The 55,225-nt window shown below is 68.2% G+C and carries 63 protein-coding genes and 1 pseudogene (1 of these 64 only partly in view); 23 read left to right on the top strand and 41 right to left on the bottom strand.

The features are described from left to right. Positions 1-410: the 3' portion of a hypothetical protein gene (locus ACFSJG_RS02505; RefSeq protein WP_378483631.1), read on the top strand. Its footprint begins 388 nt before the window's first position; the window shows 410 of its 798 coding nt (coding positions 389-798); its start codon lies off the left edge, out of view; its stop codon occupies positions 408-410. Beyond that, positions 407-988, top strand: a complete 582-nt coding sequence (locus ACFSJG_RS02500) for a twin-arginine translocation pathway signal (protein WP_378483630.1) — start codon at positions 407-409, stop codon at positions 986-988. The genes ACFSJG_RS02505 and ACFSJG_RS02500 overlap by 4 nt, the downstream gene beginning before the upstream one ends. Here the strand turns inward: ACFSJG_RS02500 and ACFSJG_RS02495 are convergent. The 10 genes from ACFSJG_RS02495 to ACFSJG_RS02450 form a co-directional block, all read right to left on the bottom strand. After that, on the bottom strand, positions 985-1,614 hold the full coding sequence (locus ACFSJG_RS02495; protein WP_378483629.1) for an IMPACT family protein: 630 nt from the start codon (positions 1,612-1,614) through the stop codon (positions 985-987). The two genes, ACFSJG_RS02500 and ACFSJG_RS02495, sit on opposite strands and share 4 nt — an antisense overlap. Before the next feature lie 45 nt (positions 1,615-1,659). Continuing rightward, positions 1,660-2,535 (bottom strand): hypothetical protein, encoded by an 876-nt coding sequence (locus tag ACFSJG_RS02490; RefSeq protein ID WP_378483628.1) that lies wholly within the window; start codon positions 2,533-2,535, stop codon positions 1,660-1,662. Positions 2,536-2,641: 106 nt separating this feature from the next. Next, positions 2,642-3,250 carry a dihydrofolate reductase family protein gene (locus ACFSJG_RS02485; protein ID WP_378483627.1) on the bottom strand — a complete coding sequence of 203 codons (609 nt, stop codon included), beginning with the start codon at positions 3,248-3,250 and terminating at the stop codon, positions 2,642-2,644. Positions 3,251-3,724: 474 nt separating this feature from the next. Then, complete coding sequence (locus ACFSJG_RS02480) at positions 3,725-3,889, bottom strand: hypothetical protein (RefSeq protein WP_378483626.1); 165 nt, start codon at positions 3,887-3,889, stop codon at positions 3,725-3,727. A gap of 123 nt (positions 3,890-4,012) precedes the next feature. Continuing rightward, the gene (locus ACFSJG_RS02475; RefSeq protein WP_378483625.1) at positions 4,013-4,528 is read right to left on the bottom strand and encodes a putative immunity protein; all 516 of its coding nucleotides are present in this window, start codon (positions 4,526-4,528) and stop codon (positions 4,013-4,015) included. 79 nt (positions 4,529-4,607) lie between these two features. Then, entirely contained in the window at positions 4,608-5,498 is an 891-nt protein-coding gene (locus tag ACFSJG_RS02470; protein WP_378483624.1) for an RNA polymerase sigma-70 factor, read from the bottom strand. Positions 5,499-5,503: 5 nt separating this feature from the next. Further along, positions 5,504-6,082 (bottom strand): carboxymuconolactone decarboxylase family protein, encoded by a 579-nt coding sequence (locus tag ACFSJG_RS02465; RefSeq protein ID WP_378483623.1) that lies wholly within the window; start codon positions 6,080-6,082, stop codon positions 5,504-5,506. Positions 6,083-6,163: 81 nt separating this feature from the next. Beyond that, the gene (locus ACFSJG_RS02460) at positions 6,164-7,222 is read right to left on the bottom strand and encodes an LCP family protein (RefSeq protein WP_378483622.1); all 1,059 of its coding nucleotides are present in this window, start codon (positions 7,220-7,222) and stop codon (positions 6,164-6,166) included. Between the two features lie 234 nt (positions 7,223-7,456). Beyond that, on the bottom strand, positions 7,457-7,948 hold the full coding sequence (locus ACFSJG_RS02455) for an SRPBCC family protein (RefSeq protein ID WP_378483621.1): 492 nt from the start codon (positions 7,946-7,948) through the stop codon (positions 7,457-7,459). 3 nt (positions 7,949-7,951) lie between these two features. Further along, complete coding sequence (locus ACFSJG_RS02450) at positions 7,952-8,329, bottom strand: ArsR/SmtB family transcription factor (protein ID WP_378483620.1); 378 nt, start codon at positions 8,327-8,329, stop codon at positions 7,952-7,954. A gap of 107 nt (positions 8,330-8,436) precedes the next feature. Here ACFSJG_RS02450 and ACFSJG_RS02445 point away from each other — a divergent pair, with 107 nt between their 5' ends. Together ACFSJG_RS02445 and ACFSJG_RS02440 are read left to right on the top strand one after the other, a co-directional pair. Then, positions 8,437-8,631 carry a hypothetical protein gene (locus ACFSJG_RS02445; protein ID WP_378483619.1) on the top strand — a complete coding sequence of 65 codons (195 nt, stop codon included), beginning with the start codon at positions 8,437-8,439 and terminating at the stop codon, positions 8,629-8,631. A gap of 17 nt (positions 8,632-8,648) precedes the next feature. Next, the gene (locus ACFSJG_RS02440; RefSeq protein ID WP_378483618.1) at positions 8,649-9,395 is read left to right on the top strand and encodes an MBL fold metallo-hydrolase; all 747 of its coding nucleotides are present in this window, start codon (positions 8,649-8,651) and stop codon (positions 9,393-9,395) included. A gap of 21 nt (positions 9,396-9,416) precedes the next feature. Here the strand turns inward: ACFSJG_RS02440 and ACFSJG_RS02435 are convergent, their stop codons facing one another. Continuing rightward, positions 9,417-9,920 (bottom strand): hypothetical protein, encoded by a 504-nt coding sequence (locus ACFSJG_RS02435; RefSeq protein WP_378483617.1) that lies wholly within the window; start codon positions 9,918-9,920, stop codon positions 9,417-9,419. Between the two features lie 229 nt (positions 9,921-10,149). Between ACFSJG_RS02435 and ACFSJG_RS02430 the strand changes: the two genes are divergently transcribed. Further along, positions 10,150-10,680 (top strand): hypothetical protein, encoded by a 531-nt coding sequence (locus ACFSJG_RS02430; RefSeq protein WP_378483616.1) that lies wholly within the window; start codon positions 10,150-10,152, stop codon positions 10,678-10,680. Positions 10,681-10,692: 12 nt separating this feature from the next. Here ACFSJG_RS02430 and ACFSJG_RS02425 read toward each other — a convergent pair whose 3' ends face one another. Then, positions 10,693-11,949 (bottom strand): serine hydrolase domain-containing protein, encoded by a 1,257-nt coding sequence (locus ACFSJG_RS02425; protein WP_378483615.1) that lies wholly within the window; start codon positions 11,947-11,949, stop codon positions 10,693-10,695. A gap of 100 nt (positions 11,950-12,049) precedes the next feature. Further along, entirely contained in the window at positions 12,050-13,294 is a 1,245-nt protein-coding gene (locus ACFSJG_RS02420) for an acyl-CoA dehydrogenase family protein (RefSeq protein WP_378483614.1), read from the bottom strand. Positions 13,295-13,499: 205 nt separating this feature from the next. On the opposite strand from ACFSJG_RS02420, the gene ACFSJG_RS02415 reads away from it, so the two are divergent. Together ACFSJG_RS02415 and ACFSJG_RS02410 are read left to right on the top strand one after the other, a co-directional pair. Further along, entirely contained in the window at positions 13,500-14,108 is a 609-nt protein-coding gene (locus tag ACFSJG_RS02415; protein WP_378483613.1) for a TetR/AcrR family transcriptional regulator, read from the top strand. Beyond that, complete coding sequence (locus ACFSJG_RS02410) at positions 14,105-15,463, top strand: phosphotransferase family protein (protein ID WP_378483612.1); 1,359 nt, start codon at positions 14,105-14,107, stop codon at positions 15,461-15,463. The genes ACFSJG_RS02415 and ACFSJG_RS02410 overlap by 4 nt, the downstream gene beginning before the upstream one ends. Here the strand turns inward: ACFSJG_RS02410 and ACFSJG_RS02405 are convergent. Beyond that, entirely contained in the window at positions 15,457-16,068 is a 612-nt protein-coding gene (locus tag ACFSJG_RS02405; protein WP_378483611.1) for a TetR/AcrR family transcriptional regulator, read from the bottom strand. The genes ACFSJG_RS02410 and ACFSJG_RS02405 overlap by 7 nt on opposite strands. Before the next feature lie 118 nt (positions 16,069-16,186). On the opposite strand from ACFSJG_RS02405, the gene ACFSJG_RS02400 reads away from it, so the two are divergent. Together ACFSJG_RS02400 and ACFSJG_RS02395 are read left to right on the top strand one after the other, a co-directional pair. Beyond that, a complete protein-coding gene (locus ACFSJG_RS02400) occupies positions 16,187-17,098 on the top strand; it encodes an oxygenase MpaB family protein (protein ID WP_378483610.1) in 912 nt (303 codons plus the stop codon). 114 nt (positions 17,099-17,212) lie between these two features. Then, complete coding sequence (locus ACFSJG_RS02395) at positions 17,213-18,730, top strand: long-chain-fatty-acid--CoA ligase (protein WP_378483646.1); 1,518 nt, start codon at positions 17,213-17,215, stop codon at positions 18,728-18,730. Positions 18,731-18,745: 15 nt separating this feature from the next. Here the strand turns inward: ACFSJG_RS02395 and ACFSJG_RS02390 are convergent, their stop codons facing one another. Together ACFSJG_RS02390 and fgd are read right to left on the bottom strand one after the other, a co-directional pair. Further along, the gene (locus ACFSJG_RS02390) at positions 18,746-19,051 is read right to left on the bottom strand and encodes a WhiB family transcriptional regulator (protein WP_378483609.1); all 306 of its coding nucleotides are present in this window, start codon (positions 19,049-19,051) and stop codon (positions 18,746-18,748) included. An 82-nt stretch (positions 19,052-19,133) separates the two neighbouring features. Further along, positions 19,134-20,147, bottom strand: a complete 1,014-nt coding sequence (gene fgd / locus ACFSJG_RS02385; protein WP_378483645.1) for a glucose-6-phosphate dehydrogenase (coenzyme-F420) — start codon at positions 20,145-20,147, stop codon at positions 19,134-19,136. Between the two features lie 172 nt (positions 20,148-20,319). Here fgd and ACFSJG_RS02380 point away from each other — a divergent pair, with 172 nt between their 5' ends. After that, entirely contained in the window at positions 20,320-21,087 is a 768-nt protein-coding gene (locus ACFSJG_RS02380) for a DeoR/GlpR family DNA-binding transcription regulator (protein WP_378483608.1), read from the top strand. A 59-nt stretch (positions 21,088-21,146) separates the two neighbouring features. Here the strand turns inward: ACFSJG_RS02380 and ACFSJG_RS02375 are convergent, their stop codons facing one another. Beyond that, positions 21,147-21,818: a TetR/AcrR family transcriptional regulator gene (locus ACFSJG_RS02375; RefSeq protein ID WP_378483607.1), complete on the bottom strand. Its 672-nt coding sequence runs from the start codon at positions 21,816-21,818 to the stop codon at positions 21,147-21,149. A gap of 173 nt (positions 21,819-21,991) precedes the next feature. On the opposite strand from ACFSJG_RS02375, the gene ACFSJG_RS02370 reads away from it, so the two are divergent. Both ACFSJG_RS02370 and ACFSJG_RS02365 read left to right on the top strand, forming a co-directional pair. After that, a complete protein-coding gene (locus tag ACFSJG_RS02370; protein WP_378483606.1) occupies positions 21,992-23,224 on the top strand; it encodes an oxygenase MpaB family protein in 1,233 nt (410 codons plus the stop codon). A gap of 130 nt (positions 23,225-23,354) precedes the next feature. After that, positions 23,355-23,525 (top strand): hypothetical protein, encoded by a 171-nt coding sequence (locus tag ACFSJG_RS02365; RefSeq protein WP_378483605.1) that lies wholly within the window; start codon positions 23,355-23,357, stop codon positions 23,523-23,525. Between the two features lie 63 nt (positions 23,526-23,588). On the opposite strand, the gene ACFSJG_RS02360 is transcribed toward ACFSJG_RS02365, so the two are convergent. The 3 genes from ACFSJG_RS02360 to ACFSJG_RS02350 all read right to left on the bottom strand — a co-directional run bounded on the left by ACFSJG_RS02360 (position 23,589) and on the right by ACFSJG_RS02350 (position 25,251). Beyond that, entirely contained in the window at positions 23,589-24,020 is a 432-nt protein-coding gene (locus ACFSJG_RS02360; protein ID WP_378483604.1) for a MaoC/PaaZ C-terminal domain-containing protein, read from the bottom strand. Continuing rightward, positions 24,017-24,466, bottom strand: a complete 450-nt coding sequence (locus tag ACFSJG_RS02355; protein ID WP_378483603.1) for an FAS1-like dehydratase domain-containing protein — start codon at positions 24,464-24,466, stop codon at positions 24,017-24,019. The genes ACFSJG_RS02360 and ACFSJG_RS02355 overlap by 4 nt, the downstream gene beginning before the upstream one ends. Positions 24,467-24,528: 62 nt before the next feature. Beyond that, a complete protein-coding gene (locus ACFSJG_RS02350) occupies positions 24,529-25,251 on the bottom strand; it encodes an SMI1/KNR4 family protein (protein ID WP_378483602.1) in 723 nt (240 codons plus the stop codon). 23 nt (positions 25,252-25,274) lie between these two features. On the opposite strand from ACFSJG_RS02350, the gene ACFSJG_RS02345 reads away from it, so the two are divergent. Continuing rightward, positions 25,275-26,513, top strand: a complete 1,239-nt coding sequence (locus ACFSJG_RS02345) for a DUF4303 domain-containing protein (protein ID WP_378483601.1) — start codon at positions 25,275-25,277, stop codon at positions 26,511-26,513. 26 nt (positions 26,514-26,539) lie between these two features. On the opposite strand, the gene ACFSJG_RS02340 is transcribed toward ACFSJG_RS02345, so the two are convergent. From ACFSJG_RS02340 to ACFSJG_RS02325, 4 genes are read right to left on the bottom strand one after another with little or no spacing between them, the layout of a single operon-like run. Next, complete coding sequence (locus ACFSJG_RS02340) at positions 26,540-26,836, bottom strand: cytochrome C oxidase subunit IV family protein (RefSeq protein ID WP_378483600.1); 297 nt, start codon at positions 26,834-26,836, stop codon at positions 26,540-26,542. A 2-nt stretch (positions 26,837-26,838) separates the two neighbouring features. After that, positions 26,839-27,429 carry a cytochrome c oxidase subunit 3 family protein gene (locus tag ACFSJG_RS02335; protein WP_378483599.1) on the bottom strand — a complete coding sequence of 197 codons (591 nt, stop codon included), beginning with the start codon at positions 27,427-27,429 and terminating at the stop codon, positions 26,839-26,841. Continuing rightward, the gene (locus ACFSJG_RS02330) at positions 27,426-28,196 is read right to left on the bottom strand and encodes a hypothetical protein (RefSeq protein ID WP_378483598.1); all 771 of its coding nucleotides are present in this window, start codon (positions 28,194-28,196) and stop codon (positions 27,426-27,428) included. The genes ACFSJG_RS02335 and ACFSJG_RS02330 overlap by 4 nt, the downstream gene beginning before the upstream one ends. Next, positions 28,193-28,969 carry a hypothetical protein gene (locus ACFSJG_RS02325; protein WP_378483597.1) on the bottom strand — a complete coding sequence of 259 codons (777 nt, stop codon included), beginning with the start codon at positions 28,967-28,969 and terminating at the stop codon, positions 28,193-28,195. Before ACFSJG_RS02325 ends, ACFSJG_RS02330 begins: the two co-directional genes overlap by 4 nt. 225 nt (positions 28,970-29,194) lie before the next feature. On the opposite strand from ACFSJG_RS02325, the gene ACFSJG_RS02320 reads away from it, so the two are divergent. Next, the gene (locus ACFSJG_RS02320; RefSeq protein WP_378483596.1) at positions 29,195-29,809 is read left to right on the top strand and encodes a TetR/AcrR family transcriptional regulator; all 615 of its coding nucleotides are present in this window, start codon (positions 29,195-29,197) and stop codon (positions 29,807-29,809) included. Here ACFSJG_RS02320 and ACFSJG_RS02315 read toward each other — a convergent pair. Then, complete coding sequence (locus tag ACFSJG_RS02315; protein WP_378483595.1) at positions 29,763-31,583, bottom strand: N-acyl-D-amino-acid deacylase family protein; 1,821 nt, start codon at positions 31,581-31,583, stop codon at positions 29,763-29,765. The two genes, ACFSJG_RS02320 and ACFSJG_RS02315, sit on opposite strands and share 47 nt — an antisense overlap. A gap of 142 nt (positions 31,584-31,725) precedes the next feature. Then, positions 31,726-32,481 carry an SDR family NAD(P)-dependent oxidoreductase gene (locus ACFSJG_RS02310; RefSeq protein ID WP_378483594.1) on the bottom strand — a complete coding sequence of 252 codons (756 nt, stop codon included), beginning with the start codon at positions 32,479-32,481 and terminating at the stop codon, positions 31,726-31,728. A gap of 231 nt (positions 32,482-32,712) precedes the next feature. Here ACFSJG_RS02310 and ACFSJG_RS02305 point away from each other — a divergent pair, with 231 nt between their 5' ends. After that, a complete protein-coding gene (locus ACFSJG_RS02305; protein WP_378483593.1) occupies positions 32,713-33,549 on the top strand; it encodes an alpha/beta fold hydrolase in 837 nt (278 codons plus the stop codon). A 12-nt stretch (positions 33,550-33,561) separates the two neighbouring features. Here the strand turns inward: ACFSJG_RS02305 and ACFSJG_RS02300 are convergent, their stop codons facing one another. Both ACFSJG_RS02300 and ACFSJG_RS02295 read right to left on the bottom strand, forming a co-directional pair. Continuing rightward, positions 33,562-34,803: an MFS transporter gene (locus ACFSJG_RS02300; protein WP_378483592.1), complete on the bottom strand. Its 1,242-nt coding sequence runs from the start codon at positions 34,801-34,803 to the stop codon at positions 33,562-33,564. A gap of 48 nt (positions 34,804-34,851) precedes the next feature. Beyond that, positions 34,852-36,045: an RNA-guided endonuclease InsQ/TnpB family protein gene (locus ACFSJG_RS02295; protein ID WP_378483591.1), complete on the bottom strand. Its 1,194-nt coding sequence runs from the start codon at positions 36,043-36,045 to the stop codon at positions 34,852-34,854. An 87-nt stretch (positions 36,046-36,132) separates the two neighbouring features. On the opposite strand from ACFSJG_RS02295, the gene ACFSJG_RS02290 reads away from it, so the two are divergent. From ACFSJG_RS02290 to ACFSJG_RS02280, 3 genes are all read left to right on the top strand, one after another. Further along, entirely contained in the window at positions 36,133-36,456 is a 324-nt protein-coding gene (locus tag ACFSJG_RS02290; protein ID WP_378483590.1) for an ArsR/SmtB family transcription factor, read from the top strand. 36 nt (positions 36,457-36,492) lie between these two features. After that, on the top strand, positions 36,493-37,644 hold the full coding sequence (locus ACFSJG_RS02285; protein WP_378483589.1) for an NADH:flavin oxidoreductase: 1,152 nt from the start codon (positions 36,493-36,495) through the stop codon (positions 37,642-37,644). Between the two features lie 91 nt (positions 37,645-37,735). After that, the gene (locus ACFSJG_RS02280) at positions 37,736-38,230 is read left to right on the top strand and encodes a DUF1990 family protein (RefSeq protein WP_378483588.1); all 495 of its coding nucleotides are present in this window, start codon (positions 37,736-37,738) and stop codon (positions 38,228-38,230) included. A 94-nt stretch (positions 38,231-38,324) separates the two neighbouring features. Here ACFSJG_RS02280 and ACFSJG_RS02275 read toward each other — a convergent pair whose 3' ends face one another. Next, a complete protein-coding gene (locus ACFSJG_RS02275) occupies positions 38,325-38,858 on the bottom strand; it encodes a hypothetical protein (RefSeq protein ID WP_378483587.1) in 534 nt (177 codons plus the stop codon). A 96-nt stretch (positions 38,859-38,954) separates the two neighbouring features. Between ACFSJG_RS02275 and ACFSJG_RS02270 the strand changes: the two genes are divergently transcribed. From ACFSJG_RS02270 to dmpG, 4 genes are all read left to right on the top strand, one after another. Beyond that, positions 38,955-39,710, top strand: coding sequence for an IclR family transcriptional regulator (locus ACFSJG_RS02270; RefSeq protein ID WP_378483586.1), 756 nt, complete (start codon positions 38,955-38,957; stop codon positions 39,708-39,710). Between the two features lie 135 nt (positions 39,711-39,845). Next, positions 39,846-40,646, top strand: coding sequence for a 2-keto-4-pentenoate hydratase (locus ACFSJG_RS02265; protein WP_378483585.1), 801 nt, complete (start codon positions 39,846-39,848; stop codon positions 40,644-40,646). A gap of 6 nt (positions 40,647-40,652) precedes the next feature. Beyond that, complete coding sequence (locus ACFSJG_RS02260) at positions 40,653-41,603, top strand: acetaldehyde dehydrogenase (acetylating) (protein WP_378483584.1); 951 nt, start codon at positions 40,653-40,655, stop codon at positions 41,601-41,603. Beyond that, positions 41,600-42,625, top strand: a complete 1,026-nt coding sequence (gene dmpG, locus ACFSJG_RS02255) for a 4-hydroxy-2-oxovalerate aldolase (RefSeq protein WP_378483583.1) — start codon at positions 41,600-41,602, stop codon at positions 42,623-42,625. The genes ACFSJG_RS02260 and dmpG overlap by 4 nt, the downstream gene beginning before the upstream one ends. Before the next feature lie 88 nt (positions 42,626-42,713). Here the strand turns inward: dmpG and ACFSJG_RS02250 are convergent, their stop codons facing one another. Continuing rightward, positions 42,714-42,908 (bottom strand): three-helix bundle dimerization domain-containing protein, encoded by a 195-nt coding sequence (locus ACFSJG_RS02250; protein WP_378483582.1) that lies wholly within the window; start codon positions 42,906-42,908, stop codon positions 42,714-42,716. 283 nt (positions 42,909-43,191) lie between these two features. Between ACFSJG_RS02250 and ACFSJG_RS02245 the strand changes: the two genes are divergently transcribed. Beyond that, positions 43,192-43,944 (top strand): GTP pyrophosphokinase, encoded by a 753-nt coding sequence (locus tag ACFSJG_RS02245; RefSeq protein ID WP_378483581.1) that lies wholly within the window; start codon positions 43,192-43,194, stop codon positions 43,942-43,944. Between the two features lie 146 nt (positions 43,945-44,090). Here the strand turns inward: ACFSJG_RS02245 and ribA are convergent, their stop codons facing one another. The 11 genes and pseudogenes from ribA to ACFSJG_RS02190 form a co-directional block, all read right to left on the bottom strand. Next, a complete protein-coding gene (gene ribA, locus ACFSJG_RS02240) occupies positions 44,091-45,323 on the bottom strand; it encodes a GTP cyclohydrolase II (RefSeq protein WP_378483580.1) in 1,233 nt (410 codons plus the stop codon). Then, on the bottom strand, positions 45,320-45,811 hold the full coding sequence (locus ACFSJG_RS02235) for a flavin reductase family protein (RefSeq protein ID WP_378483579.1): 492 nt from the start codon (positions 45,809-45,811) through the stop codon (positions 45,320-45,322). Before ACFSJG_RS02235 ends, ribA begins: the two co-directional genes overlap by 4 nt. Next, positions 45,808-46,320, bottom strand: a complete 513-nt coding sequence (locus ACFSJG_RS02230; RefSeq protein ID WP_378483578.1) for an NADPH-dependent FMN reductase — start codon at positions 46,318-46,320, stop codon at positions 45,808-45,810. Before ACFSJG_RS02230 ends, ACFSJG_RS02235 begins: the two co-directional genes overlap by 4 nt. Positions 46,321-46,349: 29 nt before the next feature. After that, positions 46,350-47,381, bottom strand: coding sequence for an ABC transporter permease (locus ACFSJG_RS02225; protein WP_378483577.1), 1,032 nt, complete (start codon positions 47,379-47,381; stop codon positions 46,350-46,352). Continuing rightward, the gene (locus ACFSJG_RS02220; protein WP_378483576.1) at positions 47,381-48,919 is read right to left on the bottom strand and encodes a sugar ABC transporter ATP-binding protein; all 1,539 of its coding nucleotides are present in this window, start codon (positions 48,917-48,919) and stop codon (positions 47,381-47,383) included. The genes ACFSJG_RS02225 and ACFSJG_RS02220 overlap by 1 nt, the downstream gene beginning before the upstream one ends. Next, complete coding sequence (locus ACFSJG_RS02215; protein WP_378483575.1) at positions 48,906-50,087, bottom strand: sugar ABC transporter substrate-binding protein; 1,182 nt, start codon at positions 50,085-50,087, stop codon at positions 48,906-48,908. The genes ACFSJG_RS02220 and ACFSJG_RS02215 overlap by 14 nt, the downstream gene beginning before the upstream one ends. Before the next feature lie 168 nt (positions 50,088-50,255). Beyond that, entirely contained in the window at positions 50,256-50,888 is a 633-nt protein-coding gene (locus ACFSJG_RS02210) for an isochorismatase family protein (RefSeq protein WP_378483574.1), read from the bottom strand. After that, entirely contained in the window at positions 50,885-52,381 is a 1,497-nt protein-coding gene (locus tag ACFSJG_RS02205) for an MFS transporter (RefSeq protein WP_378483573.1), read from the bottom strand. Before ACFSJG_RS02205 ends, ACFSJG_RS02210 begins: the two co-directional genes overlap by 4 nt. After that, a complete protein-coding gene (locus ACFSJG_RS02200) occupies positions 52,374-54,032 on the bottom strand; it encodes an amidase (RefSeq protein WP_378483572.1) in 1,659 nt (552 codons plus the stop codon). The genes ACFSJG_RS02205 and ACFSJG_RS02200 overlap by 8 nt, the downstream gene beginning before the upstream one ends. Next, positions 54,029-54,997, bottom strand: a complete 969-nt coding sequence (locus ACFSJG_RS02195; protein WP_378483571.1) for a carbon-nitrogen hydrolase family protein — start codon at positions 54,995-54,997, stop codon at positions 54,029-54,031. Before ACFSJG_RS02195 ends, ACFSJG_RS02200 begins: the two co-directional genes overlap by 4 nt. Positions 54,998-55,070: 73 nt before the next feature. Further along, positions 55,071-55,225 (bottom strand): annotated as a pseudogene (locus tag ACFSJG_RS02190) (pyrimidine utilization protein A); the annotation flags it as partial.

The raw sequence follows: 55,225 nt of genomic DNA, 5'->3' as shown, positions 1-55,225 counted from the left end.
TCCTGTGGCACCACCAGGATGTCGCCGGCGAGCAGCAGCGAGCGGCGGAGTTCGTGGCCGCCGCACGCCAGGGCGTCGTCACGCTCACGACCCTCGACTCCAGCCAGGCCGAGGCGGACGTCCAGCGCGTCCTCGACAGTTCCACGGGAGCGTTCCGTGACGACTTCGAGAACAGAGCAAGCGATTTCACCGACGTCATCCAGAAGTCGAGCGTCGCAACAGAGGGGCAGGTGAACGCCGCAGCCGTCGAGTCCATGTCCGACGACTCCGCCGTCGTGCTCGTCGCGGCGACGTCCACGGTCACGAACTCCGCGGGCGCGGAGCAGGAGCCGCGCGCCTGGCGACTCAGTGTCACCGTGACCAGAGACCGAGGGCAACTCAAGATGTCGAAAGTCGAGTTCGTACCGTGACCAGTGACCTCATGCTGACCGACACGCCCGCAACCGCCGGCGATCACGCCGTCGATACCTCGCCGATACCCGCAGCCCGCGGGATCGGCGGTGTACGAGTTCGGCTCGGGGCGGTGCTGATGGGGCTCGCCGTCCTCGCCTCGACCTCGCTGGCAGTGGGCCTGTACGTCCTCCAGTACCGTCCCGACGCGCAGTCCGGGGCCGCGGCCGCCGACGCCGCCCGCGAGGCGGCCGTGGCCGGGTCGACAGCGCTGCTGTCGTACGCCCCCGACACCCTCGACGCGGATCTCACCACGGCCAAGTCGCATCTGACGGGCGACTTCCTCACCTATTACACCCAGTTCGCCGACGAGGTCGTCGCTCCCGCGGCGCGCGAGAAGTCGGTGAAGACGACCGCCGAGGTCGTGCGGTCCGCGGTCTCCGACCTCGCGCCGGATTCCGCGAAGGTCCTGATCTTCACCAATCAGACCACGACCAGCTCGGAGAAGCCGGATCCCACGACCACGGCGAGCAGCGTGCTGGTGTCCCTCACGAAGGAGCACGGCACCTGGCTGATCTCCTCGTTCGACCCCGTCTAGGAAGACGTGTCCACCCACCGCGAACCAGCGGGAACCAGTTCTCCCCCACCGGAAGTGGTCTCCGCGACAACCGCTGCCAGCGTGCCCGGATCACGGGTGGCGAGGGTGAAGGTGACGGCCGCGCCGTAGGCGGTGCCCACGACGGCCACACCGCGACCGCGGAGTTCCGCCTCCACCCTGCCCGCGGTGTCGTGACCGACCTCGACGGCGAACAGTTCGAGCCGTTCACGCCCGAGCAACGGCGCCGCATCCACGGCCGCCGCGACCGCTCCCGAGTAGGCCCGGACGAGTCCGCCTGCGCCGAGCTTGATCCCACCGAAGTATCGCGTCACCACGACGGCAACGTCCACCAGGTCCCGGGTGCGCAGCACCTGCAGCATCGGCACACCCGCCGTGCCGCCGGGTTCGCCGTCGTCGCCGGCGCGCTCGGCCCGCTCCGACGGCTCGTCACCCGTGATGTACGCCCAGCAGTGGTGGCGAGCGTCGGGATATCGGCGTCGCTGCTCGTCGAGGAACTCCTGGGCCTCGGCGGGCCCCGCCACCCGCCGCAGCACCGCGATGAACCGGGAGTGCTTGATCTCGGTCTCGACCTCGATGTCGGAGCCCGCGGGCAGTGTGAACGGCATGCCTCATCCTCCCCCGCGGCGTGCATGCCTCGGCAGCGGACCGACTCACTCGAACCAGGCTCGATGGTCGCTGTAGGGAACCTGGCCCGTGGGGCTCGACCGGACCGCGTCGGCCACGGCCTCGGGAATGGGCGTCCAGTACGCGGGCATCGCTGCCGCGAGGGAAGGGTTCAGCACGTAGAGAAGGGCGAAGTTGACGATCCACAGCGGCGGCGCCATCGACATGCCGACCGTGGAGATTACGCCCTCGCGGGTGTTGGTGACGAGCTGCGCGGTACCCGAAATCTGCTGCGCGGCAAACCCGTACACCGCCTGCACCGTGTACGCCGACCGGTACAGCGCGATCAGCGACCTCGTCGCCCCGTTGTCCCGCAACCAGTTGCCCACGTAGCCGCCGGGCGCGATCAGGGTGTTCACCTGCCGGGTTGGTGCGTCCGCGTTGGCCGGGCTCTGCAACAGTCCCTCGGCATTCACGTACAACCCGTAGCTCCCCAGCACGGTCGGCGTGACCTCGCCGTCCACATCGGACAGCAGCGGACGCCCGGCGGTGTTGGTCAGGATCCATGCGCACTCGTCGATGATCCGGGCGGCGTCGCGGTCACCTCCGACTCCCCGACCGGTGACGAGGTCGCGGTACTGCTGTTCGGACAGGGCGTCGTCCGCGGTCAGCCCGATCCGCACGGCGATGTCGTCCGCCGCCTGCCGGCCGAGCGGCTGGTTCACCTGGTCCGGTGCCGTCGCCTGCGTCGGCGCGAGGTACTCGTAGCCGGGCGCCCCCGAGTACGGCACCGCGAATCCGGTGTCGGGTGCGGCCTGGCCTGCGGCGGGTTCGGCGACCACCAGGGCGAGCAGGCACGCGGCCACCACGGAGAGGACGGGAAGCCTCGCGCGCCGGTACCTCGTGGTTCGGGTGCCGCGCATGCGCCCACCTCCCGGATCGTCTCCGGTGATCTCGTACTGGCCGTGCCTTGTAGTGAAACGCCGCGCTGGGCGCCCTGTCAACGAATCGGGCTCCGCGGGACGGCGGTCAGTTCGGATACCGCGGATGTCCGGACGGCCGATACGTGTGGATGCCGACGCCTTTCGAGTCGGTGTGCGAGTCGACCGGTTCGAGCGCGATGTCGGGGCCCTCGTCCGGGAACAGCCGTGTGCCCTGGCCGAGGATCACCGGGACCACGATCAGTGTCATCTCGTCGACGAGGTCGTGTGCGAGAAGCCAGCGGACCAGGGTGCCGCTGCCGTGGACCTGCACGTCGCCACCGGGCTCGGCCTTGAGTTCCGCTACGGCCGCCGCCAAGTCACCGTCGAGGTGGGTCGTGTGCTCCCAGTGCGGTGCGGTGAGGGTGGTGGAGGCGAGGTACTTCGGTGTCTCGTTCAGCGCGACACCGATGGGGTGGGCGCGCATCTCGTCGATGGTTCCCCAGTAGCCGGCGAAGAGTTCGTAGGTCCGTCTGCCGAACAGGAACGCGTCGGCCCGCTGGTAGGTCGCGGTGATCAGCGCCATCGTGTCGGCATCGCCCGCTCCGAGGGCCCACCCGCCGCGAACGAATCCGTTCCTGCGGTCCTCGTCGGAGGCGCCGCCGTTCCCCTGGACCACGCCGTCGACGGTCACCTGCGTCATCGTCGTCAGTTTCATCCCGCGACTCCCGTTCCCCAGGGGTTCGTTCTCGGCCGGGCGCCTCGGATCCACACACGCGCGCCCCGATGCAGTATCCGCCGCCGGCCGACGCAGCGCAGCCGCCCCGCAGGCCACGCTGCTGACAGGTCCAACCCGCCGAATCGACGCACGGGCCGCACTCAGGTTCGGCAGTGCTCGGGCGCACATGCGTCACGAGCGCCACCGCACATCAGGTACTACGAGAGCGAGACGAGGTTGACACCCGCCCAGACCGCGATGAGGGCGACCGCGCCCATTCCCGCGATGTTGCCGATCTGGCCGAGCTGTTCCTCCGAAGAACCCATCGATGTACTCCTCACTGGTTGGGATGGTGACGCCGCGGAAGCGTGCTACGAAAGGTGCTACACGCCAGCGCGACGCAACATTCATACCCGCACGGTCACGCGGCCCGCAGTCGTTCGGCCGGAACCGGTGAGGACACGACGGTCACGGTCAGGGCGCGGCGTCGGGCTTTCCGCCCGCCATCACGGTGACCCACCAGTCGTGGAGCGGGCTGGGATCGGGCCAGCGGATCGGCTCGTCGGTCTGCGGGGTGGGCTCTCTGTCCACCGTGGTGATCCGCTTGCCCGGTTCGTGATCGACGTTCATTCCGTACACAGCTCGAGACTCCTCTCGTGCGGGTGGCCCACCACTGTGCACGCTAGGAGCGTGGCCACGTACCCCGGCGATGCGGCCCTGGCGCGGCGGATTTCGATTCGGGAACGGTTACCCCGAGCCTGCTCAGCAGTCGAACACCGACCAGCAGATGTCGTTGCGCAACCTCTGGTCGTCCAGCACGAGGTCACGGATCGCGTCGGGGAGCCGGTCTCGTTGCCATCGGCATTCGAGACGTCCGGCGGCCTCGTCCTCGCCCTTCGGCGCGGCCGCCCGCACCGCCTTGATCGCGTAGGCCGCAGCCCCGAGTTCGTGCGCGGCGACGTGCGCGACGGCGCCCGCCTGTCCGGCGGCACAGGCGGCATGTCGCGCCGCACCCTTCAGGTCCCGCGCCGCGCCCATCGCGTGCCCGCCCGCGGCTCGCGCCTGCATCATCGGCACCTCGCCGCGTACCCACGCCCGAGCGTGCTCGATTGCCTCCCGCGGGCGCGGGTCGTCGGGCCGTTCCGCCTCGAACAGACCGAGGACGTGCTCGGCGCAGGTGGCCGCCCAGAGAGCGAGCAGGTGGTGATCCGGATCGGTGAGCGTTCCGCCCCGCCGGATGGTGATGAGCCGGGGGTCTCGCACCTTCGGAAGGATCACAGGCGGCACGTCCTCGGTTCGGGGCTGGTGACGGAACCGACTATGCCACTTACCGATCGAGGTCCGGGTCCGCACGCAGTCAGCGGCTCAGGTCCGCCGCCCGCTCCAGCCAGCCCAGCTTGTGCGGATTGCGCACCGCGTAGATCCGCGTGATGCGGCCGTCCTCGACGACCACGCTCACCGCGGCGGGCATCCCACCGACGTCGATCCGGGCGCCGGGCATCCCGTTGAGCCAGATCGTCGACGCGGCGTAGTCGGGGAGGGTCGCCGCCCGCGACAGCAGTCCCGCCACGAGTTGCCCACCGGTGATCGGCCTGCGCGACGCCGTCACGACGCCGCCGCCGTCCGCGATCACCACGACGTCCGGGGCGAGGACCTCGACCAGTGCCTGCACGTCGCCGGTAGCGACGGCAGCCAGGAAGGTCTCGACCACCGACCGCTGCTCGTCGCGGTCGACCCGCATTCGCGGCCGGCGCGCGTCGACGTGTTCACGTGCGCGGTGCGCGATCTGTCGTACTGCGGCAGGCGACTTCCCGATCGCCTCCGCGATCTCCGGGTACGGCGTCTCGAACACCTCGCGAAGCACGAACACCGCCCGTTCGACGGGTCCCAGGGTTTCGAGGACAGTCAGCATCGCCATCGAGACGCTCTCGGCCAGTTCCACGTCCTCGGCGACGTCGGGACTGGTGAGCACGGGCTCGGGCAGCCACTCACCGATGTACTCCTCCCGACGGCGGGCCACGGACCGGAGCCGGTTCAGCGCCTGCCGGGTGACGATCCGAACCAGGTACGCACGGGGACTGTGCACGGTGGACCGGTCCACATCGGCCCACCGCAGCCAGGTCTCCTGCACGACGTCCTCGGCGTCCGCGGCCGAACCGAGCATCTCGTAGGCGACCGTGAACAGCAGGCCACGGTGTGCGAGGAACGGATCGTCGGTCGTGCCGGCCATGTCGTTCGTGTCGTTCATGTCGTTCATGTCGCGGAGCGCGCTGCGAGTGGCGGCAGTGCGCACGAGGACGCGAAGCCCTGGGACTCGATCCCGAGTGCGGTGTTGGTGCGGGTCGCGAAGTTGGCGAGTGCGACGATCGCCGTCAGTTCCACCATGGCCTCCGGGCCGAGCCGGTCGAGCAGGCTCGCGGCCAGTTCGTCCGTCACGGTCGGCGGCGTCACCGTCATTGCCTCCGCGTACTCCATCACCTCGCGTTCCAGGGGCGTGAACGCGTCCGACTCGCGCCAGCGCGGCACATCACGGGCCTTCGTCAGGTCCAGGCCGTTGTTGCGGGCCTCGAAGTAGCCGTAGTCGAGGCAGAAGCCGCACCCGACCATGCTCGCGACCGCCATCTGGGCGAACGACTTCAGGTTCGCGTCGCACCGGTCCCACTTCTGCGCGCGGCGGCCGACGGCGAAGCTGAAATCCAGCACCTTGCGGTTGTGCCACGTGACCTCGACGGGCTCGGGAACCTCACCGACCATCCTGCGCGACATCCACCTGACGATCGCGCCGCGGACGCCGGTCAGTTCGGCTTTCGGGATTCTGGTGTTGCTGGTCATGACTCCTCCTCCGGCTGTGTGCCCTCGGCATGGAGACACCGGCCGCGCCCGGGCTGTGACACGCGCACCGGTGAAACCCGCTCACCCCCCTCCGACCCTGTTCAGGGTGGCGACGTCGTCGCGGGCGAGGGCATCGCGCAGTTGCCCGAGCGCGATGTCGTCGGGGCGGACGAGCGACTGCCCGCCGAACGTCGTGTCGACACCGGACGTCGGAATCGTGAAGTAGTGATGATTCGGTCCGCGAGTCCCGTACAGGCTGTATCCGAGGGACATCGCCTTCCGCCAGTCGAGGCCGCTGTCCACCGTCACGTAGGGGGCGATCTCGTCGACGACAGATTCGAGGCGCGCGGGATCGGTCAGGGTGTCGACGGAGAACACGCTGTCGGTCAGCCCCCGGGCCACCGCATGCTGGTTCTTCACGCGGGCGAAGTCGGAATCCGGGAACGCGGCCTGCTCCCGCACGAAACGCATCGCCTCCGCGCCGTCGAGTTCGTTGGGACCCCGCACGAACTCGAATCCGTCACTCGTGAACGACCGGTCGCTGCGGACGCCGATCCCGCCCAGCGCCTCGACCACCGGCGCGATGCCCGCGAGGTCGACCACCACCAGGTGATCGATCCTGGCGTGCAGCAGGTCCTCGACGGTCTGCACGGCCAGGGGCGGTCCGCCCAGCACGATCGCCGTGTCGATGTTGCCGAACCCGTGATCGGGGATGGGCACCCACAGGTCCCGCATGATCGACAGGATGTGCACGGCCGACCGATCGGCAGGCATGTGCACCAGCATCGTCGTGTCCGTGTTGCCGCCCCGCGTCGTGGGACGCGGCCCGGTGCCGTTCGGCGCACCCGCACCGTCGACGCCGACCAGCAGGATGTTCGTCGCCTCGGTCTGTTCCGGACGGCCCTCCTCTTCGGGGAAGGCGTTCTGCAGAGACGCGACGTCACTGTTGTAAGTGTGCGCGACGCGGATCGCCACGTACCCGACGTAGCCGAGCAACACGACGGCAACCAGCGCGACACCGAGGAGAAGCCCTCCGAACAGGCGCGTTCCGCGACTGCGCCTGCGCACCTTCCGACCGGTGCCCACCTGCCGGGGCGGGTCGTGACCCGTGTCGTCGTGACGCGTGCCCTCGTGATCCATGTCGTCCTGCCATCGGAGCGCGAACCGGTGTGTGATCGTCCGAGCCTGTACCGCGCAGGAGCAAACCTGCTACGCGGTTCTAACGAACCGTAGTCGAACACTCGACCAACAGCGACGTGACACGACCGTGACCATCATCGCAAAGCTCAGGCGACTCTCCCCGCACCCCGCAACGCACTGCGGCTCGCGGTCGGGGATCACCCCGTCCACGAGCCGCAGGTGGTGAGGGTTCGTTCAGCGCGCCCCGGCCAGGAACTCGTCGATCTGGTTGATTGCCAGCGTCGACCCCTCGACGACGCCCATGTCCAGCACGGTCTGCAGCCCCTCGGCGGAGGCGAAGGTGCTCGTGTACGTGGCCCGCGTACCGGACTCGATCGTGGTGAAGGAGTACACGTTCCGCGACACCGGCAGGTCAGGGTTCGGGTTGAAGTCCTCGTCGGCGAATCCGTCGTCGAACTCGAAGCTCCGCGGTTCGTCGACCGCCGTGACCTGCCAGTACCCGGCGAACTTCTCGCCTTCCGGCCCGGTCATGAAGTAGGTGACGCGACCACCCGGCGTGAGGTCGTGGTCCACGAAGGTCGCCGGGTAGGTCGGCGGACCCCAGACCTTCTCCAGCTGTCGCGGGTCGGCGTACACCTGCCAGACCCGTTCCACCGGTGCCGCGAACTCCGCGGTGATGGTCAGCGTCAGGTTGTCGAGATCAGGCTTGACGTCGGTAACAGGCATCGTTCAGTCCTCCTGGTTTGGATCGATCGGAACGCTCGGATCGGATGACACTGCCGGAACGGCCCCGATGAGCTCGTCGATGCGGGCGATGCGACCCCGCCACACCTGCTCGAACTCGGCGAGCATGGACCCCACCGACCGCACGGCTGCGACATCACCGCTGGCCAGCTGCTCACGACCGCTGCGCCGTTTGGTGAGCAGCCCGGCCTTCTCCAGCACCGCGACGTGTTTCTGCACCGCCGCGAAACTCATGTCGTACCGCTGTGCGAGCGAGGACACCGAATGCTCCCCGGCCAGAACGCGACGCAGAATGTCGCGTCGGGTCCGATCGGCGAGCGCGTGGAACAGGGCGTCCGCCCGGTCCTCGTCGTCTCCACTCACATCACCCAACATACAACCGATTGGTTGTATGTCAAGGCCTGTCGGCGATTGGGGAAGGCAGCGGCGGGGTATCCGGGCTGCAACGAGCACACACGAAGGGAGTCACCATGGACCGCGACAACCCGAACACCGGGCGACCGGACTTCGATCCAACCAAGGCCGAGCGCGGGGAGTTGGAGGACCTGATCGACGACATGGAGAAGAGGGTCGAGGCCGAGCGCCGGGAGCGGCGAGTCCCCGGCAATGTCGCGGAGAGGGAAGAGTCCGAGCCGACCGTGCCCGACGATCAGGCGCCGGACTGACCGGTCAGAATGTGGCTGTGACGAACCTCGACGAAGTGGCCCCGAACATCTTCCGCGTTCAGGGAACCCACGTGAACATGGTGATCCTCCGGGACGGCGACGCACTGACGCTGATCGACGGCGGCTACCCCGGCGACGTCGGCGCCGCCGAGTCCGCGATCCGCGCACTGGGCCGGCGCCCGGAGGATGTGCAGGGCCTGCTGCTCACCCACGCGCACATCGACCACATGGGCGCCGTCGCGGACTTCCACGAGCGCTACGGCATTCCCGTGTACACCGATCCGATCGAGGTCGCCCACCTACGCCGCGACTACCTGGAGCAGGCGACCGGCAAGGACTTCGTGCCGATGCTGCACAGGCACGGGGTGCTGCCGTGGCTGCTGCGGATCGCCCGGGCCGGGGCGACGAAGAAGATCTCCGTCAGGGACGGACTCGCCTTCCCCGCAACCGGACTCGACCTCCCCGGCGCGCCGGTCCCGGTGGCCACCCACGGGCACACGTCCGGCCACACCGCGTTCCACCTGCCGCAGCACGGCGTCGTCGTCACCGGCGATGCACTGGTGACCGCGCACCCGCTGTCGAAAATCAGCGGCCCACAACTGCTTCCACCCGTGTTCGACCACGGTCACGGGGACACGGCCGCGGCGCTCGACCACCTCGCCGTGCTCGACGCGGACATCATCCTGCCCGGTCACGGACCTGCACTGACAATGCCCGTCGCCGATGCCGTCGCCCGCGCCCAGGAGCGCAGCTCCGCGCACTGACCGGAGCCGGGCCGCCGGCTCTCACATCCCGAGGTCGTCCCCGTACCCACCCGCGTCGATCTCGGTGTGGGTATAGCCGCCGTCCACGTGAAGCTCGCTCTCGCCGAGGAATTCGACGTCGGCGCCTGCGTCGATCACGGGCAGCCCGCCGTCGGGGCTCGCGTAGAGGTCGATGTCGAACCCACCGGCGACCGCGGCACCCCCCTCGGCTGCCACCGCCGCATCAACGGACTCGACCGTTGCCTCGACGGTCCCGTCGCCCGCGGTGACGTCGACCGCGTCGTAGCTCGCGCCTGCATCTGCCTCACCCACGATCGCCGCGTGCCCGCTGCCCTCGACACTCACCTGCGGTACGCCGCCCGGCGCGCTCAGTTCCACCTCGACCACCGCACCGAAGGAGGTACCGGTCGAGGCGTCGAGCCCGACCGTCACCGACTCCGACGACACGTTCACGGCGGCGTCGGGGTCGCCGAGGACCGCGGCGAGGTCGATTCCGAGGTCCGCGAGTGCATTGTTCTCCGTCATGCCCGTTCCTTTCCGAGGGGACCGACGTCCCTGTTCGTCGTCTCGGTAGGTAGATGCAGCCGGATACGGGAAAGGTTCCCGGGGCAGGGCCGGCAGATTCCATGTCATCCGATTTGTAACGAATTACGATTCTGAGCCGAACTACGGATTGGTGGGGAGATTCACATGTCTCGCTGTGTCAACCAGCTCGTCAACCGTGACCACGTGGTTCAACCAAGGGGAGGACATCATGGGTAACAGAACGATTCGCCGGATCGGCGCTGCGATGCTCGCGACGATCGGACTGAGTGCGGCGGCCGCCACCGGAGGTGGTGCAGTCGCCAACGCCGAACCGACGTCGACCACCATGACCTGCTCGAGCCTCAACCCGCTGTTCTGGGCACCGGCGTTCACCTGGTCGGTGAACGCGTCGACGGGCGCGTCGCTCCCGCCCGGCGGCGACAGGCTCGAACCGTCACTCCTGCTCAGCGGCAACAACGAACTGCCTGCCCCGCCCGGCGGCCTGTTCCCGGCCCTCGGCGTCAACTGGTACGGCAACCGCGTCCTCGTCGACTGGACCAACCGGGACACCGGGCAGTCGGGACGCAGCGTCAGCGACGAGTCCGCACTGCTCCAGAAGCCGAGCATCCCGGTCAACCGGACCTGGACCGGCGTCGGCGTCGTCGACTTCACCGTCACCATCCAGACCGGCGGCGGCTGGTGGTTCGTCAACGCGCAGAACGCGGTCTGCCGGGGCACCGTCTCGATTCTCCCGGCCTGACCCGTCCTCGGCTCACCGCGTCGGCGTCACCGTCGGCGCCGGTGAGCCGAGGGCCGAGTCCTCGTACACCTGGCCGAGAACGGTGGGCAGCAACGCATTCGCCGTGGTGGCGCCGTCGGGCGACAGGGTGAGGTTCGTCCAGATCACCACCGTCACGTCGTTGTCCGCATCGTGACCGATGAACGAGTTGAACCCGGGCAGTTCGCCGCCGTGGTAGTACATCGCGGCGCCCGGACCGAAACGCTGGTAGCTGATGCCGTACCCGTACTGCTGTCCGTCCGGGGCGGCGGGATCCTCGACCTTCCTGCTGTCGTCCCACTGTCGCTGCATGTCGGCGCCGAACACCCTCCCCTCGACCAGCGCCTCGATCCAGGTCGCCAGGTCGTCTGTCGTGGAGATCGCACCGCCCGCCGCGGTCGCGTAGGACGGGTTCTGGTGTGTGTAGTCGTGAGGAGCGAGCGTCCCCGCCAGCGCAGCCGCCGTCAGGTCGGGCGGGTACGGCTCGTCGACCAGCGCATACTTCGATTCTCCGTACATGTAGCCGTGTGAACGCGGGTGCGGGATCGAGGCGTCGTCGGCTGCGGGCAACGATGTCTCGTCCAGTCCGAGAGGGCCGAACAGGCGTTCGTCGAACTGATCCGCGAGCGGGCGCCCACCGACCTTCTCGGCGACGAGGCCGAGCAGCGCGTAGTTGGTGTTGTCGTACTCGTACTCGGCTCCCGGCGGAAAGTTCGGCGGGTGCGCGAACGCGATCCCCAGCACCTCCTGCGGCGTCCACACCTTCGCCGGGTCGGCGTCCATCGTGGCCGCCAGTTCCGGCGCCTCGGTGTAGTTGTACAGGCCGCTACGCATGTCCAGAAGCTGTGCGATGGTGATGTTCTCACCGTTCGGTACGTCGGGAACGTACTCGGAGACCGCGTCGTCGAACGCGAGCAGACCGTCCTGGACCAACAGCACGATCAGCGCCGACGTGAACGTCTTGGTGTTCGACGCGATCCGGACGTGGGTACCGACGTCTGGTTCGAAGCCGGTCCCGAGTTCGGTGGTGCCCACGGCCGCGTCCACCGTGCCCTCGGGAGTGCGGACCCGCACCACGACCCCGGGGACCCGCATCTGCACGGCGGCCTGGGACACGGCGGCCTGCAGCGCCGCTGGATCGACGGACTTGAGAGCAGCCGACGCGGTGGGCGTCGACGACACCGTCTCGGGCGCCGGTTCGGTGGCCGTCGAACACGCCACGACAAGGGCCGCCGACACAGCCACGCACATCGCAAATCGGATAGCCCTCATCAGAATCACCGCCGGTGTCGCCGGAACCGTTCGAGCACCCCCGATACAGGCACTCGACCGGCCGGGGGACACCGGACCGCTACCGCTTCGTGAATCCGAAGAGGTGACCGGCCACCTTGCGGATCTGAATCTCCTCCGCTCCCTCGGTGATGCGGTAACGCCGGTGGTGCCGGTAGATGTGCTCGAACGGAGTGTGCCTGCTGTAGCCCATGCCGCCGTGCACCTGCATGGCACGATCGGCGGCGTCGCAGACCAGCCGATTGGCGCGGTAGTTGCACATCGACACCCGGTCCGACACCTCCATGTGCGACCGCCGGTCGAGGTCGTGCGCGGTGTGCCGCACCAGCGCCCGCACCATGGCGGCATCGGTGTGCAGTTCGACGAGCGGCCACTGGATCGCCTGACGTGCCGCAAGCGGTTGCCCGAACGTGACCCGCTCCTTGGCGTAGTCCACCGCCCGGTCGATGCAGTACTGGGCGGCACCGAGGCTGCTGGCCGCCTGCCGGATCCGGTTCTCGTGCACGAACGCCTGAGCAATCACCAAGCCCTGCCCCTCCCCACCGAGGATCGCCGAGTCCGGGACACGGACCTCACGGAGGGACACGTCGGCGTGATCGGTCGGCATGTTGAGGGTCCAGCGGAAGAGGTCGACCGAGAACCCGGGGCTGTCGACGGGCACGACGAACGCAGTGATGCCGAGCGCGTCGCCGGGCTTTCCGGACGTCCGGGCGAAGACGAGATCGTGTGTGGCCACGTGCATTCCGGTGTTCCAGCGCTTCGCGCCGGTGAGAATCCAGTCGTCTCCGGACCGGACACCGGTCGTCTCCATCCAGGTGGCGTCCGAGCCGTGGTCCGGTTCGGTCAGCCCGAAGCCCATCACGCAGTCGCCCGTGACGAGGGCTTCCGCGAACTCGTCCTTCTGTTCCTGGGTTCCGTACTTCCAGACGAGGTGCACGCTGGGGAAGTTTCCGACGATCGACGACTCGTCCTGCAGATCGTTGTGGAGCCCGAGTCCGCGGTGGGCGAGATGCTCACGTACCAAAGCCATTTCGAGGTTCGTCGTGCCCGCGCCACCGAGTTCCTCGGGGAGGTCACGGCGCAGGAAACCGGCCTTGTCGGCGCGCCGACGCATCTCGGCGAGCAGTTCGTGCCAGTCCTCCCGCGGCAGCCCGCCTGCCTCGAAATCGGTGCGCGCCCACTCGCGGCGGTGGTCGAAGAACCGTTCGTTGTCGTCCGCGGCCTGCAGTGGGGCGATCTCCGCCTCGATGAACCGGTCGAGGTCTGCGAGCAACCGGGTCACGTCCTGCGGGATGTCGAAATCCATGCCTGATCCTCCACGAGGAAATAGTCGATGAACGATTGTTCATCGGGACAGTATCCTCCGAGAACGGACAGTTCAAGGGTCTCTGAAGCCACTGAACTGCACATTTCTCGAACCTCTCCTTGACACCGAATCGAGGAATGAGCGATTGTTCAGTGAAAGCCAAACCCCTGGGAGGACCGTGGCGGACACAGTGAGCACAGACGCCATGAGTTCCGCCGTGCGCGAGAGCGACGACCCGGCGGCGGCCGAGCTGATCACCGCCGCGGTCGCGACGATGGCGACGAAGGGCTACCACGGCACCTCGGTGCGCGACATCGCGGCGGCAGCGGGACTCGCGGTCGGGTCGCTGTACAACCACTTCGGATCGAAACACGATCTCCTCGCCCTCATCCTCGATCGCGGCATGGACACCCTCGTCACCGGAACCGAAGCGGCGCTGCTGAACGCGGGCAGCGACCCAGCCGACCGCTTGCGGGCGATCGTCGGGGTGCACGTCGGCAGGCACACCCGCTCGCCGCGCGAGAGCCTGCTCGGCAACTCCGAACTGCGCAGCCTCGACCCCGCCGCACGCGCCGTGGTGGTCACGAAACGGGATGTACAGCAGAGGATTTTCGATCGGGTCGTGGTCGACGGGGTCGATCGCGGCGTGTTCACCACCCCGACCCCCGTGGACGCCGCACGGTTCGTGGTGACGGCGTGCACCGCCGTCGCCACCTGGTACCGCCCGGACGGCGTCCTCACTGCGGAGGAGATCGTCTCCCGATACCAGGACGTCGCACTGGACGCGGTCGGCTACCGAGGAGCCCACGGATGAGCACCGACACCCTGCGCGCCGCACTCGAGCGGCGCATCCGCGAGGTGCTCGGCGACGCATGCACCGTGTCGGAGCCGACCCGGCTGACGGGCGGCGCGAGCCGTGAGACGTGGACGTTCACCGTCAGCGACCCGTCCAGCGGCAGCCGCGATCTCATTCTCCGCCGAGATCCACCGGGATTCGAGGACCCGCAGCGCATGACCCTCGAAGCGGAGTCCTTCACAGAAGCACTGCGGGCAGGCGTTCCCGTTCCGGCACTGGTCGACCACAGCTCCGGACACGACCACACGGCCGATGCGTTGGGATCCGCCTACCTGCTGATGGACAAGCTCCCCGGCGAGGCACTCCCGCAACGACTTCTGCGCGACGATCGCTACGCGGCGGTCCGCGCGACCCTGCCGTACGAGCTCGGACGCACCCTCGCCCGCATCCACCACATGGACACCGACGCCGTCCCCGGACTGACCGGCGGCGACCAGGTCGAACACCTCTCCGACATGTACCGCGAGACGGGCACTCGGCTCCCCGTCCTGGAGATCGCGTTCCGGTGGCTGCGCGAGCACCGCCCGCTGAGCGCGCGAGACACCGTGGTGCACGGCGACTTCCGCAACGGCAACCTCCTCCTCGACGAGAGCGGTGTCCGCGCCGTCCTCGACTGGGAGCTGGTGCACCGCGGTGACCCGATGGAGGACCTGGGCTGGCTGTGCGTGAAGACCTGGCGGTTCGGGTCGCCCCTACCGGTCGGCGGGTTCGGTGACCGCACGGACCTGTTCCGTGGGTACGAGGACGAATGCGGCATCGCACCCGATCCGGAGAGCGTGCGATGGTGGGAGCTGTACGGAACGCTCCGCTGGGCGGTGATGTGCCGGCACCAGGCCAACCGGGGTCTCGTCGACGGCGAGGACAACACGCTGGAACTGTTGGCGATCGGCCGCCGCGTCGCGGAGTGCGAGAAGGACCTGCTTGATCTGCTCGGCCTCGGCCATGACGACGCGCCCGTTCCCGTCCCCGACACCGCCGCGACGGACGACCTGTTCGGCAGGCCGTCGGCGACCGAACTGCTCGACGTCGTGCGGGAGTTCGTCCGGCACGGCAGCGCGGGCGCGGACCCGCAGTCGGTGTACCTCGCGCGGGTCGCAGCGAACGTCCTCGGTGTGGCGGGACGCGAGGCCGCGCTCGGCGCCGAGCTGCGCACCCGGCATCGGGAGGCCCTCCGGGGCGCCGGGTTCGAGTCCGAATCCGCCCTCGCCGATGCCCTGCGCGCGGGTACCGCGTCGGCCGACGACCCGGCCGTCGCGCACGCCGTCCGACAGGCCGCCGCGGCCAGGTTGGCTGTCGCGAATCCCCGCTACTGAAAGACCCTGGCGTCGCCGTGGGTCGGCTGGACCAGATCCTCCTCGGCCAGCGCCTGCTGGAAGTAGGTCTCCAGCGCCCATCGCAACGCACTGCGGGAGCGGTGGGTGGCGTTCTCGTAGCCGACGAGCAGGTACATCGCGACCGTTGCATAGCGGTCGGCGCGGTCCCGGTCACCGATGGCGTCGAAGTAGGCGTCCGCGATGAACTGGCGGCGTTCCTCGTCGGCCTCGACCTGGATGTCGCGAACGGCAGAGTCGTGGGACGCCCACACCCGGATCGCGGCCTCCGACTCGTGCGGGAGTTGGAGTGCGACGTCGATGAGGAATCGCAGCCGGTCGACAGGGTCCGCGACCTCGCGGGCACTGCGGATGAACCGGTCGCTCTTCTCCTCACGCCAGTAGCGGATGAGCGTCGACGTGTAGTCGCCCCAATTCGGAAACGCGTGATAGAAGGAGCCGGTCGTGGCGCCGACCTCCTCGCACACCGTTGCCAGTTTGAGTCCGGCGTGCCCGCGGTGTGCCAGCACATGCAGTCCCGCCTCGAGGTAGCGCAGTTGCGCGCCTCGGGTGGGCGTCGACTTCCTGCCCTCGTCCGCCACGATCACGCTCCCCTCTCTGGGACGGTCCTCCGAGCAGTCTGCCGGATACCCGTCGATTGTGACCCCTTGCACAAAACAATAACCCGACTTACGCTCACTGAACGATCGCTAAAGGAGAGTCGACGTGAGCAAGCGCAACCCGAATATCGGCCTCGATCCCGAGACGCGGTATGTGGAGATCTACCGAAACCTCTCGACCTACGAGTTCCCCTGGGACATCAACCAGTCCCTGAGCTTCGCCCTCTTCCGCACCTACGCCGTCCCCAGCATCGGCAGACTGCTCGACGAGACCGGCGCCTTCACGCAGGACACCCAGAAGCGGTACGACGACACCTCGATCCTTCTCGAACTGCCGCTCCTCGACGGCTTCGACAGCAGGAACGGCAAGGACGCGCTGCGGCGCATCAACCAGATGCACCGCATGTACGACATCTCGAACGAGGACTTCCTGTACGTCCTGTCCACCTTCGTCGTCGTCCCGGCGCGGTGGATCGAGAAGTTCGGATGGCGCCAACTGACGGCCGCCGAACTGCGCGCCTCGGTCCGCTACTACCAGACGCTCGGCAAGCACATGGGCATCAAGAACATCCCCGAGACCTTCGAGGGTTTCGAGGCGCTGATGGACGACTACGAGGTGGAGCACTTCGCGTTCGACCCCGGTGCCCGCCGCGTGGCGGACTCCACCCTCGCCCTGCTTGCATCGTTCTACCCGAGCTTCGCCAAACCCGTCATCGAACTCTTCAGTCGTTCGCTGATGGACCAGCCGCTTCTCGACGCGTTCCGCTACCGCGATCCCGGACCGCTGGCGCGACGACTGTCCGAGGGCGCGCTCAAGGTCCGCGCACGCATCGTCGCGGTCCTCCCACCCCGACGCACGCCGCTCCATGTCCATGACATGCCGCGAATCAAGAGTTATCCCAACGGATTCGAGATCGCGAAGATGGGCACCTTCACGCCCGGCTGCCCCGTCCGCCACACCGGCACCGAGCTCGCCGCTGCCGGCGAACCGACTCCGGCGGGCGATCCCGCGAACTGACCTCCCGATCCGGGTGGGCGTCCCCCTCCGCCCACCCGGCCCACCTCCGAAAGGCAACCAGACGTGCCCTCACCCGTCTCCGGCCAACCTCATCTCGCCCGGCGCAACCACTGGATGAACCAGCTGCAGCGCCACGCCGCGACGATCGGCGACCGCCCTGCCATCCGCTTCACCGGCGCGACCACCACCTGGTCCGAATTGCGTGACCGCGTCCACGCATTGGCGTCCGCGTTCGCCGCGCGCGGCGTCGAGTTCGGTGACCGCATCGCGCTGATCACCGGCAACCGACCCGAGTTCGTCGAGACCGTTCTCGCCGCCAACCTGCTCGGAGCCATCGCCGTTCCGATCAATTTCCGGCTGACCGGACCAGAGGCCGGCTACATCCTCGACGACTGCGGCGCCAAGATCGTCGTCGTCGACGACATCGGACTACCGATCGCCGTTTCGGCGCTCCCCCAACTCGCCACACCGCCGCGGGTCGTCGCCGTCGCATCGCAGGCGGCGGGCTTCGAGTCCTACCCCGATCTGATCGAGGGGACACCGTCCGCGGGCGAGCATCCGGACGTTCCGGAGGAATCACCTGCGCTGATCATGTACACCTCCGGGACGACCGGGCGACCCAAGGGCGCGGTCCTCACCCACCTGAACCTGCAGTCGCAGGGAACCACCGTCATGCGGGCCTTCCAGTACGTCGACGAGGACGAGGTCAATCTGATCGCGTCGCCGCTGTTCCACATCGGCGCCGTCGGCTCGGTCATCCCGACGATCTACGTCGGCGGCACGCTGGTCATCCACCCGACCCGTGCCTTCGTCGCGACCGAGATCCTCGACGTCATCGAGACCGAGGGGGTCACCAGCGTCTTTCTGGTGCCCACGCAGTGGCAGGCGGTGTGCGCGGAACCGACTGTGCCGCAGCGTGACCTCACCCGCCTGCGCATCCTGGGCTGGGGTGCGGCACCGGCGTCCGACACACTGTTGAAGGCGATGTCGGACACCTTCCCCGACGCCATGAGCATCGCACTGTTCGGACAGACGGAGATGTCGCCAGTGACGTGTGTGCTGCACGGCAAGGACGCCCTTCGCAAGCTCGGCTCCGTCGGCCGTCCCATCGCGTCGGTCACGGCGCGGGTGGTCACACCGGACATGGAGGACGTGGCGCCCGGCGAGGTCGGCGAGATCGTCTACCGCGGACCGGGAATGATGCTCGGGTACTGGAACAAGCCGGACGCCACCGCCGATGCGTTCCATGGCGGCTGGTTCCACTCCGGCGACCTCGTCCGTGTCGACGAGGACGGCTTCGTGTACGTCGTCGACCGCGCCAAGGACATGATCATCTCGGGTGGCGAGAACATCTACTGCTCCGAGGTGGAGAACGTGCTGGCCGGCCACCCCGACATCGTCGAGGTCAGTATCGTCGGCCGCCCTCACCCGGTGTGGGGAGAGACTCCGGTCGCGTATGTCGCACTGCGTGATTCCGCCGCACTCGACATCGAATCGCTGCGTGCGTGGGCGTCGGCGTCCCTGGCCCGCTACAAGCTGCCGACCGCGCTCGAACTGATCGACGCCCTGCCCCGCAACGCATCCGGCAAGGTGCTCAAGAACGTACTGCGCGAGCAGGTTCAGCCAGCGTGACCGCGGACGAGCCGGTCAGCGCGCCATCCGACCGACCGGCCGGCCGTCCCGGTACCGTTCCGATTCCGACATCCCACCCCAGATGCCGTACTGCTCACCGATGCTCACGGCGTGCTGTCGGCACTGTTCGATGACCGGGCACTGCGCACACAGCGCCTTCGCCGTGCGAATTCGCCAGGCCCTTGTCGGTCCGCGCTCGCCTTCGGGGTGAAAGAACATCGCGCTGTCCATGCCCCGGCAGCGTGCCCGAAGTTGCCATTCCCAGGCGTCCGCCGTCGCGCCGGGCAGCGTCACTGCCGCGCCGATCCGAGCCATTGCCATTTCCGAACCTCCTCTCTGGTGCGACTTCGTCGCCTGTGCGCGTTTGCGGTAGCTCCCACCACCACAAACGCGCACAGGGCCGTCAAGCCAACGCACGCAACCGCGGCGCCAGATCCCGCTCGAACAACTCCAGAAAACGCCGCTGATCATGACCCGGCGCATGAAACACGAGATGATTGAGCCCCGCATCGACATACGCCTTCACCTGCTCCACCGCCTCATCCGGATCCGACGCCACAATCCACCGCTTCGCCACCTGCTCGATCGGCAACGCATCCGCCGCCGCCTCCATCTCGATCGGATCCTCGATCGAATGCTTCTGCTCCGCCGACAACGACAACGGCGCCCAAAACCTGGTGTTCTCCAACGCCAACCCGGGATCGGTGTCATACGAGATCTTGATCTCGATCATCCTGTCGATCCCCGACACCTCACGGCCCGCCTTCTCCGCACCCTCCGCCACCGCCGGCATCAACTTCTCCGTGTACAGATCCATCCCCTTACCCGACGTACAGATGAACCCATCCCCCGCCCGACCCGCATACCTGGCCACCACCGGACCACCCGCCGCGACATACACCGGAATCCCACCCTCCGGCACGTCATAAATCGACGCCCCCACCGTCCGGTAGTACTCCCCCTCGAAATCAACCCGATCCCCCGACCACAACTCCCGCATCAACCGCACCGACTCCCGCAACCGCGCGAACCGCTCCTTGAACTCCGGCCACTCACCCGAATACCCCGTCGCGATCTCGTTGAGCGCCTCACCCGTCCCCACACCGAGCATCACCCGCCCCGGATACAAACACCCCATCGTCGCGAACGCCTGCGCAATCACCGCCGGGTTGTACCGAAACGTCGGCGTCAACACCGACGTCCCCAACTCGATCCGCTCCGTCCGCTCCCCCACCGCCGTCATCCACGCAAGAGAAAACGGCGCATGCCCACCCTTGTGCCGCCACGGCTGAAAATGATCCGACACCGTCGCCGAATCCATCCCCCGCGACTCCGCCAACACCGCCAACTCCACCAACTCACGCGGCCCGAACTGCTCCGCCGACGCCTTGTAACCAAGCTTCAGTGCCACTGTGATCCTCCGGTCGGATGGTGGTGCCTGCATCGAACTCAGGCCTGCACGCTTTCGCGCACCAATTGCCCGTAATCATGCAAACGGGGTGTCTGACTGTCAATATGTGGGCAACGAACGGCTACGATCGGCGGACAGCGCCCACGAAGCAGCCGGTCATCGCCCGAGGAGGAACCGCTTGTCCGCGAGCACCCGACGACACCGAATACTCGAGCTGCTCCTTGCCGACGGCTACGTCGAGGCGAAGGCGCTGTCCAAGGAACTCGAGGTCGACGCGTCGACCATCCGGCGTGATCTCGACGCCCTCGCGCGCCTCGGCAAGGCCGAACGAACCCACGGCGGCGCGCGCCCGGTCGACGGTGCACACTCCGAAATCCCGTATGCAGTAAAAGAACACGAGAATCAGGAGCAGAAGGCGGTGATCGCGCAGGAGGCAGCACGGCTCGTCCGCGACGGCGACAGCGTCATTCTCGACAGCGGCTCGACGACCTATCAGGTCGCAGCGGCACTGCGGCTGCGCGCCGGACTCACTGTCATCACCAACGACCTGCGGATCGGGAAGTTCGCGGCCACCTTCCCCGACGTGCGACTGCTCGTCGCAGGCGGCGAACTCCTCGGCTCCGTCTTCACCCTCGTCGGCGAACGGACCGTCGAGTTCCTCTCCGACTATTCCGTCGACTGGACCTTCCTCGGCGCGGATGCGCTCGACCCGGTCGCGGGCATCACCAACACCAACACCCTCGAGATCCCGGTGAAGCGGGCGATGATCGCGGCGGCGGCACGCACCGTGGTCCTCGCCGACAGCTCCAAGTTCGGGCAGCGGGCCCTCGCCCGGGTCGCGACGGTCCAGGAAGTGGACATCATCGTCACCGACACCGGGCTGGCACAGGATGACGCCGACGGCTACGGCCCGGCGCTGCGCCGCGTGGACGCCACGCCCGCCTGAGTCACCCGAGATCCGGGAAGTCCCTGCGTTCCAGCATCTTTCGGCGCGGACGCGCTCGATCAGTCGAGGTCGACGTTCCTGACCATCGGCACCAGGTACCGGCGTGCGATCAGCGTCAGCTGCTCGTCGTCGTCAAGGTCGACGATCTGGCTCGGCACCATGAGGAACGAGGCGGAGATCCGCACCATCAGTTCGGCGGTGAGGTCGACGTCGAGGTCGGCGGTGATGTTGCCCGCCTCCTGCTCGAGGTGGAGCTGACCGGCAACGAACTCCCGCACCGCGACGAAGGTGCGTCCGTCGTCGCCGACGATGGAACCGAGGAGATTCGGCTCGGATTCCAGGAGCCGGCCGATGAACGGATTGCCCGCGATCGCGCGCAGCGAGCTGACGAATCCGAAGACGATGCGATCGGCGACCGTCTTGGCGCTGGTGATGTCGACGATGTACTGCTCGAAGTAGCGACGGAACTCGCGGTGGATGACCTGCTCGACGAGATCGTCCTTCGTCGTGAACCTGCGGTACAGGGTGACCCTGGACAGGTTCGCGCGCTTGGCGACCTCTTCCATCGAGGTCCGCTGGACGCCGGTGCGGCTGAACTGCTCGTACGCGGCGTCGAGCAGTCGGGTTCGTACCGCGTCGGCGTCGTCGGCCTGTTCCACGGCGTCGACGTACGCACGTTCGAGCAGCGAGCGAGCGGCAGACGGGTCGTCGCCGGTCGGAGCGGGTTCCACATGCACCTCCTGAGCGCTGCCTGATGGTATCCGCCCGATGTCACAGCCAACCAATCCCCACCCCTTGTGGTGCAGATCACATGCTGATACAAAGATACAAAGATACGCACTTTGTATCTTTGCGCCATCAGGTTCGCGAGGACATCGTCATTCGACGTAAGGGGAAAATCGGCATGGATCAACTCAATCGGCGCACCGTCTTGAAGGCAGGCGGCACTCTCGGTGCACTCGGCGCTTTCACCATGGCGGCGCCTGCGGGGGCGAAGCCCCTGTGGACGTGGTCGCCGAAGGGTTCGGTCATCGGTACCGGCAACGGCGCCGACCCGCGGACCGTCTGGGACACCGAGGCCGATCCGCTGGTCGCCTCGATCCTCGACCGCGGCGACGCTCCGAAGGTCAATGCGCTGCTACGCAACTGGAACAAGAACGGCCAGCCGTTGCCCGACGGCCTGCCCGCCGACATTCACGACTTCCTCGAGCGGCACCGCCAGCTGCCTGCCTGGGCCGACACCGACAAGCTCGAGGCGGCAGTCCAGTTCAACGAGAAGCGCGGCCTCTACCTCGGCGTCTTGTACGGATTCGTCAGCGGCATGATGAGCACCGTCATCCCGAAGGAAGCGCTCGCCGTCTACTACTCGAAGGGCGGCGCGAACATGAAGCGCCGCATCGCGAGGACCGCGAAGCTCGGCTACGACATCGGATCCCGCAACGCATACCGCGCGGACGGCGAGATGATCGTGACCTCGCTCAAGACACGCCTCGCGCACGCCGGCGTCCGACACCTGCTGCCGCAGTCGCCGCACTGGACCGGTGCGGCGCCGGAGGACATCCCGATCAGCCAGGCCGACATGATGGTCACCTGGCACAGCCTGCCGACCTCGATCTGGCGGATGCTGAGCAGCTGGGGCGTGAAGATGGACCCGGTCGAGTCCGAGGGCTACCTGCACTCGTGGCAGCTCAGCGCGCACATGCTCGGCATCGAGGACCAGTACATTCCCTCGACCTGGGCCGAGGCGGACTCGCAGGCCAAGCAGGCCCTCGATCCGATCCTCGCGCCGACCGCGGAGGGCATCAAGCTCGCCGACATGCTGCTCGACCTCGGTGCCGGGCTCGACTTCACCCTCCTGACCCGGCCGATCCTCGGCGCGCTGACCCGCTACATGCTCGGCGACAATGTCGCGGAATGGCTGCACATTCCCCGCGAGCCCGTCTGGGGCACCCTCCTGGAGACGGCGTGGCGACCGTTCGTCGCCGTCCGCGAGGGACTGGTGCTCAACGTCCCGCTGGCACCGGAGGCGGCCTGGATGTTCGACGAGTTCCTGCGCCAGTTCGTGCTGCTCTACGTGAGCGAGCTGCGGCCGATCAAGATCGAGATCCCCGAGTTCAACAACCCGAATCTGCGCTGACCGGCGCCCGTCCCGCCACGGTCGTCCCGAGCGACCGTGGCGGGGCCGTGTCCGCGCCCACAACGCCACGCGCCGTCACCGGCGTGTGGCGTTGTGGCTTTCTCACCGGGAGATGTGGAAACTGGACACCGTGCTCGCTGTGATCATCGTGTCGACCTGGCTGGCGCTGTCCGTTGTCGCCGCACTGGTCTTCGGGGCGATGATCCGACTCCGCGACCGCCGTGAGGCCGGCCGCTACGACGGGCCCGACAGCGATCCGGCCGACACCGAATCCCACGATCACCAGGCGTTCAACGACTGACGCGAACGCCCCGGCGTCACAGCGCCCGTCGAAACCCGGTGCGCAACCTGTCCGTTGACGGTCTCAGTCGCGAAAGCGCGCGAGCACCTGCGTCTTGCCCAGAACCGTCTTGCCGGCGTGGGTGACGGTGACGTCGAGGCGGGCGGTGCGTTCCTCCTCGTCGAGCCGCGCGACCTTCGCCGTGACCGACAGGTCGGCGCCGTCGATCGGATCGACGACGACGGGGCGGGTGAACTTGGTCTCGTAGGACACCACCGCGGTCGGATCGACCAGCCAGTCCACGACGACCTGCAACGCGAGACCCGCGGTGAGCATGCCGTGCGCGAGGACACCGGGCAGCCCGACGGCCGCAGCGATCGCGTCGTTGTAGTGGATCGGGTTCGTGTCACCGGAGGCGCCGGCGTACCGGATCAGGTCCTCCCGGGTGATCGTCAGGTCGGACTTGGCGACGATCGCGCCGAGCTCGAGGCCGACGAAGGCGGGGGCGGCGCTCATGCGTCCTCTCCTCGGTGCAGCAGCATGGAGGTGATGGTGGCGACCGGCGAACCCGCCTCGTCCCGGATCTCGAAGACCGCGGTGAGGAACTCGCTGCCCGCGCGCTCGATGACGTCGGTGATCGTCAGTGTGGTGGAGAGGTCGTCACCCGCAACGATGGGGCGGTGGTGCTCGATCTTCTCCGAGCCGTGCACGACGCGGCTCGGGGTGAGTCCGATGCCCGGCGTCTCGAGCATCGTCAGGATCGCCTTGCCCTGCATCACGGAGGTGAAGGTGGTGGGGGCCACGACATCGGCGAAGCCGGCGGCACGCGCGGCGTCGACGTCGACGTGCAGCGGGTTGCTGGACCGGACCGCCTTGGCGAAGTCGCGGATCTTCTCGCGGCCAACGAGGTAGTTCGTCGGGCGGAAGACCCGCCCGGCGAGGGTGGGACTGACAGTTGGCATCGGGAGAGCGTACCGCCACGGGCCCGAATTGTCGGTGTCGTTCGAGGTGTACGTGCAGCAGCTCACACCGCGGCCAACCAGCCGATCAGGTCGTCGGTGAGCAGGTCACCGTCCTCGGCGACGTCCTCGCCGAGCGCACCGAGGTCGAGGACGTACACACTGTGCCGATCCCGTCCGTGGTGCCTCATGAGCAGTCCACGGCCGCCGCTGTCGTCACCGACGAGCGTCCATCCGGGCGCGTACTGCGCCACCTCGAACGTCTCGTTCCGCTCCGCGATCTCGTGCGGGCCGTACAGCAGCAGTCCGTCCGGGCGCAGCAACCCCGGTGTCGTGCGCCACAGCCGCGCGATCGTGGGGTTCGGGCCGTCCCGCAGTCCGCGGGCGAGCGCGTCGTGCACGGCGAGGAAACCGGCGAAGGTGTCGGCGATCAGGTCTTCCTCACCGTCGAACGGGTCGCGGCGCAGGATCGGCCATTCCCCCTCGGCACTCGGCCGGTCCAGTGCGAATCGGTGCTCGCCGCCGTCGTCGAGGTGGATGCACAGCCGGTTCCCGTCGCGGCGCCAAACGGCGGTGACCGCGTCGGAGTCGGCGGCGTGGTCCGTCGGCGCGACCGTGGCGATCGGGGCGCCTGCGACCGCGCCGCTGCCGTACTCGGCGAGCCACCACCGGTACGACGGTGGCAGCGGGCCGAGCACCGCCTCCGCGTGCTCGATCCAGTGCGGCGGGGTTGCCGTTCGGGGCGGCGCACCCAGGAGGGCCCGCAACTGCTCGAGGTCGGGTGTCACAGCAGGAGCCTAAAGTCACCCGTGTGGACGTCGCAGCGGTGGTGCACGACAGGATCGTGGAGTTCGTCCGACAGGTGCGCGCCGAGCATCCCTCCGACCGGATCTACGGCGCCGCGGTGCACGAGTTCTACGCGGAACACGGTGGTGTCATCTACTGGCCGATGATCGGGGTGGCGAGCGAGGAGTCCCTCGCGTCCGTCACCACCGAACGATTCGATGCCGAGGCATTGCGGTGGAGCCCAGCGGACTGGCCGTGGCAGCTGGACCCGAACGACGCCGACGACGCACTCGCCGAGGCGATCACGGCAGCGGCGACCGCCGGCGACGACGCTGCTTGGGAGCGCGCGCATCGCCGGTTCGAGCGGGACGTGGTGCGGGCGTGCACACGGGCTCGCCGCACCCTGATCGCCGACGACGTGGTCGGACGCGAGTTCGTCGCCGTCGCGATGGACGAAGCGTGGGAGCTCGTTCCGCTGTGCCTGTCGAAGGCTCAGGTGCGCAAGCATTTTCCCGAACTCGACGAGGAACAGCAGGCGATCGACCGGATCTCCGCCCTGGACCGCGACGAACAGGTCGCCGAACTGATCGGCATCATCGAGGCACCTGTGTCGCCGCCTCCTGGTTCCGAACGCGCCACCGAGTGGCTGCGCGAGGTGGGCGCTGCCGCTGCACCCGCAGTGCGGGCCCACCTGACGACGGCCCGCGAGAAGTGGCGGTGGGCGAAGCTGCTCGGCGAACTCGGCGACAGCTCGCCCGATGTGATCACCGCTCTGGCGGCGGTGGTCGGCAATCGGCGACTCGGCGAGGCCGATCGCGCCTGGGCCGCCGCCGCACTCGCCCGCCTGGACCGAATGGATCTGCTGGTCCCTCTGCTCGACCGACTGCCGCGCGAGGTCGCGGTCCGCGGGCTCTCCGCGCCGTACACGTCGTTCCGGGACCTCGGAGTGCCCACGCCACTGGACTACCGGCCGCTCGACGCGGCACTGACCGCGGCGCCGGATCTGCACGAACCGGTCTGCGAGCGGTTGTCACCGGGCAGCGGCTTCTGCGAGATCCGCCCAGACGAGATCGCCTCCGTTCTCGACGGACTCGATTCCCGGTGGGCTGCCGTGAGACGGCACGCGCTGTTCGTGCTCGCGGACGCGAATCTCACCGACGACCAGCGGGGCCGGCACCGCACGGCCCTCCGGAACGCCGAATGCGATCCCGATCCTCGGCTTCGAGACGCGGTCGCCGTCATCCGGCGGCGCGATTCGCCGTAGCGCACGTCGTCGTCGCCGTGCCGTTCTCACCAGAGGTAGATCGTCAGAACGACCACGACGAGCACCACCAGCCAGACGTCGGTGGCGACCCGCAGCCATCCGGGTGCGGTACGCACCTCCATGAAGTACCGAATGATCATGCGGGACTTCACGAATGCCAGCGCCAGGACCATGACGGTGATCGGAGTGCTGGCCTGCACGTCGCCCGCGACGTGGGCAGGCGCCAGCCACCACGCCCCGAGCGTGAGCGCCACGAGCACCAGCCAGGCCACGGTCACGGTCCGTGCCGACGCGGCGCGAAGGGTCTTGTTCGCTGTGGTCACGATCACCTCATCACGTAGAGAAGAGCGAAGATGACCACCCAGAGCAGGTCGACCATGTGCCAGTAGACCGCGCCTGTCTCGACCATCGACTCACGTCGACGACCGGTGCCGCGAAGCTCCCGTTCCAGGACTCCGAGCACGATCAGACCGATGAACACGTGCACCAGGTGGACGCCGGTCAGCACGTAGTAGAACGAGAAGAACATGTCGGAACCGGTGTATCCGGCGTAGATCTTCACATACCACTCGTACCCCTTGACCGCCATGAACAGCAGACCGAGCGCGGCGCAGGCGAGGACGAAGCGCCGCGCGTGATCGTGCCTGCCGCGCCGGGTCTCCAGAACTGCGCGCGCGACGAACCACGAACTGGTCAGGAGGGTCACGGTGTTGAGCACGCCGAGATCGATGTCGAGATGCTGCTGCGCCGCCAGGAACTCCTCCGGGTTCATCGCCCGGTAGATCATGTAGACGACGAAGTAGCCGGTGAAGATCACCAGATCACCGAGGACCATCACCCACATGTGGATGTCGCCGGGCAGGTGGCTTCTCCGGTCCGTCGCCATCTGGGCCGGTCGGACGTCGGATCGGGTCATGGATTCCTCTCCCGTCGTCGGCCCAACGCTTCGTCGTCGGCGACCCCGTCCTGCGCCGCCCGCCGCAGGAGCGCGATCAGGGCACACAGCCACACCGAGAACACGACGACTGCCCACCAGAGCGCGATCGAGCCGTTCCACGCGAACGGTCCCGAATCGAATACGAACATCTGGGTGGCAATGATCTCGGTGACGATCTGCCAGATCGTCACGTAGGCGAACCATTTCGGGAAGATCTCGTTCCTGTCGTACAGAATCGCCAGCGCGAGAACGAGATAGGCGGCCGTGAAACAGCCCAGCGACCCGTTGTAGGAAAGCATGCCGAGGTCGTAGAGCAGGCCCACGAGTTCCGGGTCGCGGTCGGTCCGAAAGGTGGCCGTCAGGAAGCACACCCCGACGAGGAGGAAACCGGGCAGTGCGCCGACGGCCATGCCTCCGATGTACCCGTAGGCGAACACGGAACCGACCGACATGCGCTTCATGTGGTACATCACCAGCCCGTTGGTGATCGCCGCGCCACCGAGCAGGATCAACAGCAGGCTGAACCCGATTTGGATCGTCAGTCCGTGCGCGTCGAAGAACGCCACCTTGCCGGCGGTCGTCACGTCCGGCCGCGGCGGAGGTGTCACCCTGGTGAGAACGCAGATGATCACGCCGAACACGGCGTACCAGGCCGGAAAGAACCACGTCACCAGCCGGATGTCGCGCCCGCCACCGCGGGGCGGATCCACGTCGCCCGTAGCACCGTCGCGGATCAGGACACTCACCGCGACGTCCCCCGCGGCTGCGCTCGCCCCGCTGAGATCACGCCCTCGTCGGCGGCCTGCCGGAGGAGGGCGCGCCGCAGGACGAAGAACATCACCACCAGGAACACCGCGAACGCGCAGTTGCGAACCCAGAACGAGAGGAAGCCGTCCCACGCCAGGGGACCGTTCTGGAACACCGACGCCCCTGCGGCGGGCACCATGAGGACTGCGGTCACCAGGGAGAAGTGACCCACCCACCGGGGGAAGACCGGATCGGTGGCGTCGTCGAAGTGAATCGCCAACGCCAGCAACACGAACTGACTCACCACCATCCCGACCGGCGCGACGAGGACGATCCAGGCGAGGTCGTTGAGCAGCATCACCAGTTCCGGATCGCGATCCGGACGAAAGGCCGCCACCAGGAAGAAGATGTTGGACAGCGCGAAGATGGTGGCACCGCTGACGGCCGCGGTGAGATAGCAGTACGCGAAGACGTGGGTCTGGTTCCTCATCCGCTTCATCTGAACGACGATCACCATGAAGAACGGCAGGATCATGATGCCGCAGAGGTTGAACGTCACCTGACTGAACCGAATCCAGGCAGTGTTGTCGAGGTAGAAGGACGCGACCTCGTCGGCCGACATGGTCGGCGACATCGGCGGCCGGAAACCGGGGAACGCAACGGCGGCGACGAGTAGCACCGCGCCGACCACCGGGCCGATCCACATGCTCACCCATTGCGCCTTGACGTTTCCTGCGCTCGGCAGATCGCGAGCTTCCTCCAGAACCTGCATGCCCCACCTTCCACGTCTGACCCGAGTCAATTCCTGGAAATGCACGCTTGCGTCATACCGGAAGACGAATCCGGCCCTGATCCGCAAATTTGCCAGAGATTCAAGCCCGCCGGCATCCGAACGATAACGCGCCATCGCTCACATGGGAAGGATTTTTCTGAGTCGAGTCAGTTGTGTGCACCCCGTAGAATCGGCGTCACCACAATCGACGGCAAGGACGTGAGCGTGCGGAAATCGGAACCGGCTGTGCGCAGCCCGAAGGGACTCCAGACCCGGGAGCGCCTGCTCGGCGCCGCCATCGCGGAGTTCAAACGCGGCGGCCTGGCCGCTGCGGACACGGCAGCGATCGTCTCGGCCGCAGGCGTCGCGCACGGCACCTTCTTCTTCCACTTCCCCACCAAGGAACATGTCCTGATCGAGTTGGAGACACGCGAACAGGAACGCATCACGGCCGAACTGAACCGCTTCTTCCGTCGCCCCCACACCGTCCGCGACACGCTCGGCGAGGTCGTGCGACTCCTCGAGAAAATGGAGCGGCGACTCGGCAGAAACCTCTTCAAGGACTTTCTCGCCCTGCACTTCTCCACAACACGGCCGCCCTCGGAGGAGTGGGGAAAGTATCCGGTCATCGTCGCCGTCGTCGAGGAGTTCCGGCGTGCGCAGGAGCGCGGGGAGATTCCGGCCGACGTGGACGTGATGCACAACAGTGTGTCGTTCCTCGTCGGGCTCTACGCCCTCCTCATCACGATTCCGGCCGACAAAGTCGTCCGCAGTCCCGCCGTCGACGCCTACCTCACGACCTACGAGTACGGCCTCCGCGTGGTCCGGCCGACGGACTGAGGTCCGGGACGGCGACTCGCCCGGCCGCGGCGCGATCCCCCGCCCGCAGGAATCGTCCGGTCCGGCGAGTGCCCAGCACCGGAGCGGCGCTGCCGTCGCCGAACACGTACTCGCCACCGATCAGGACGGCCCGCACCGCCTCGTCGTTGCGGTTCACCATCCGCGAGAGGTTGTCGAACTCGGGCATCGGGCACTCGGCGTACGCGTCGAGGCTGTCGTCGAGGTGCGCCGGGTCGATCACCACCAGGTCGGCCCGGTCGCCCTCACGCAGATGCCCGGCGTCGATGCCGTACCAGTCGGCGAGTTCCCCCGTCAGCCGGTGCACAGCCTGCTCCAGCGTCACCGACGGCCGGCCCACCCTCTCGGAGTCGCGCACGCGCCGCAGGAACCGGAGGCCGAAGTTGTAGAACGCCATGTTCCGCAGGTGCGCACCCGCATCCGAGAAGCCAAGTTGCACACCGGGAGTCCGGGCGAGCATGTCGAGGACCTCGGGGCGGTGACCCGAGATCGTCGTACGCCAGCGGACCTTCGCCCCGTGTTGCACGACCAGGTCCAGGAAAGCGTCGACGGGATGCACGCCGCCGCGCTCGACACCCACCTGTCCGAACGTCTTGCCGATCACCGATTCGTCAGGGCACGAGACGATCTCGGCGTCGAAGAAGTCGCGGTGCCACACCTTGATCCCGAACCTCTGGTCGTAGTCCTTGCGGAACCGACGCCGGTACGCCTCGTCCTGCAGCAGGGTGTTCCGCTCCACCTCGTCGGACAGGTGCAGCGCCGCGGCCCCGGAGCCGAACTCCTCGAACACCACGAGATCGATGCCGTCCGCGTACACCTCGAACGGCACCGGCAGGTGCTGCCACCGCAGGTTTCCGCGGAGCCGGCCCACCAGTGCCGCGATCGGCCCGAGGATGCGGATGGTGTACGGATTCGACTTGATGTCGGCGGCCGACAGCAGGCTCGTCCTGAGCGTCGGCCGCCCCAGCCCCACACTGCCCAGGATGAGGCTCGCCAGACTCACGGGACTCGTCAGATCAGGTCCGGCCTGCAGCGCTCGGCCCCGTCGACGGAGAATGTCGTTGAGTCTCTTCCGTTCCCGCGACGTCGCATAGGTGGACGGCAGGGTCCGTGACCGGCACGTGTCGCCGTCGAGCTTGTCGAACAGCAACTGCTGCGTCGACATCCCCACGAATCCGGCATCGAGGGCCTCGGTGAGCATGGCTGCCATGCTCGCGATCTCGAACTCGCTGGGGTGCACGTCCTTTCGAGTGGCCCGGTCGAGCCCCATCTGCGCGGCCCGCATGTCGGAGTGCCCGATGAAGGCCGCGACGTTCGGGCCGAGAGGCAGCGCCTCGAGCGCGTCGACATAGTCCTGCGCGGACGTCCAGGCCTTCGCCTTCGCCAGGGCCCCGACGACGTGCCGTCGCGGGATCGCCTCGACCCGCGCGAACAGGTCGCCGGCGTCGGACGGGCCGGCATGCACCGTCGACAGCGAGCACGACCCGAGGAACACCGACGTGACGCCGTGACGCACGGACTCCGACAGCGACGGGGACTCCAGGATCTCGACGTCGTAATGGGTGTGGATGTCGATCAGGCCGGGCAGCACCCACTGTCCGGCCGCGTCGATCACGCGGGGGCACCCGTCCTCGTCGAGTGGTACCGCCGACACGGCGGCCACGACGCCCTCGCGGATGCCGAGGTGCCTGGTTGCGGAGGGCGAACCGGCGCCGTCGAACCACCGGCCATTCTTGACGACGACGTCGTAAACCATCCCACCGCTCCGTTCCCGCTGATCACGATCGGCTCCCGGCATTATCTGCCCGTACGGGAACCCGGATCTGCGGTTTGGCGGAATCGGCCGAACACGACGGCGCCGCTCCTGGGGAGCGGCGCCGTCGTGGATTTCCGGAGATTCAGAGCGCGGTGTATCCGCCGTCGACGAGATAGCCGGCGCCGGTGACGAAGGACGCGTCCTCGGAGAGCAGGAACGCCACGACCCCGGCGACCTCCTCGGGACGACCGAATCGCTTCATCGCGTGCTTGCCCTCGAGGAACGCACGAGCGTCGTCGGGCATCTCGGTGAGCGGCGTGGCGATGACGCCCGGCTGCACCGCGTTGACCCGGATCCCGGCCTCGCCGTACTCGACTGCGGCCGCCTTGGTCATGCCGATCACGGCATGCTTGGACGCGGTGTACGCGGAGCCGGGCGAGTCGGTGGCGACGTTGCCGTGCACGGAGGACATGTTGACAATGGAGGTTCCCTCGCCGCCAGCCGCCAGCATCGCGGGAATCTGGTACTTCATGCCGAAGACCACGCCGTCGCTGTTGATCGACATGAGAGTGCGCCACTTGTCGACGTCGAGTTCCCCGATCGGGCCGGGGCTCAAACCGATACCGGCGTTGTTGACCGCGAGGTGCAGGCCACCGTAGGTGTCGACGGCCTTCGCCACGGCGGCCTCGTGGTCGGCGGGCTTGGACGTGTCCTGCGCGACAGCGGTGGCGGTACCGCCCGCTGCGGTGATCTCGTCGGCAACGGACTGCGCCGCTTCGAGATTGATGTCGCCGAGGACCACCTTCGCGCCGTCCTTCGCGAGCCGCAGCGCGACCGCCCGCCCGATGCCCGATCCGGCGCCCGTCACGAGTGCGACCTTGCCGGTGAAGTCAGTCATGGTGTTTCCTCCGTTGTCGTACGACGCCGGGCCCGTTCCTCGCGGGTCGCGGTGGCTTCACCCCACATAACAGTTGAAGCTTCAAACATCTTCCGTGCTGTGACCGGGTCCATACACTCGAGGGGGCCGCACAGTCGGGAAACTGCCGTGCACGCACAGTCAAGGCAGGTCGCCCGGCGATGGCTACGCTCCGCCACAGCAGGATTGACACCCGCCGACAGGAGACCGCTCGTGCCCACCATCACCACCACTGACGGTATCGAACTCTTCTACAAGGACTGGGGCAGCGGGCAGCCGATCGTCTTCAGTCACGGCTGGCCACTGTCAGCGGACGACTGGGACACCCAGATGCTGTTCTTCCTGCAGCACGGCTACCGGGTGGTCGCCCACGATCGGCGCGGCCACGGCCGGTCCACGCAGGTCGACGACGGCCACGACATGGACCACTACGCCGACGACCTCGCCGCGCTGGTGAACCACCTCGACCTGTCGGATGCGATCCACGTCGGCCACTCCACCGGAGGCGGCGAAGTGGTGCACTACCTCGCGCGCCACGGTGAGGACCGCGCCGCCGCGGCGGTGCTCATAGCCGCAGTCCCGCCCCTGATGGTGAAGACGGACACGAATCCGGAAGGTCTGCCCAAGGAGGTGTTCGACGACCTCCAAGCGCAGCTGGCGGCGAGCCGTTCCGACTTCTATCGCGCCCTGCCGTCGGGCCCCTTCTACGGCTACAACCGGCCGGGCGCGGAGCCCTCGGAGGCCGTCATCGCCAACTGGTGGCGTCAGGGCATGATGGGCGGAGCGAAGGCTCACTTCGACGGGATCGTCGCCTTCTCCCAGACCGATTTCACCGAAGACCTCCAGAAGATCACCGTGCCTGTGCTGGTGATGCACAGCGAGGACGATCAGATCGTCCCCTACGTCGCCTCCGGCCCGAAGTCCGCGGAACTGCTGCAGAACGGAACCCTCAAGACGTACAAGGACTTCCCGCACGGCATGCCCACCACACACGCCGACACGATCAACGCCGATCTCCTGGCCTTCCTGCAGACCGGCTCCGTCGGATGAGGGCGGCGCCCCTCAGTCCCGGGATCCGAACCGCCGCATGAGCGCGGCCGACGTGGCCAGGGCGATGATGACGGCGCCGTAGCCGTATGCGGTGGCGGCCAGACCGAGGTGCGGCACGAGCAGCCCGGCGACGACGGCGGGCACGCCGAACGCGACGTAGCTGACCACGAACACGGCGGCGAACACCTCGGCACGGTCCTCGGGCCGGGTCAGCGGTGTGATCGATCTCAGCACCCCGAAGAACGCCGTGCCGAATCCCGAACCGGCCACCATCACCGCGAGGTAGTACAGGGGCAGCGATCCGAGCGCGAGCGCCGCGAGCGTGGCCGTGGTCCCGACGGCGAGCGCGGTCGTCCCGAACAGGGTGATCACGCGCGGGCTGCGGTTGCGGATCAGGTAGGCGGCGGGCGCACCGGTGCCGGCGAGCAGCGTCACGACGAGCCCCTGCGACAGGTGCGAGCTCCCGTGCAGCTCCGTCGCGACGATCGCGGGCCCGAGGGACAGGTACAGGCCACCCGTCGCCCAGCCTGCGAAGACGGCGGGCGCGCTGCGGACGAACACGGTGCGCACGTCCCGGGGCAGGGCGACCCGCGGCCGCAGCGAGGCGAGCAGCCCCTCGTGACGGGGTGACGTCTCGGGCACCGTCCACACCGCCGCGGCCAGCACCAGGTACGCGACCGTCAGCGTCCCGAACACCGCGCCTGCCGCGGAGTGCCCGGACAGGTCGAGCACGATCCCGGACACGAGGGCACCGGTCGCCAGTCCCACCATCGGTGTCACGGCGTTCCAGACCGCCGCGGATCCGGGCCTGTCGCGGGGTTCGAGGTCGACGACGGCCGCCGAGAGCGCGGAGAGCAGCAGTCCGCTCGCGACACCCTGCAGCACGCGGGCGGCGACGAACCCGGCGACGGCGCCTGCGTGCCAGAACAGCACGACACTGAGCGCGAGGATCACGAATCCGGCGGAGATCGCGGGGCGGCGCCCGAGGTGGTCCGACACCGAACCGATCACGAGCAGTGTCGCGAGCAGCGCGATGGCGTACACCGCGAAGACCACGGTCGTCGTGACCGGGGTGAACCCGAGCTCGGCCTGGATGACCGGATAGAACGGCGACGGCGCGCTGGCGCCGGCCATCATCGCGGTGGCGGCGACGAGCACGAGACGGAATCCGCGCCGACCGGGGCGGCCGAGGTCGGGGGGCGTCAGGGTCGCGGGAATCGGGTCGACCAAACTGTTCGACTTGTTTGGAACCATTAGCTCAAGTTACGGTATCGATCGTGAAGGTTCAACTATTCTCGAACGTTAACGCTTCCCCAGCCTGAAGGCAGGAGATTTCACGCTCAGACCGCAAGCCACACCAACTCCTCGAGGGAGGTGATCAGATTGTCTGACGTCGTCAACACGTGTGTGGCCGCGCTCTGCCACAGCCAGGACGACCCCGGCAGCGTTCCGATCCCGTCCTTCCGTATGGCCACAGGACCCGCATCGGAAAACTCGCTCGTCGAGTCCGAGGCGCTGCTTGGCTCTCGCGAAACACCTCGAACACGTCATGCTCGTGTACGCGGGCCGCACCAACACCACCCTCCGGCCGGCCCGAACGCCTCGCTCGACAAGTTCCCGCTTCGCTGCACCGATCGCGGCATCTGCTGCTTTACGTGCCATCGTGGACTTGGCGAGGAAGATCGGCGTGAAATCCTCCACCGCAATCAAGTTGTGGCCATCGACGACGCGTTTCGCCCACACTCGCGAATCGTGTCGCGTCTGACGTGCCGCCTTCTTCTGCAGGCGAGAGGCTTTCCGCTTCGCACGCTCGTAGCCCTTCGACTGCGGGCCCCGTTTGCCGCTGTGTCGGCGGGCCATCGACCGTTGCGCCTTCGCCAACTCCGCCGCACACCGCTTCCGATGCCCCAGAGACGGCAGGTCGAACCGACTGTCTGTGGTGGTGGCCGTGGTCGCCACACCCCAGTCCACACCGATCCCACCTACAGCCTCACGAACTGGTTCGGAGTCGCGGCGGACCACGAACGAGGCATACCAGTGCCCCAACGAATCACGGATAACCCGGACGCTCGACGGCTCCGACGGCAACTCCCGCGACCAGACCACCGGAACACTCACACCCTTGGGCAGCACCAACCGACCATTGTGGATCCGGAACCCGCGAGCGGTGAACTCCAAGGAAAGCAACGCCGACTTGCGGGCCTTGAACTTCGGCCGGCCACGACCCTTCACCGTGAACGACTGATGGAGAGCCTTCCCATAGGTCCGCAACATCTGCTGCTGCGCCATATGCGAGCCTTCCCGCAGCCACCCGCACCGCGCTCGGGCCTCCGTCAACATCTTCGACAGCGACCCGAACGTCGGCCGGCCACCCGACTTCTGCTGATGGACTGCCTCGTTCCACAGGAACCGGCACCGATCCCACTCCGCCGACAGGGCACGCTCCGCGAGCGTGCCGGGCCGTAACCGGAACGCATACCGCACCACTTCCCCCATGTACGGCAACGTAACCGACCCCACCGACAGAAAGGAGGATGGCGCTTCCGCTCGCCTGTGAGCAGGGGAGCATCCGCGCCAAACCCGATGACTGAGATTTCCAAGCTGCCTCACCCGGACCGCGAGGACATCGAACTCACCGCGGTCCTGTTCGCGCTGAGCGACGAGGCGCGGCTGGCACTGGTGCGACAGCTCGCGGCCGGGCCGCTCGACATGATCGACTGCTCAGCCCTCGGCGCCGATGTGCCCAAGTCGACGAAATCGCACCAGGTGAAGGTGCTCCGGGAAGCCGGCGTGGTCGACAGCGAGCTCCGCGGCCGCAACCGCAGGCTCACGCTGCGTCGCGCCGACCTCGACGCCCGCTTCCCCGGACTGCTCGACGCCGTCCTCGCCACGCCTCACCAGCTCTGACGCTCCACCGACCGACCACGACGTACCGGAGAGAACATGACCGACCTGCGCAACGAGTCCACCGGCGCAAGCCCGGCGAGCACCCTGCTCGACGGCACCGACGTCGCACCCCTGCTCGCCCCGACCACTGTGGCGGGCCTCGACCTGTCCAACCGTTTCGTCATGGCCCCGATGACGCGGAAGTTCTCGCCGGGTAACACCCCCGACGACGCCGTCGCCGAGTACTACGCGCGACGCGCGTCGTCCCTCGGCCTGATCGTCACCGAGGGCACCTACGTCGACGAGTTCTCCGCGGGTGCCAGCGGCAAGGTCCCCGTCTTCTACGGCGACGACGCACTGGGCGGCTGGCGCCGGGTCGTGGAGGCGGTGCACGCGGAGGGCGGCCGCATCGTGCCGCAGCTGTGGCACCTCGGCGTCACCCGGATCGCGGGCGCCGGCCCGAACCGCGACGCACCGGTGATCAGCCCGTCCGGGATCGGGCTCGGCGGCGAGCCCGCCGGCGAGGCCGCGACCGACACCACCATCGAGGGCATCGTCGACGCGTTCGCCCGCGCGGCGGTGGACGCGAAGGAGATCGGATTCGACGGGATCGAGCTGCACGGGGCCCACGGCTACCTCCTCGACCAGTTCACCTGGGCCCGCACCAACCAGCGCACCGACGCCTACGGCGGGTCGATCGCGAACCGGATGCGGCTCGGCGCGGAGATCGTCACCGAGATCCGGCGGCGCGTCGGCGCCGACTTCCCGATCCTGTACCGGTTCTCCCAGTGGAAGGGCGGCCACTACGACGCCCGGATCGCGGAGAACCCGAACGAGCTGGAGCAGATCCTCTCCCCGCTCGTCGACGCCGGTGTCTCGGTGCTGCACGTCTCGACGCGGCGCTACTGGCTGCCCGAGTTCGACGACTCCGACCGCACCCTCGCGGGCTGGACGAAGCACCTGACGGGACTGCCGGTCATCGCGCTCGGCTCGGTCGGTGTGTCCGCGCCGTTCCTCGGGGATGCAGCCGAGGGCCAGGCGTCCCTCTCCCTCGCACCGCTGCTCGACCTGTACGAGCGCGGCGAGTTCGACCTCGTCGGGCTGGGCCGTGCCGTCCTCGCCGACCCGCACTGGGTCACGAAGGTCGCCGCGGGCGACCTCGACGCGATCCGGCCGTACAGCAAGGAACTCGAGTCGGTCCTGCACTGACGGGCCGAGCACACACCTTTTCCGCGCACGCCCCCGTTCCCACGGGAACGGGGGTGTGCGAACGGGAAGGAGTGTGTGCACACTGGGGTAGGTGACCCCCCACGGCACCCTCACCTACCCCGAGATCGGGCAGACGGCCGCGACACTGCCCACCGGGTACACGCACCTGCGTCGAACCCGCGCCGTCGGCCACGGACGCGACGACTTCGACCGCGCGGCAATGCTTCTCGAAGACTGGGAGATGCACCGGCGGGCGGGGCTGCGCGTCGCCGCGGACACCGAAGGCGCCGCCGTCGGTGTCCGCGTCACCGTCGGGATCGGGTTCGGCCCGTTCCGCGTCCACGCCCCCTGCGAGGTCGTGTACGTCGTCGACGAGGTGTGCCGCCGCGGCTTCGCCTACGGAACGCTGACCGGCCACCCCGAATGCGGCGAGGAGCGGTTCTGCGTCGAATTGCAGGACGACGACACCGTGACCTTCACGGTCACCGCCTTCTCCCGGCCTGCGGCCTGGTGGGTTCGCGCCGCCGGACCGATCGGACGGGCCGTGCAGCGTCGCGTCACCGAGCGATACCTCGGTGCACTCTGATCCCCCACGCACACAGAAATCCCCCCTCGCACACACCTTTTCCCGCGGGGAAATCGTGTATGCGAGGAGGAAAAGGTGTGTGCAGAGCTCCGCGTCAGGGGACGACGACCTCGGCGGACGCCGGGATGCTCGGCCGGTCGGTCCGCACGGTGAGCCGTACCCGCCCGGGTCCCGTCTCCACCGGCACGATCTCCGGGCTGACACTCGTCTTGTGCGCCGGGATGTGCCGAGTGACGGAGCCGCTTCGCCCGGTGTCGAAGTTCTGCCAGTCGACCACGGCGGTCGCGTCGCATGCGAGGGCGGTCGACCCCCACTCACCGACAGGCGAGAAGCCCTGCGAGATTCGCAGTTCGACTGCGTGCTGTGCGCCCGGGGCGCTCGAGTACTCCCACAGCGGTCCGTCGAACGCCGTCCCGGACGCGACCAGCATGCCGACGCAGATGCCGTCGCCCAGCGTCAGCACCGGGGCCATCCCGACTTCGGCCATCGCGCACGAGCGCGGTCCCACGTTCGACCACCCGAGCTGACAGGGTTCCGCCGCGGCCGCCGTGCCCGGCGCCGCCACACACAGTGCAGCGCCCAGAAGCCCGGCGGACGAGAACGACGCGATTCGATGTGAAGGTGCCATCTCGCCAGGATGGCACGGTCAACACCGCGCACACGTCGATGCGCAGGTCGGGCTGCGCGTCCGCGGACGGGTGACTGCACTGCGTAGTCTGCATCCATGAACACCGTGCTCGGGAAGGCGATGACGGTGCTGTCCGCCTTCACCGCCGACGACCACGGCGTCGGGTTCGCGGAGCTGCAGCGCCGGACCGGCCTGCCGAAGGCCACCCTGCACCGCCTGCTCACCGAACTGGTCGAGGTCCGGCTTCTCGACCGCGACGACTCCCGATACCGCCTCGGCAGACAGCTGTTCGAACTCGGCATGCGCGCCTCTGTCGAGCGAGGACTGATCGAGGTGGCGATCCCGTTCATGGAGGACCTCTACGAGCGCACCCACGAGACCGTGCATCTCGGGGTCCGCGAGGGCACGGAGGTCGTGTACGTCACCAAGATCGGCGGGCACCGGCAGGCCAGTTCACCGTCGCGGGTCGGCGGCCGCATGCCGTTGCACTGCACGGCAATCGGCAAAGCCCTGCTTGCACACGCGCCGGACGAGCTGCGCACGGAGGTGCTCGCCGGCCCACTGCCCCGCCGCACACCCCGGACCATCACCGCGCCCGGCCTGCTGGCCAACCAGCTCGACTCCATCGTCGAGGACGGGGTGTCGTTCGAGTTCGAGGAGGCCGCCGTCGGTATCGTGTGCGTGGCGGCGCCGGTGCTCGACGCCGCCGACCGCCCGATCGCCGCGATCAGCGCAACAGGTCCGATCACCCGGTTCCGCCCGCAGACGCACGCCACACAGGTCCGAGCGGCCGCCGCGGGGATATCGGCCACCCTCGCCCGCCGTTCCCAGATCGATTCCACCCAGCTCTGACCAGGAGAGTTCCGGTGAACGGAACTCGATCCTCGCGCTGCCCGTGATGCGGCGGGCACAGTCGGTCACGGCACTCGCCCACCCTAGGGCCGAGCCGCCATCGACTCTGTTCGACACGACGACGAGGAATTCGTGATGACGCCACTTGACGGCACCGGATCGGTCGCGGACGCGCTGGCGCGGTTGACCACTGCCGCCGACACCGGCGTGCCGTGCACTCCGGTCCGGGACGTACTCGGCACCACCGACATCGCCACCGCCTACGCGGTGCAGCAGCAACTGATCGCGGCTCGTGTCGCCGCGGGCGCGACCATCGTCGGCCGCAAGATCGGCCTCACCTCGCCCGCCGTGCAGGCCCAGCTCGGCGTCAACCGCCCCGACTTCGGCGTCCTGCTCGACGACATGGACGTCTCGGCGCTGCCCGAGGTTCCCAGCAGCCGACTGCTGCAGCCGAAGGCCGAAGCCGAGATCGCGGTCCGCCTCGGCGCCGACCTCATCGACGGCGACCTCGACGACGCGCAGATCCGCGCCGCCGTCTCCGGTGTCGCCGCCGCACTCGAGATCGTCGACTCCCGCGTCCAGAACTGGGACATCCAGATCACCGACACCGTCGCCGACAACGCCTCGTCCGGCCTGTACGTGATCGCCGACAACTGGCTGACCCTCGACGAGGTCGAACCCATCGACGTCACGATGCGCATGTACGTCGACGACGAACTGGTCTCCGAGGGCAACGGCGCCGCCTGCCTCGGCGACCCGCTCATCGCACTCGGCTGGCTCGCCCGCACCGCACGCGAGTACGGGCAGCCGCTCCTCGCCGGCCAGGTCGTCCTCACCGGCGCCCTCGGCCCCATGGTCCCCAGCCCGCCCGGCTCGGTCGTCCGCGCCGAGCTGTCCACCCTCGGCACCGTCCACGCCACCTTCTCGAAGGACTGACTCCCCATGACAGACAAGCGAACCAAGGTCGCCATCATCGGCTCCGGAAACATCGGAACCGACCTGATGATCAAGGTGATGAACCATTCCGAGAACCTCGAGATGGGCGCTATGGTGGGCATCGACCCCGCCTCGGACGGTCTCGCCCGCGCCGCCGCGCTCGGTGTGCCGACCACGTCCGACGGCGTCGAGGGCCTCGTCGGGCTCCCGAACTTCGACGAGATCGAGATCGTCTTCGACGCGACGTCCGCGAAGGCCCACGTCGTGAACAACGAGCGCCTCGGCGCGCTCGGCAAGCGACTGATCGACCTCACCCCCGCCGCGATCGGCCCGTTCGTGGTGCCCGCCGTCAACGCCGACGAGCATCTCGACGCCCCGAACGTGAACATGGTGACCTGCGGTGGCCAGGCCACCATCCCGATGGTCGCAGCCGTTTCCCGCGTCGTCCCGGTCGCGTACGCGGAGATCGTCGCGTCGATCGCGTCGAAGTCCGCAGGCCCCGGTACCCGCGCGAACATCGACGAGTTCACCGAGACCACGTCGAGCGCGATCGTCTCCGTCGGCGGCGCCAAGCGCGGCAAGGCGATCATCATCCTCAACCCGGCCGAGCCGCCGCTGATGATGCGCGACACCGTCTTCTGCCTCGTCGACGCGCCGGACCCGGCCACCCACGACGAGATCCGCCAGTCGGTCGAGAAGATGGTCGGCGACGTCGCCGCCTACGTCCCCGGCTACCGGCTCAAGCAGCAGGTCCAGATCACCGAGATCCCGTCGGATCAGCCGGTAGAGACGCTGCTCGTCGACAACAACCGCCCGACCCACCAGGTCTCGATCTTCCTCGAGGTCGAGGGCGCCGGCCACTACCTGCCCACCTACGCGGGCAACCTCGACATCATGACCTCCGCGGGCCTGCAGATCGCAGAGCGCATCGCCCAGAAGAAGGAAGCCACCCGATGAGCGCCAACCCCACCGTCTTCGTCCAGGACGTCACCCTCCGCGACGGCATGCACGCGGTGCGTCATCGCATCTCGCCGGAGGACGTCAAGCGGATCGTCACCGCCCTCGACGCCGCGGGCGTCGACGCCATCGAGGTCGCGCACGGCGACGGCCTCGCGGGCGGATCGGTGAACTACGGCCCCGGCTCGAACACCGACTGGGAGTGGATCGAGGCCGCGGCGGACGCCATCCAGAACGCTCGCCTGACCACGCTGCTGCTGCCCGGTGTCGGCACCATCGAGGAGCTCAAGCACGCGTACGAGCTGGGTGTGCGCTCCGTGCGTATCGCGACGCACTGCACCGAGGCGGACGTGTCCGCTCAGCACATCGAGACGGCCCGCGAGATCGGCATGGATGTCTCCGGCTTCCTGATGATGAGCCACATGGCCCCGGCCGAGGAGCTCGCGAAGCAGGCGAAACTGATGGAGTCGTACGGCGCGCACTGCGTGTACGTCACCGACTCGGGCGGACGCCTGACACTGACCGGCGTCCGCGACCGGGTCCGCGCGTACCGCGACATCCTGAACGAGGGCACCGAGATCGGTATCCACGCCCACGAGAACCTCTCGCTGTCGGTGGCCAACTCGGTCATCGCCGTCGAGGAGGGTGTCTACCGTGTGGACGCGTCCCTCGCCGGGCACGGCGCAGGCGCAGGCAACTGCCCGATCGAGGCGTTCGTCGCGGTCGCCGACCTGTACGAGTGGAAGCACGGCTGCGACGTCTTCGCACTGCAGGACGCCGCCGACGACATCGTCCGGCCGCTGCAGGACCGCCCGGTCCGCGTCGACCGCGAGACCCTGACCCTCGGCTACGCAGGCGTCTACTCCAGCTTCCTGCGGCACGCGGAGATCCAGTCGCAGCGCTACGGCGTCGACGTCCGCACGCTGCTGCTGGAGGCGGGCAAGCGCCGCCTGGTCGGCGGCCAGGAGGACATGCTGATCGATATCGCACTCGATCTGCAGTCGAAGTCGGCTTCGGCGTAACTCATCGCATACGCACACCTTTCCCGCGTTCGCAGCCCTTCTGCCCGTGCAAAAGGGCTGCGGACGCGGGATTTCCTGTGCGGACCCGCTAGTTCTCCGCCGCGAGTTGGGCTCGGATGCGCCGCTCCACGAACAACGGGACGAATTCTCGGATGGTCCCCTTGTCGAAGTCCTCGAGTGCGCGCGCAATCATCGCGGCCACGTCGCCGCCGGTCAGTTCAGGGTGGTCTCGCAGGATCGAATCCTGCACCTCAGCCATTGCGATCTTCTCGTCCTTCGCCATGCAAAAGACGGGAACACGGCATGGTTACGGCCCCGTTAATTGAAATCAATATCGATGGCCGTTTGGACTTGCGTCCAGTTACTACCTTTATGTATGTTTTCCTCCCCATTTTCACCGACGCCGCGCGTTGGACAGGAAATCGAAACCGATCGGTCGGTGATGAAGGTCACCGACCGGCAACCTACTGCTGACCGCGAATCCGACAACCACAGGTTCCTCTCGTCCCTCATACCCGTGCCGACGGCACAATGGGTAGGAGCGACCGAAGTGAGGACGATCCGACGTGACCACGCACCCGCCCGCCAGCGCCACCGAACCCGAACTCGTCATCCTCGGTGACCTGTTCCGGGACCTGACCGGAACGGACCCGGCGACGCCGTCGGAAGCGCCGACGCTGGACGCGCTGCGAGAGTTGCAGCAACGGCTCGTCGCCTTCCGCCTGAACTACAAGTTCGCGATCGACATGGCGCTGACGAAGATCAACATCCTCCGTGAGGAGTTCGAGCAGTCACACGACTACAGCCCGATCGAGCACGTGAACACGCGACTCAAGTCGATGGAGTCGCTGGTGCAGAAGGCCCTGCGGATCGGCTGTCCGCCCGACATCGACTCGATCCGTGAACAGATCCGCGACATCGCCGGGCTCCGTGTCACATGCGCGTTCGTGTCGGACGCGTACTGGGTCGCCGAGATGCTCACCAGCCAACCCGACGTGACGCTGGTGCAGGTCAAGGACTACATCGCGAATCCGAAACCGAACGGGTACCAGAGCCTGCACCTGATCGTGCAGGTGCCGGTGTACCTGTCGGACCGCACCGAGTCGACCTATGTCGAGATCCAGATCCGCACCATCGCGATGGACTTCTGGGCCAGCCTCGAGCACAAGATCTACTACAAGTTCGACCGCGCCGTCCCGCCCCGCCTGCTGGACGAGCTCAAGCAGGCCGCCGACGCCGCCACCGAACTGGACCGGACGATGGCCCGGCTGCACGACGAGGTCACGGCGCTCGACAGGGGCGCCACAACCCTCGACTGAGGTCGGCGTCGTGGCGTCCGTTCCCTGTGAGCGCACCGCCGCGTCCATTCACCCCTTGTGGAGCACCCGCACCTGTTCTGCGCGCCGAATGCCGTGCGTACGCGTCACAACCTGTGTGCACACGCCTTTTCACGCGCCTCGGGTGGTCAGCGGATCCCGGTGTGCGCCGACGTCGGGAGCAGGTGCCCCATGCTGCGCCGCTTCGTCTCGAGATAGCGCACGTTCGCCGGCACCACTCCGACGTGCAGCGGAACCCGCTCCGCGACCGTGACCCCGTGTTCCTCCAGACCGGCGATCTTCGCCGGATTGTTGGTCAGCAGGCGCACGGAGCCGACTCCGAGGTCCTGCAGGATCGCCGCGGCGCCGCCGTACTCGCGGCCGTCGGCGGGCTCGTCGAGTTCGAGATTGGCCTGCACCGTGTCCAGGCCCTGGTCCTGGAGCCTGTACGCCGCGATCTTCTTGAGCAGCCCGATGCCCCGGCCCTCGTGCCCACGCAGGTACACCAGCACGCCGCCCTCGGCTGCGATCCGCTCCAGGCCCGCGTCGAGTTGCGGTCCGCACTCGCAGCGTTGCGACGAGAACGACTCCCCCGTCAGGCATTCCGAGTGCACCCGGACGAGAGGCCCGGCGCCGAGTTCACCCGCGACCAGCGCGACGTGTTCCGCGCCCGTCAGCCGATCCAGATATCCGACCGCGCGGAAGGTCCCGAACCTCGTCGGCATCGACGCCTCGTCCCCTCGCTCGATCCGCCCCTCCGGCTCGACCGGGTCCGGAAGCCGATGTGTCCGCCGGTGGTTCGCGAGTTCCTCGATCGTCAGCACCGGCAGGTCGTGGCGGGCGCCGAGATCTTCGATGCCCGGCCACGTCAGCATGGATCCGTCGTCGGCCACCAGTTCCGCGATGACCCCGACGGCGGGCAGGCCGGCGAGTGCACACAGGTCCACCGCGGCCTCCGTGTGACCGCGACGCTCCAGCACCCCGCCGGGACGTGCCCGCAGCGGCAGCACGTGGCCGGGCCTGATGAGGTCGCCCGCCGACGACGCCGGATCCGCCAGCACTCGCAACGTCCGAGCCCGATCGGCGGCAGAGATTCCCGTCGTCACGCCGGTCGCGGCATCGACGGTCACCGTGTACGCGGTCTGCTTCGGATCCTGGTTGTCGGCGACCATCGCAGGCAGCGCCAACGCGTCTGCTCGCGCCACCGACATCGGGGCGCACAACAGTCCCGACGTGTGCCGCACCGTCCACGCGACCCACTCCGGCGTCACCGCGTGCGCGGCCAGGATCACGTCGCCCTCGTTCTCCCGGTTCGCGTCGTCGGACACCAGGACCGGCCGGCCCGCACGCAACGCGGCGAGTGCCGCCTCAACCCGGTTCACGACGCCGCCAGCCGGCGGAAGGCACTGCGGTGGAACACGATCGGCAACTCGTCCCGCAGATCCAGTTCGTTCACCCGCATCAGCACGATCGCGTGATCGCCCGCCGGGACCTCCTCGGTGACGGTCGCGTCCAGCCACGCGCAGGCGCCGTCCACGAACACCGCACCGTCAACCGACGTGGTCGTGGACAAACCCTCGAACCTGTTGCCGGTCTTCGCCGCCAGCGTCCGCGCCGCGACGTCGTGCGCCTCACCGAGGACGCTGATGCCGAGGCGGTCCGCTCCGCGCAGCCTCGGCCAGGTGGTCGAGGAGTTCTGCACGCAGAACGCGACGAGAGGCGGATCGAAGGACACGCCGACGAAGCTGCTCGCCGCCATCGCCGTCGGTTCGCCGTCGACCTCGGCGCAGATCGCGACCACTCCGCTGGGGAACCGTCCGAACGCCTGCCGGAGCGTCGGTGCGTCGAGGGTGGTGTGGGTGAGTGTCATGAGGTCGACTCCGTTCCTGCGGTCGCGGCGGACGTGATGACGCCACCCCACCGCTCTGTGTAATCGGCGATGCGGGTGTCCGTGGTGTAGGTCGAGTCGAGCAGGTACAGGCCCGCGGCGGGTGTCGTCGCCCCCAGCTCCACCAGCACCGGCTTGAGCAGCAGATCCGGCGCCATCGCGTGAGCGGGCCCCGCTCCGAGCATCAGCGGCACGGCGACGACGTCCTTCAGTCCGTCTCCGGTCGCGAACTGATCGAGGAACAGTTTGAGGATGCCGGTGTACGTGGCCTTGAAGGTCGGGCTGGCGAACACCACGAGGTCCGAGGAGGCCACCAGCTCGACCGCGGACGCCACCGCGTCGTCACCCCATCCGAGCAGTCCGGGGCCGAGGGAGACGACGTCCACGACGTGATCGGGCTCCGATCCCGTCAGCGCTCGGGCCAGCAGGCCTGCGGCGTCGAGGGTGCGGGAGGCCGGCTTCGGGTTACCGGCGACGATCGTGGTCTTCACGGGGAGTCCTTTCGTCGGTGTGCGCGCGATCAGCGCACGGATCGTGATGCGGTGCGACGGCGTACCGCACCGGACAGTGCCACGGCGATCACGAGGGCGCCACCGTAGAACAGTTGCTGGACGAAGCTGGCCACGCCGAGCATCTGGAGGCCGACGACGCCCGCGACGAGGAAGTACACCGCGACGAGCGTGCCGAACGCGTTGAACCGGCCGGGGACGATCGCGGTGGCCCCGAGGAACGCCGCGGCGAAGGCGGGCAGCATGAACGACTGGCCGGAAGACGGGTCGGCGCCGCTGAGCATGCCCGCGTAGACGACGCCGGCGAGGGCGGAGACCATCGCGGAGGTCACCATCGCGCCGCCCCGGATGCGATCGACGTGCAGACCGCTCAACCGGGCGACCTGCGGACCGCGCCCGACGAACAGGAGGCGGCGCCCGATCGGCGTGTACTGGAACACCAGTGCCGTGACCAACACGAGGGCGAGGGCGTAGTAGAACTGCAGCGAGACCCCGAACACCCGGGTTCCGACGGTCGCGTCGACGAGTGCGGAGTCGATGCCGGTCACCGAGGTGGAATCGGAGATCCACTGCACGACACCGAGTACCACGGTTCCGCTGCCGAGCGTCGCGATGAAGGAGTCGATCTGCAGTCGCACCACGAGGATCGCGTTGACCACACCGACGAGCAGGGCGGCGAGCACTGCGACACCGATTGACGGCAGCAGTGACCACTCGTGCTGGACGTTGAGGACGGCGATGGTCATTGCGGACAACGACATCGTGGACACCGCCGACAGGTCGAACTCGCCTGCGGTGAGCGGAACGATGAGTCCGAGCGCAAGGATCAGCAGCACCGCCTGCGAACCGAGGATGTTCTGCAGGTTGCTCGCGGTCGGATACGTCTCCGGGCGCAGCAGGCTGAACACGACGACGACGGCGAGCAGCGCGAAGACCAGGGCGTACTTCTCGAAGGCGGGCCCCAGTGAGACCCGCCGAACGACGGAGGGCGCATCCGGCGAAGTGGGCGTCCCGGTACCGGTCTTGTCGAGGGTTACGGACATCAGGCTTTCACTTCCTGTCTGGTCATGCCGAGAACACTGTCCGAGATGTGGTGCTTGGAGAGGTGGTCGCCGGTCAGTTCGGCGACCACCTGACCGTGCGAGAACACGAGGACGCGGTCGCACAGCACCGAGAGCTGTTCGTAGTCGGAGCTGGCGACCACGATTCCCGCTCCCCCACTTGCCGTTTCGCGGAGCATCTCGAAGATGCGCGCGCGGGCGCCGACGTCGACCCCTTGAGTCGGCTCGGCGAGGAGCACCAGCGTCGGATCTGTCTGGAGCCACTTTCCGAGCAGCGCCTTCTGCTGGTTGCCGCCGGACAGCGCGCCGTAGACGGCGCGCGGATCCCGGGGCCGGACATCGCAGCGGTCGGCCAATGCGGCGGCTTTGCCTGCGAGTGCCCTCGGGTCGACGAGTCGCCCGCCGAGCAGCGGCAGGGTGACGTTCTCCGCCACGGTCAGTTCCGGGGCGCTGCCCTCGACCTTGCGGTCCGGTGGCACGTACACCGCCTTGCGTGCCAGTGCGTCGATCGGGGTGATCGCTGCGAGAGACACGATGTCCTCGCCGATGGTCAGGTGCCCGCCGAGCGCGGCGCGAGCTCCGTAGAGGGCAGGGAGAACGTCGTCGTAGCCGGATCCGGCGATGCCGGTCAGCCCGACCACCTCGCCGGGCCGCACGTCGAATCCCACGCCGTCGACCGTCGCCGTCTCGAGCGCCGACACCCGCGCGAGCGGGGCTACGTCCTCGAAGTTCCGAACCGGGCCTGCGGCACGCGGGTCCGCGGAGGCGAGACTGCGTCCGACGATGAGGTCGATCAGCGACGACGCGGTGAGGTCGCGGGTGCGGTGCGTGCCCTGCGACGCACCGTCGCGGAGCACGGTGACACGGTCGGTGTGTTCCAGGACCTCGTCGAGGTCGTGGGAGACGAACAGCACCCCGGCCCGCCCGTCGGCGACGATCTCCCGCACCACGGCGAACAGCAGATCCGTTCCCTCCCTGGGGAGGAACACCGTCGGCTCGTCCAGGACGAGCAGCGTCCGGCTCTCGCCGAGTTCGTCGACGGCGCGCAGGATCGCGACCAGTGCCCGTTCGGTCTCGCTGAGCGCGGACACCGGCGCCTCCGGGTCGATCGTCACCCCGAACCTGTCGAACAGCGCCCGTGCCGTGCGCTTCTCCTTCCGCCAGGAGATCAGCGGACGTGAGCCGGCCACGACCTGTCCGACGCGGAGGTTCTCCACCACGGACAGGTCCGGAACCAGCGCCAGATCCTGATGCACGAAACTGATACCGAGATCCCGGAATCCACCCGCGGGAACGGGAAGCGGCACGTCGCCACCCCGGATCTCCAGCGACGCACCCGGGTCGGGTTCGTGGAACCCGGCGAGAACCTTGATGAGCGTCGACTTGCCCGAGCCGTTCTCCCCGAGCAGTCCGTGCACCTCACCGGCGTGGACGGTGAGACCGACGTCCTTCAGGACGGTGTTCGCTCCGAAGGTCTTCGACAGACCGACGATGTTGACGATCGGGTCAGGACTGGGCACCGGGACCACCCCAGAGTGCCTCGTAGCCGGTGACGTAAGCGGTGCCGTACCCCTTGTCGGGCTGCGGCGGCGTACCGGTCTCGTCGATGTTCTCGGCGGTGATCAGCTTGAGCGGGGTCTCCTCGGCGCCGTTCGGGACCGGGTCGAGCCCGAGGAGCAGACGGCCGGCCTGATCCATCGTCGCCCACGCGAGCCACGGGATGGACTCACCGACGTTCATCGTCACGATGCCGTCGTCCTGCTGGATCTTCAGCACCGCGGGAGTGCCGTTGACGGAGGAGATCTCGACCTGACCGGCCTTGCCCGCCGCCTTGATACCTGCCTGCGCGTACAGCGACATCGAGTCGTAGATCGGGAGTATGAAGTTGATGTTCGGGTCGGCGGAGAGCGCGGACTGCACCTCGGACTGGATCTTGGTGGCCCACTCGGCGACCGGGACGTTGACCACCTTGACGGTGCACCTGGGGCAGTAGGTCGATATCTCGTCCTCCATCGCCGCGACCTCGGCCTTGGCAGGCGGGACCTCGTTGGACGTGATGATCAGGGCGTTACCCGCACCCTCGGTGCGATCGATCATCCAGTCGACGGTGAGACGGTTGGCCTCGGACAGCGGTGCATCAGTGGTCGCGTCGACGAGTCCGGCGAGATCCGCAGGCAACGACTCCCCGCGCAGGATCGTGTGGGTGAGCAGAACGGGAATTCCTGCTGCGTCGGCCTTTTCGAGCGCCGGCTTGATCAGCGAGGCGTCGATGCCCTGGGACAGGATGATCAGATCGACGTTCTGGTTGACGGCCTGCTCGACTCCGGTCGCCCACTGGGCGGGTTTGCCCTGGTTGGTGTACTCGATCCAGGTCGCACCGTAGCGTTCGGCGACCTTCTTCGACTCCTCGTCGACGGCGACGTTGTAGGGGTTCTCGCTGTTGGTCGGGATCGCGAAGATGATCTTGCCCGCAATGTCCTGCATCGGGAAGGCGGCCGCTTCGAGGGTGAACCCCGGGTCCGACTCGTACTTGGCGAGTTGTCCGCGTGCGTACTCGACACCTGCGGCAACATCGGCGTCGGAAGCGTCGCTGCCCGCGGATCCGGAGCTGCTGCACGCGGCGAGCCCGAGTGTCGCGGTGAGGGTGAGCGCGGCGATCGCGGCGCGACCAGGAAGGGAGGTACGCATGAATTCTCCTGTGAACCTGAGAGACGGGGAGTGTCCGAGAACGGGGGCGCCGAGGCGAGGCGGCGATGCTGTACGTCCACCCGATGACTTCGAATGTATCTGACGGTTGTTGCAGCTGTTCGCGTTCCGGTTACGTTCACGGCGCAGGCGGTTTCGACTGCGTTACAACTACTCTCGAGCCAGGTAGCTCTGGGCACGGGCCAGCGGCCACACCTCCGCCATCTTCTGCTGCATGTCGAACAGGTTCGACTCGTGAATGGACGAATCCCGGTCGCCCACAGCCTCTTCCACGACGATCGGAACAAAGCCGTGCTGCATGGCGTCCAGCGTCGTGGCCCGCACACATCCACTGGTCGACAGGCCGGCGATGAGGACCGTGTCGACGCCGAGTGCAGTGAGGTGGGTGCTCAGCGTGGTGCCGAAGAACGCGCTCGGGTACTTCTTCGTCACCAGCAGCTCGTCGGCGTTCGGTTCGAGCCCCTCGATGAATCCGCCGAAGGGACTACCCTCGCAGAACGCGACCAGGGTGCCCGACTTCTTGAAGAAGATGCCGGCATCGGCGCCGTCGGCCCGAAGTCGCACCTCGGTGACGATCACCGGGATGCCCGCCGCCCGAGCAGAAGCGAGCACGGTGCGCATCGCCTCCACGTTCTCCTCGACTCCGGCGTAGAGCGGGCACCCCGGGTCGATGTAGGCGCGGGCCGGATCGACGAGAACCAGTGCGGGCCGAGACCCCGGCTCGAGTTCCTGCCCGAATCCGGCGGCGGCGTAGTCGGCGGCCTGAGCTGTGCGATCGGTCATGCGGGTTCCTTGAGTGTCGAGACGGATTCGAGGTCGGGTTCCGACACCGGCAGCGAGACGTGGCGGCGCGGGAACGCCAGGCAGACCACCACACCCACGCAGGCGACGGCGGTCAACGCGAGGCCGACGGTGCGGATGTTGTCGACGAACGTGGTGAGCTCGTCGCTGCCCAGCACGCCGAGGGTGCCTCCGTACGCAGCCTCGCGGGCGGCGCCGCTGAGTCCCACGGTCGCGACCGCGAGCGCGAGCGCGGTGCTGAGGAGATTGCCCACGTTCTGCAGTGTCGACCTCAGGCCGTTGGCGATGCCACGTCGTTCGGCGGGTGCGGTGAGCATCAGCGCGCTGGTACTCGGCGTCATGAACAGTCCGGTGCCACAACCGAGTACGAACAGGAACGGAGCCGTCAGCGCGATCGGGCCGCCCGCCGACATCGTCACGGTCACCCCCAGCAGCCCGACGGCATCGAGAGCCATGCCGACCGCGGTGAGGGTGCGGGGCGCGAACCGGAGGACGAGCGAGCCGGCAGCCGCCGCAGCGACGACGGTACCGACGGCGACCGGCACCACGAGCACGCCCGCCGAGACCGCGGACACCCCCTCGACCGCCTGCGCGTACAGGGAGACGACCAGCGCGACGGCGTATGTTGCGACGGCGTTCACCAGGACCGCGACGAGAACGAGGGTGATGCCGCGGTTCCGGAACAGCGTCACGTCGACGAGCGGGTGAGCACGCCGCATCTGCACCACCGTGAATGCCACGGCCAGCACGACCGCGGCGAGCGCACACGCACCCGGCACCCACCATGACGCGGTCACACCGGGCGTCAGGGCCAGCACGACCGCGGTCAGCATCGCCGTGGCGAGGATCGAGCCCGCGAGGTCGAACGGCTCACGGCGCGAGGCCATTCGCGGACCCCGCGGAATGGCCAGCAGCGACGCGACGATTGCGATCACGCCGACCGGGAGACACACCACGAACAGACCCCGCCACCCGAACGCGGCGGTCGCGGCGCCGCCGATGACCGGCCCGACGACCTGGGCCACCGCCGCCACCGTCGCATTCCAGCCGAGGGCGCGTCCAAGCAGATGGGGTGGAAACGTGTCGGTGAGCAGAGCGGTGTTGTTGGTGACGACGGCCGCCGCGCCGACCCCCTGGAGAAGTCGCGCGGCGATCAGCCAGTTCGCCGACGGCGCCAGCATGCACAGCCCGGTCGCCACCGCGAACAACACCAGACCCGCGAGATACAGCGGGCGGCGGCCGATGATGTCGGCGAGTCGGCCGAACACGAGGATCAGTGCGGTGGTGACGAGCATGTAGCCCAGCAGTATCCAGGTCGACTGGGCAGCACTGGCTCCCAGTTCACGGGTCACCGTCGGCAACGCCACGGTGAGGCCGCTGATGCCGAGAAACACCGCGACCACACCCACGCTCGTGGCGGCGAACACGCGCCACGGGTGCGGGTGCGAATGCGGCAACGCAGCAACGCTAGTCATCACAGCGTCGATCGTGGAAGTCCGTGACGCACTGCAGAACCTGGGCGATCCGCAGGCAGGTGTCGTCCGCCCACGGCCGGCCCACCAGCTGCACACCGACGGGCATCCCACTCACGAATCCCGCGGGTGCCATCACAGCGGGAAACCCGAGATAGTCGAACAGGCCGGTGTTCCGCCCGATGACGGACTGCATCGGGTGCCGGACGCCGTCGATCTCGACGGTGACGTCCGACAGTCGCGCGGCGGTCGCACCGATACCGGGCGTGACGAGGACGTCGACACCCGCCAAGTCGAGCGCGGCCACGGCGTCCCGCTGAGCGACAACGCGGCGCCGCAGTGCACGCAGGTAGTCGACGGCCGACGGTACCAGTCCGCGCGCGATGCGCACCTGGGTACCGATGTCGTACTGCTCGAATCGGTCCAGTGCATCCTCCTGGTTGGAGGCGAGCTCGCAGGTCAGTACTACCGTGACGTCGTCGTGGATCCGGTGCAGGCCGGGCAGGTCGACGGGCACCACCTCGGCGCCGATGCCACGGAGCGTCTCGATGGCCGCCTCCCACGCGGCGATGACACCGACGTCGCACAGTTCGGTGAACCAGGTGGTCGGGATCCCCAGCCGTAGACCCGACAGCGTCGCCTCGCTGCCCACCCCGGGTTCCGTGAGACCGACGCGGAGTTCCTCCGCCGCCGAGGCGGGCACGGCGGCCGGGTCGAGGCCGTCCGGGCCGGCGAGCACGCCGAGGACCGCGCGCAGGTCGGCCGCGGAGCGGGCCATCGGCCCGATGTGGTCGAGGGTCCACGACAGGGACGCGACGCCCGTGCGCGGCACGAGACCGTAGGTGGGTTTGATGCCGGTGAGGTTGCACAGGGCGCTGGGCACCCGGATCGACCCACCGGTGTCGGTGCCCAATGCGAGTGGGACGAGACGGGCGGCGAGCGCGCCTGCGGAGCCGGTGGACGATCCGCCGGTCCACCGGCTGCGGTCCCAGGGGTTGGTGACGGTGCCGTAGCGGGCATTGTGTGGTGCGCCGCAGGCGAACTCGGTGGTCGCGGTCATGAGGACGGGAATGGCCCCGGCCTCCCGTAGGCGGGCCACGACGGTGGCGTCCGCGGACGCGACGCGACCACCGGTCAGGTGCGAGCCCGCGGTGACGGGAGCGCCTGCCACGTCGATGATGTCCTTGACCGCGAAGAAGACTCCCTCGAGCGGGCGTGCGGCACCCGCACGCCAGCGGCAGTCGGCCTCCGCGGCCGCCACGTCGGCGCCGTCGACGACCGCGAGTATCGCGCCGCCCACCAACTCCGGATCGGCCCACCGGGACCGCAGGGCCGCCAGCACCGCGGACGGCGTCGTGGCCCCCGCGGCGTACGCCGAGAGCAGATCGAGCACACCGAGTTCGTGCGGGGCATCATCGGCTCGCACCGAATACTGCGGTGCGGCAACGGGTGCGGGGGAAACCTGTCCGGCCACGAGGAACGCCACCGCGTGAGCGGGTTCGGTGCTCCCCGAATCCGGCGAGGCCGGAAGTGGCTCGACGCGCGAGGCCGTGAGAATCGGCGTCATGTCGGCATGTGCCTGCCCGAGCAACTCATCGACCGTCGCCGCCGCGGTCGCGGTGAGGTCCGGATAGTCCGTGTCGGTCGCCGTCATCCGGTCACCTCGACCGGTACGGCGGCGGACCGTGTCAGCGGTGCGGGCCGCACGGTGCCCGCAGTGAGGTCGGCGAGCAGTCGGAGCACGTCGGGGCGGCGGTCCCGTGCCAGTGGAAACGACGCGCGAGTTGCCGCGACCGCATCGAGGTCGAGGGTGAAACGAAGGATCTCGCCGGCCAGGTGCGCCTTCGCCTGCGCGACGATCTCGCCGTTCGGTGCGATCACGCAGGACAGTCCGAAGTAGTCGACCGTCGTGCCGTTCAGGGTCTCGGGGCCGCCCCGGTTCGCCGCGACGATCCAGGTCTGCGACTCGAGTGCACGGGTCTGCAACTCGGCGAGGAACAGCGCCTCCCGCGTGCCGAGAGAGGAGACGATCGCGAGCATCACCTCGGCGCCCAGTGCGCGGGCGACGGCCCAGTTCTCGGGGAAGGTGCGGTCGTAACAGACGACGCAGCCGAACCGCGTGCCGAGCAGGTCCGCGGTCACCGGCGCCTGTCCGGGCGCGAAGTGGTATTTCTCGTCGATGTCGACGTCACCGACCATGCCGGCGGGCAGCGACATCTTGCGGTAGGCCGGCACGCCGGCGCCTTCGGGGGTGCGCCACGTGACCACGTCCCCGGAGGCGTCGATCAGCACCACCGAGTTGTGGGTGACGTCGTGGGCGGTGCGCTCGAACATCCCGAAGGCGATGGCGCACCCCAACTCTCGCGCGATATCGCCGAACAGGTCGGTCGCCGGGCCGGGGATCGTCTGGGCCCACCCGGTCCGGTCGACCGCGTGACTGGTGCAGAAGTAGGGGGTGGTGATCAGTTCCGGCAGTACCACCAGATCGGGGCCGGTACCGGACGAATCCGGAACGGCGGCGTCGCGAACGAGGCCGGCGAGGCGGGCGAGGTTGCCGAGGATGTCCTCGGTGAGTTCACCGGCCTGGACGATCGAGACATCAAGGGTGCGGGGCTGCACTGGGTACCTCCGTCAGCGAGGGGAAGGCGGGTGGGGACGGCCAGGACCACGCGTCCCCACCCGCCCGATCGGGTCAGGCTGCTTCGGCAGCCAGGTCGGCACGGCACTTCAGCAGCGGCTGGATACGGGTGCCGAACTTCTCGATTCCCTCGACGAAGTCGTCGAAGGTCATCATGATTCCCTTGATGCCCTGGATCTCGGCGACCTCGTCGAGCATCTTCGCGACCG

The organism is Rhodococcus gannanensis (genome assembly GCF_042681175.1).
GTDB lineage: Bacteria > Actinomycetota > Actinomycetes > Mycobacteriales > Mycobacteriaceae > Rhodococcus_G > Rhodococcus_G gannanensis.
Note: the sequence above shows the minus strand (reverse complement) of the source record. Positions and strands in the feature narration are given on the sequence as shown.

Bases quoted from the DNA above. Each gene is read 5' to 3' on its own strand.
- dmpG (WP_378483583.1), top strand. From the start codon at position 41,600: ATGAGCGCCAACCCCACCGTCTTCGTCCAGGACGTCACCCTCCGCGAC.
- ACFSJG_RS02495 (WP_378483629.1), bottom strand. From the start codon at position 1,614: ATGCCGTTCACACTGCCCGCGGGCTCCGACATCGAGGTCGAGACCGAG.
- ACFSJG_RS02420 (WP_378483614.1), bottom strand. From the start codon at position 13,294: ATGGATTTCGACATCCCGCAGGACGTGACCCGGTTGCTCGCAGACCTC.
- ACFSJG_RS02410 (WP_378483612.1), top strand. From the start codon at position 14,105: ATGAGCACCGACACCCTGCGCGCCGCACTCGAGCGGCGCATCCGCGAG.
- ACFSJG_RS02355 (WP_378483603.1), bottom strand. From the start codon at position 24,466: ATGCCAACTGTCAGTCCCACCCTCGCCGGGCGGGTCTTCCGCCCGACG.
- ACFSJG_RS02470 (WP_378483624.1), bottom strand. From the start codon at position 5,498: ATGAACGACACGAACGACATGGCCGGCACGACCGACGATCCGTTCCTC.
- ACFSJG_RS02290 (WP_378483590.1), top strand. From the start codon at position 36,133: ATGACTGAGATTTCCAAGCTGCCTCACCCGGACCGCGAGGACATCGAA.
- ACFSJG_RS02430 (WP_378483616.1), top strand. From the start codon at position 10,150: ATGGGTAACAGAACGATTCGCCGGATCGGCGCTGCGATGCTCGCGACG.
- ACFSJG_RS02465 (WP_378483623.1), bottom strand. From the start codon at position 6,082: ATGACCAGCAACACCAGAATCCCGAAAGCCGAACTGACCGGCGTCCGC.
- ACFSJG_RS02275 (WP_378483587.1), bottom strand. From the start codon at position 38,858: ATGGCACCTTCACATCGAATCGCGTCGTTCTCGTCCGCCGGGCTTCTG.
- ACFSJG_RS02200 (WP_378483572.1), bottom strand. From the start codon at position 54,032: ATGACGGCGACCGACACGGACTATCCGGACCTCACCGCGACCGCGGCG.
- ACFSJG_RS02310 (WP_378483594.1), bottom strand. From the start codon at position 32,481: ATGACTGACTTCACCGGCAAGGTCGCACTCGTGACGGGCGCCGGATCG.
- ACFSJG_RS02370 (WP_378483606.1), top strand. From the start codon at position 21,992: ATGGATCAACTCAATCGGCGCACCGTCTTGAAGGCAGGCGGCACTCTC.
- ACFSJG_RS02360 (WP_378483604.1), bottom strand. From the start codon at position 24,020: ATGAGCGCCGCCCCCGCCTTCGTCGGCCTCGAGCTCGGCGCGATCGTC.
- ACFSJG_RS02300 (WP_378483592.1), bottom strand. From the start codon at position 34,803: ATGGTTCCAAACAAGTCGAACAGTTTGGTCGACCCGATTCCCGCGACC.
- ACFSJG_RS02315 (WP_378483595.1), bottom strand. From the start codon at position 31,583: ATGGTTTACGACGTCGTCGTCAAGAATGGCCGGTGGTTCGACGGCGCC.
- ACFSJG_RS02390 (WP_378483609.1), bottom strand. From the start codon at position 19,051: ATGGCAATGGCTCGGATCGGCGCGGCAGTGACGCTGCCCGGCGCGACG.
- ACFSJG_RS02260 (WP_378483584.1), top strand. From the start codon at position 40,653: ATGACAGACAAGCGAACCAAGGTCGCCATCATCGGCTCCGGAAACATC.
- ACFSJG_RS02205 (WP_378483573.1), bottom strand. From the start codon at position 52,381: ATGACTAGCGTTGCTGCGTTGCCGCATTCGCACCCGCACCCGTGGCGC.
- ACFSJG_RS02225 (WP_378483577.1), bottom strand. From the start codon at position 47,381: ATGTCCGTAACCCTCGACAAGACCGGTACCGGGACGCCCACTTCGCCG.
- ACFSJG_RS02325 (WP_378483597.1), bottom strand. From the start codon at position 28,969: ATGCAGGTTCTGGAGGAAGCTCGCGATCTGCCGAGCGCAGGAAACGTC.
- ACFSJG_RS02295 (WP_378483591.1), bottom strand. From the start codon at position 36,045: ATGGGGGAAGTGGTGCGGTATGCGTTCCGGTTACGGCCCGGCACGCTC.
- ACFSJG_RS02250 (WP_378483582.1), bottom strand. From the start codon at position 42,908: ATGGCGAAGGACGAGAAGATCGCAATGGCTGAGGTGCAGGATTCGATC.
- ACFSJG_RS02270 (WP_378483586.1), top strand. From the start codon at position 38,955: ATGAACACCGTGCTCGGGAAGGCGATGACGGTGCTGTCCGCCTTCACC.
- ACFSJG_RS02435 (WP_378483617.1), bottom strand. From the start codon at position 9,920: ATGACGGAGAACAATGCACTCGCGGACCTCGGAATCGACCTCGCCGCG.
- ACFSJG_RS02395 (WP_378483646.1), top strand. From the start codon at position 17,213: ATGAACCAGCTGCAGCGCCACGCCGCGACGATCGGCGACCGCCCTGCC.
- ACFSJG_RS02485 (WP_378483627.1), bottom strand. From the start codon at position 3,250: ATGAAACTGACGACGATGACGCAGGTGACCGTCGACGGCGTGGTCCAG.
- ACFSJG_RS02445 (WP_378483619.1), top strand. From the start codon at position 8,437: ATGGACCGCGACAACCCGAACACCGGGCGACCGGACTTCGATCCAACC.
- ACFSJG_RS02460 (WP_378483622.1), bottom strand. From the start codon at position 7,222: ATGGATCACGAGGGCACGCGTCACGACGACACGGGTCACGACCCGCCC.
- ACFSJG_RS02335 (WP_378483599.1), bottom strand. From the start codon at position 27,429: ATGACCCGATCCGACGTCCGACCGGCCCAGATGGCGACGGACCGGAGA.
- ACFSJG_RS02490 (WP_378483628.1), bottom strand. From the start codon at position 2,535: ATGCGCGGCACCCGAACCACGAGGTACCGGCGCGCGAGGCTTCCCGTC.
- ACFSJG_RS02285 (WP_378483589.1), top strand. From the start codon at position 36,493: ATGACCGACCTGCGCAACGAGTCCACCGGCGCAAGCCCGGCGAGCACC.
- ACFSJG_RS02215 (WP_378483575.1), bottom strand. From the start codon at position 50,087: ATGCGTACCTCCCTTCCTGGTCGCGCCGCGATCGCCGCGCTCACCCTC.
- ACFSJG_RS02265 (WP_378483585.1), top strand. From the start codon at position 39,846: ATGACGCCACTTGACGGCACCGGATCGGTCGCGGACGCGCTGGCGCGG.
- ACFSJG_RS02425 (WP_378483615.1), bottom strand. From the start codon at position 11,949: ATGTGCGTGGCTGTGTCGGCGGCCCTTGTCGTGGCGTGTTCGACGGCC.
- ACFSJG_RS02455 (WP_378483621.1), bottom strand. From the start codon at position 7,948: ATGCCTGTTACCGACGTCAAGCCTGATCTCGACAACCTGACGCTGACC.
- ACFSJG_RS02415 (WP_378483613.1), top strand. From the start codon at position 13,500: ATGAGTTCCGCCGTGCGCGAGAGCGACGACCCGGCGGCGGCCGAGCTG.
- ACFSJG_RS02235 (WP_378483579.1), bottom strand. From the start codon at position 45,811: ATGACACTCACCCACACCACCCTCGACGCACCGACGCTCCGGCAGGCG.
- ACFSJG_RS02210 (WP_378483574.1), bottom strand. From the start codon at position 50,888: ATGACCGATCGCACAGCTCAGGCCGCCGACTACGCCGCCGCCGGATTC.